Genomic DNA, 44,108 nt, shown 5'->3' with positions numbered 1-44,108 from the left:
AGGTTGGCATCTACCAAACGGTCATCCACGCATGGCGTGGATCTACCGATGGCGCCGTTACCGTGCGGCAGGCACGCACCCCGCCACCGCCGCCACCTTCGGCACCGCCAACCGGTATACATCCACGCCACCGGCACGCGGCGCCTTCGCCGCACTGCTGGCGACCCGCATTTCGCAAGGCATCCGCATGGGTGGGTGCCAACCTTGGTTGGCACTTTCCCGCATGCCAACCAAGGTTGGCATCTACCAAACGGTCATCCACGCATGGCGTGGATCTACCGATGGCGCCGTTACCGTGCGGCAGGCACGCACCCCGCAACCGCCGCCACCTTCGGCACCGCCAACCGGTATACATCCACGCCACCGGCACGCGGCGCCTTCGCCGCACTGCTGGCGACCATCATTTCGCCCGGCTTGGCGTTGTCGATCACCGGCGCGCCGGTCCAGCCGCCGGTTTGGTTGAACGACAGTCCCAGCGGTTGCAGGGCTGCGCCGCTCCACGCGCAGCCGCTGCTCCACACCTGCGCGGTCGTGCCGCTGCCGCGGCTGAACACCACGGCGCCGTCATGGCCCAGCCAGTCGCCGTCGGTCTCGTCGTCGGCGCTGTTCAAGGCGGCCAGTGCGGTGGCCGGGCCACGCACACCCTGCGCGTCCAGCGGCGCCACGAACAGGTCCCAGCCCACGCCACGTCCCTGCTGGCGGGCAAACAGCAGCCGCTGGCCATCCGCGCTCAGGGCCGGCCCGCGCTCTTCCCGGCGCCCGCCATCGCCGGCCAGGGCCTGGGCGCTGTCCAGCCGGCCATCGGCGGCCAATGCCGCGCGATACAACGCCAGCGTGCCTTCGCGGCCGGCCGCGAACAGCAGCCAGCGCCCATCGCGGCTGAAGTAGGGATCGCGGGCCTCACCGGCCACGCCCACCGGCAGGGGCTGCGCCTGCTGCCAGCGGCCGTCGACAACACGCGCTTCCCACAGGCCCCAGCCCGCCTCGCCGCGGCGAGCGAACACGATGCGCTGGCCATCGGCACTGATCGTGGCGCGGCCCTCATCGGCGCGGGTCGAGACCACGCCCATGCCTTCGATGCCGTACTCGTTCAACGCCATCGCCACGGGGGCAGAGAGTAGACTGGCGGCGAGCACCAGCAGGGGCGGGGTGATGCGCATCATCCAGGTCCGTGCACGAAAGAGCATCAGTCTAGCCAGCTTGAGGATTCCATGACCGACCGTTACGCCGTCTTCGGACACCCCGTTGCCCACTCGAAGTCGCCGCAGATCCATGCGACGTTCGGTCGCCAGGAAGGCATCGCGGTGGATTACCGCGCGATCGACCTGGCCCCGGAGGCGTTCCTGGCCGGCCTGGAGGCGTTCGCCGCCGAGGGCGGTGTCGGCGCCAACGTCACCCTGCCGCACAAGGAAACCGCGTTCTCGGTGTGCACCACGCTGACCGCACGCGCGCGCCGCGCCGGCTCGGTCAACACGCTGCTGCGCAAGGGCGACCGCTGGCACGGTGACACCACCGATGGCATCGGCCTGGTGCGCGACCTGACCGACCGCCACGGCCTGGACCTGCGCGGCCGCCGCATGCTGCTGATCGGTGCCGGTGGCTCCGCACGCAGCGTCGCCCCGGCGCTGCTCGATGCCGGCATCACCGAGCTGGTGGTGGTCAACCGCACGCCGGAACGCGCCGATGAACTGATCGATGCGATGGGCGAACCGGGCCGCGCGATCAGCCGCTACTGGGAAGACCTGCGCGACCTCGGCGATTTCGAGCTGATCGTCAACGCCACCTCGGCCGGCCGCGATCGTGACGTCGAGTTCAAGCTGCCGCTGTCGCTGGTCAATTCGATGACCACCGCCGTCGACCTGAACTACGGCGAGGCCGCCATCGCCTTCCTGGCCTGGGCACGCGCGGCGAACTGCCGCAATACCGTCGATGGCCTGGGCATGCTGGTCGAACAGGCGGCCGAGAGCTTCCTGCAGTGGCACGGCGTGCGCCCGCAGACCGACGAGGTCTACCAGTCGCTGCGCCAGGGCGCGGCGGTGCTGGCCGGCGAGGACTGAGCGATGGACAACGCAACCCTGCTGGTGACGGTGCTGAGCATGGTGGGCGTGCGCCTGCCGATACTGATTGCGCTGTGCGTCGGCCTGGTCTGGGTGGTGGGTGCACCGCGCGACGCCACCCGGACCGGTGCGCTGGTCGGCCTGCTGCTGTTGCTACTGGCCAGCCTCGGCGGCATGGCGGCGGGCATCCTGCCGATGTGGATCATCCGCAGCGGTGATTTCAGTTCCGTGTCCAGCCTGAGCGCCATCCTCGGCGTGCTGCATTTCGCGCTGGCGATGGTCGAGGCCATCGGCGTGGTGCTGCTGGTGTGGGCGCTGGTGCGCCTGCTGCGTAGCCGTACCCTCCCGGCATCCTGACCGCTCGCGCCGGGCCACGCCCGGCGCATCTGCCCCTGGCACGGTCCGGCCAGGGGACCGTGACCGGCAGCGGGCGTCGTCGCTGGCCCGTTCAGGGTGCCAGCGACGGTGAATGCGGCCGGCCATGCGACAATGACCGGCCTGATCCAGCCACGGTAACTCCCGGCGTGACCGAAACCGTCGCCGCTCCGCGCACGCTCGATGACCCCTTGAAGGACGCGATCCGCAAGGCGTACACGACGCTGCAGGCCAATACGCCCGGCTTCTCCACCCGCCGCTCGCAGAGCCAGATGATCGGCGTGGTGTCGCGCGCGCTGTCGAAAAGCGGTGGCGTCGGCGTGGTCGAGGCGCCGACCGGCGTCGGCAAGAGCCTGGGCTACCTGACCGCGGGCGTGCCGATCGCGCTGGCCAGCAAGAAGAAGCTGGTGATCAGCACCGGTACCGTGGCACTGCAGTCGCAGCTGGTCGAGCGCGATATTCCCAACTTCCTCAAGGCCACCGGCCTGGAAGCGACCGTGGCGCTGGCCAAGGGCCGTACCCGCTACCTGTGCACGCGCAATGCCGCCGAGGCGCAGGGCGAGGGCTCGCAGGGCGGCATGTTCGAGGATGACGCACCGCTGTTCGATCGGCCGCTGGCACCGATCGAGATGGACATCGCCAAGCGCCTGACCGATGCCTTCACCGGCGGCAGCTGGGACGGCGACATCGACAACGCACCGGAGACCATCAGCCCTGGCCTGCGCAGCCGCATCACCACGCCGGCCTCGGGCTGCGCGGGGCGCCGCTGTGCCTACTCGGCACAGTGCGCGGTCCTTCGTTCGCGCAATACCGTGCGCGATGCGCAGATCGTGGTGACCAACCACGCGCTGCTGCTGTCGGCATTGTCGATCGGCGACAGCGACAATGGCCAACCGTTGATCGCGCCACCGTCGGACATGCTGCTGGTGCTGGACGAAGGCCATCACATCGGCAACGTGGCGATCGACCAGGGCGCGGCCAGCCTGGCACTGGACGAGATGGCCAAGCGCACTGGCCGCCTGCAGATCCTGATTGCCGGCGCCTACCGCGCGGTGGACAAGGACCGCCTCGGCAACCTGCTGCCGAACGAAGCGATCGACGTCGCCAGCAACGTGGCCAAGCAGCTGCGCGCGTTCCGTGACCACATCGAGCGGGTGTGGATGCCGGCGCCGGCCGATGAGGAACCGATGTGGCGTGCCGCCAATGGTCGCCTGCCGGAAGCCTGGCGCGAACCGATCGAAGCGCTGGCCGACGATACCCGCAGCCTCTACAACTGGGCGCATGCCGCCACCGCACAGGTGGCCAAGGGCAAGCCGGACGATGCCGCGCGCGAGCGCCTGCAGCGCAACCTGGGCATGGCGCTGGAGATGATCGAGCAGCAGTACAACCTGTGGCAGGCCTGGCGCCGCGAGGACAAGGACGGCGCGCCGCCGATGGCGCGTTGGGTCACCGCCACCCGCGACGGCGACCTGGTGCTGCACGGCTCGCCGGTGTCGGCCGCGCACGTACTGCGCAAGCTGCTGTGGGACGAAGTGGATTCGGTGGTGATGACTTCGGCGACGCTGACCGGCGGCGGCGATTTCCAGTCGCTGGCGATCGACAACGGCATCCCCGAAGAGGCCGAGATGGTCTCGTTGTCCTCGCCGTTCGACCTGCCCAACCAGGCCGAGCTGATCGTGCCGAAGTTCCCGGTCACACCGGATGATCGCGAAGGCCATCCTCGCGAAGTGGCGCGTTACCTCGACACCGAGCTGGACTGGGCCAAGGGCTCGATGGTGCTGTTCACCTCGCGCTGGAAGATGGAGAAGGTGGCCGGGCTGATGCCGGCCGCACGCCGCAAGCAGGTGCTGGTGCAGGGCGAGATGTCCAAGACCCGGCTGATCGACGAGCACCTGCGCCGCGTCGCGGCGGGCGAGGGCTCGGTGCTGTTCGGCCTGAACTCGTTCGGCGAGGGCCTCGACCTGCCCGGCGAAGCCTGCACCACGGTGGTGATCACCCAGGTGCCGTTCGCGGTGCCGACCGACCCGCAGACCGCCACCCTCAGCGAGTGGTTCGAGGGGCGCGGGCTGAATGCCTTCAACCTGATCGCCATTCCGCATGCGCTGCGCACGCTGACCCAGTTCGCCGGCCGCCTGATCCGTACCTCCACCGACACCGGTCGCGTGGTCATCCTCGATTCGCGGCTGCTGACCCGCCGCTACGGCAAGCGCATCATCGACGCGTTGCCGCCGTTCAAGCGCGTGATCGGCTGACCCGCGGCCGTACTACGGTTCCGGGCACGATCCGGATGCCAGCGCGTAGGGCTGGTACATGCAGCGGATGAGGGCATCAACGATCTTCAGCCGTGGCGGCCATGGCACCGCCTGCGTGCCATCCGCAGCCTGCATCAGCGCCGGCCCATCGCTGAGCCCGCGGCCTGCCGGCGGCGGCAGTGCAGCCAGTCGTGCGCGCATGCGACGCAGTGCCGGCAGGTCGTCATCGAGAAACGCGATGGTGGCATCGACATACAGGTTCCATCCGTCCGGATCGGCGTTGCGGGGCCTGTAGGTCAACCGCATCAAGGCGCTGGCAGGATCGCGCTGCCCTGCGTCGGCGCGTAGCTGCGCCTCATGCCAGGTCAGCTCGGTATGCCCGGTCGCCTTCGCCTGCCGGCGGTAGGCGGCGAACAGGTCGGCGATCTCCCGCTGACAGCCGGAGCGATCGATCAGCGCGTCCCAACCCTCGCCAGGCCCCCGGTTGAACGCCTCGGGCGTCATCGCCAGCAGTCCGGCGCGATCGTCGAACCGGCAGTCGTCGGCCAGCGCCGAGGCGGAGGAGCCAGCCAGCGCCAGCAACAGGATCACGCGGGAAAATTTCATGGGGACTTCCTGAAGGCCGTGCACACTCTAGCGTCGCAGCGGCAGCCACTGTCCTTCGCTGGCGCTGCGCCACAGCCATTCCACCGGCCCGAAGCGATGGCCGCGCAGCCACCAGGCACTCGCCCACAACTGCAGCGGGAACACCAGCGCTGCCACCAGCAGCACCGGCCACAGCCCGTGCTGTGGGCCGATGCCCCACCCGAACCCGGCAAACAGCGGCACGCAGATCGCGCTTTGCAGCAGGTAGTTGCTCAGTGCCATGCGCCCGGCCGGGACGAACACGCGCAGCACGCGTTCGGCCCACGGGCGCAGATAGAGCAGGGCGAAGACGGCGGCCGCCGCGATGCCCAGTGCCAGTGGCGCAACGCGGTACGACACCCGCAGCAGGAAGCCGGGCACGCCCGCACGCAGCGCCGGCCATTCCTGCTTGAGCGCATCGGCATGGTCATCGATCCACAGGAACGCGGCCGCCAGCAGCAAACCACCGAGCGCGAGTGAACGCAGCAATGGCAGGTGCGCCTGTGGCTGCTGCAGCAGTCCGCGACGACCGGCCCAGTAGCCCAGCAGGAAGCGGCCGAGCACGAAGAACAGCAGTGCCCAGTTGCTCAGCTTCAGCCATGCCGCCAGCTGCAGGTTGTGCCACCACGCCTGGGCCAAGCTTCCGTGCGCCAGCGCATCGAGCGCCATGGCGTTCATCTGCGCGCGAGGTGTGAGCAGGGCCACCCATTCGCGGATCCACGGCGACAGCAGCGGTGGCAGCAACAGGGCGATGAACAGGCCGCTGCACAGCAGGGCACGATCGCCGAGGTGCCGGAACAACGGCAGCAGCAGGCCGACCACGGCATACACCAGCAGGATGTCGCCCCACCACAGCAGCACCGAATGCAGCAGGCCGATCAGCAGCAGTACCGCCATCCGCCGCAGGTGCGCGGCCACGCTGCCTGGCGCATGGCCGTCCATCTGCATCGCCACGCCCATGCCGAACAGCAGCGAGAACAGGGTGATCGCCTTCATGTCCACCAGCCACTCCATGCCGGTGCGGATGGCCTGGTCGAGCGGGGCGCTGGGCAGCGCCTGCTGCGCGGCTTCGGTCATCAGTGCATCGAGCGAGAAGAAGCGCAGGTTGACCAGGAACACGCCGAGCAGCGCGAATCCGCGCAGGGCATCGATGAGGGGCTGGCGCGGCGGGCGTCGGGTCATGCCGCGCAGCGTAACGGATCGGTAGCGCCGGCCGCTGGCCGGCAACCAAGGTTGGCATCCGCCAGAGCGATGCGGCGGTTATTGCAGGGGTAGTGCCGGCCGCTGGCCGGCAGCCTCATCGATGTGGGCCAGCGCGGTGCAGATGCCGGCCAGCGGCCGGCACTACCACACAGGGGTCAATCGCCCAACAGGGCGGTGTTGCGTACGGCGCCCTTGTCGGCACTGGTGGCGAGCAGCGCGTAGGCCTTCAACGCGCTGGTGACCTTGCGCGGGCGCGGCGCGCGCGGCTTCCAGCCACGGGCATCGGCGTCGGTGCGGCGCTGGGCCAGGCGGGAGTCATCCAGCAGCAGATCGATGCGGCGGGCCGGGATATCGATGCGGATGCGGTCGCCGTCCTCGACCAGGCCGATGACCCCGCCGCTGGCCGCTTCCGGCGAGACGTGGCCGATCGACAGGCCCGACGTACCGCCGGAGAAGCGACCATCGGTCAGCAGTGCGCATTGCTTGCCCAGCCCCTTCGACTTCAGGTAACTGGTCGGATACAGCATTTCCTGCATGCCCGGGCCGCCCTTCGGGCCTTCGTAACGGATCACCACCACCTCGCCCGGCTGCACTTCGTCGGCGAGGATGCCGGCGACGGCAGCGTCCTGGCTTTCGTAGACGCGTGCGGGGCCTTCGAATACGTGGATCGACTCATCGACGCCGGCGGTCTTCACCACGCAGCCATCGACGGCCAGGTTGCCGCGCAGCACGGCCAGGCCGCCTTCCAGCGAATACGCGTGCTGCAGCGAGCGGATGCAGCCCTCGGCGCGGTCCACGTCCAGCGTCGGCCAGCGCGTGGCCTGGCTGAAGGCTTCCTGGGTGGGGATGCCGGCCGGGCCGGCCTTGAAGAAGGTGTGCAGGGTGTCATTGTCGCTGCGCACCACGTCCCAGCGTTCCAGCGCGTCGGCCAGGCTGGCGCTGTGCACGGTCGGTACGCCGGTATCGAGCAGCCCTGCGCGATCCAGTTCACCGAGGATGCCGAACACACCGCCAGCGCGGTGCACGTCCTCGATGTGGTACTTCGGCGTGTTGGGCGCCACCTTGCACAGCTGCGGCACGCGCCGCGACAAGGCATCGATATGGGTCAGGTCGAAGTCGACCTCCGCTTCCTGCGCAGCGGCCAGCAGATGCAGGATGGTATTGGTCGATCCGCCCATGGCGATGTCCAGGGTCATCGCGTTGGCGAACGCGGCCTGGGTGGCGATGCCGCGCGGCAGCGCGCTCGGGTCTTCGCCGCCATACCAGCGGTGGCAGAGTTCGACGATCAGGCGGCCGGCGCGGCGGAACAGCGCCTCGCGGTCGGCGTGGGTGGCCAGGGTGGTGCCGTTGCCCGGCAGCGACAGGCCCAGCGCTTCGGTCAGGCAGTTCATCGAGTTGGCGGTGAACATGCCCGAGCACGAACCACAGGTGGGGCAGGCACTGCGCTCGAAGGCAGCCACCTTCTCGTCGGAGGCGCTGTCATCGGCGGCCACCACCATCGCGTCGACCAGGTCCAGCTTGTGCTCGGACAGCTTGGTCTTGCCCGCTTCCATCGGTCCGCCGGAGACGAACACCACCGGGATGTTCAGGCGCAGCGCGGCCATCAGCATGCCGGGGGTGATCTTGTCGCAGTTGCTGATGCACACCAGTGCGTCGGCGCAGTGCGCGTTGACCATGTACTCCACGGCGTCGGCGATGATCTCGCGGCTGGGCAGCGAATAGAGCATGCCGTCGTGGCCCATCGCGATGCCGTCGTCCACGGCGATGGTGTTGAATTCCTTGGCGACGCCGCCGACCTGCTCGATCTCGCGCGCGACCAGCTGGCCGAGGTCCTTCAGGTGCACGTGGCCGGGCACGAACTGGGTGAAGGAGTTGGCGATGGCAATGATCGGCTTGTGGAAGTCGCCATCCTTCATGCCGGTGGCACGCCACAGGGCGCGGGCGCCGGCCATGTTGCGGCCGGCGGTGGAGGTGCGGGAACGGTATTCGGGCATGGCTGGCGGAACGGGCGGGCCGTACGACGTGGGGGTCGCCCGATCATGGCCAATTTTTTCGGTTGCTGCTGCAACCACCTTCACCGCTTGCAGCGGCTTGGTGGTCCACGCATTTCCCCTTATCCCCGCGCCCTCGGCGCGCCCCCTTGAACAACAAGGGGGCTTCTTGCCGGAGACTTGGCTGCGCGCGCTGGGCATCGCCGGGCGCCGCGGGGGGTGTGCCAACCCAGGTTGGCACCTACCAGAGCGGTGCGCCGTCCGGGGTCGGATCCCATCGCGGCGCGATGGGCGCTGACCCCCAATGCCCGACGAAAATGAAAGTCCGTTCATCTTTCGGACTTTGCCGATTCCGGTTGTTGGCCTGGATTTGGCATCATTGGGGTATTGATCCGTCGACAGGGCATGAGGCCATGAAACGTTCCCGCACCACCGCGCTGCTGCTGATGAGCGCCGCGCCGCTGCTGTTCACCGCCTGCCAGAAGGAGCCGGAGGTGAAGGTGCAGGAAGGCCTGTATACCTCGGTGGAGGCCTGTACCGAAGCCACCGGTGATCCGTCGTCGTGCCGCAACGCCTTCGCCGAAGCGCAGAAGCAGGCCGCCGATGCGGCGCCGAAGTACGCCAGCAAGGAAGCCTGCGAGAAGGACTACAAGCCGGAACAGTGCGTGCAGCAGCACACGTCGGCCGGCACCTCGTTCATCGGCCCGATGATGATGGGCTTCTTCATGTCGCAGATGCTGAGCAACCGCGGCGGCCTGGCCCCGCAGACACCGGCGGCGTCGCCGGCTTACCAGGACAAGAGCGCGGGCTGGGCGCGCCCGGCGCCGGGTGGCACTGGCGGCCTGAACACCGCCAGCGGCATCGGCGCGGGCAAGGCTGGCCTGGCGCCGGTCACCAGCGAGCCGAACCGTGCGGTCACCGCCAGCCGTGGTGGCTTCGGCAACACCAGCGCGCGCCGCAGCACCAGCGGCAGTTACGGCGGCTGATCGACCCATGCAGCGCATCCGGATTGCCGAGCGTGCCCAGTGGCGGGCACGCGCGGAAGAGGCGGGTTTCCGCTTCCACACCATCGACGGCCAGCCGTACTGGGATGAAAGCGCGTACTACGCCTTCACCCTGCGCCAGATCGAACAGGACATCGAAGACCCCAGCGCCGAGCTGCACCAGATGGCATTGGACCTGGTCGGAGATGTCATCGCCAGCGAGCGGCTGATGGACCAGCTGGCGATTCCGTCGCACTATCGCGACTGGATCGCCGACAGCTGGCGCCAGCGCCAGCCGCATCTCTATGGCCGCCTGGACCTTGCCTACGATGGCACTGGCCCGGCCAAGCTGTACGAACTGAACTACGACACGCCGACCTCGCTGTTCGAGGCCAGCTTCTTCCAGTGGCAGTGGCTGGAGGACCAGCGCAACGCCGGTCGCCTGCCGCAGCACGCCGACCAGTTCAACGCGATCCATGAGGCGCTGGTCGAACGCTTCGGCGAACTGGCCGCGCAGCTGCCACCGCCGCTGTACTTCAGCGCGGTGGGCAGTTCGGATGAAGATCGTGGCACTGTCGATTACCTGCGTGACTGCGCCTCGCAGGCCGGCCTGCATGGCCAGGCCATCGCCATCGAGGATATCGGCCTGTCTGCGGACGGCCGCTTCACCGCGCTGGACGATTCGGTGATCGGCACATTGTTCAAGCTGTACCCGCTGGAAGACCTGATGGCCGAGGAATTCGGCCGCGCGCTGCCCGGCTCGGGCGTGCAGCTGCTGGAGCCGGCGTGGAAGGCGGTGCTGAGCAACAAGGGCATCCTGCCGTTGCTGTGGCAGCGCAATGTCGGTCATCCGAACCTGCTGGAAGCGCACTTCGACGATGGCAGCACGCTGGCCTCGGGCTGGGTGCGCAAGCCGCTGTTCTCGCGCGAAGGCGCCAACATCGAGATGCACCTGGCCGATGGCAGCACCCAGCGCAGTGACGGTCCCTACGACGGCCCGGCGATCATCCAGCGCGCGCATCCGCTGACCCGCTTCGAAGGCGGTTACCCGCTGATCGGCAGCTGGGTAATCGGTGACCACGCCTGCGGCATCGGCATCCGCGAGGACGACAGCGCGATCACCCGCGACAGTGCGCGCTTCGTGCCGCACGCAATCGTGGACGAGGCGCCGACGCGGATCTACGTCTGATGGCGGTGCGGCGCGAGGGTGGCCCGCGGCCCGCATCGCCGCCCCTGCGCCATCGCGATGATGGCCATGCCCTGTTTCGCTATGCCGACCGGGTAGCGGTTCGCTGCCATCGCTGCGATACGCCTGGCTGGGTGACAGGCCCCTATGATTCACGGCGCTTCCGTTGCCTGGGATGCAGCGAAGCACTGGACGGCGGTTGCGGCTGCAGCCGCTGTGGCCCCGGTGACTGGGTGGGGCCGGTGCGCTATGGCGGCCGACGACCGTGCGGTTATTGCGGCCACCAGTGGGTACGCATCGAGGTGCTGCGTGCGCGTGCCGCGGTGCCGCTGCGGACGCTGGCGGCGGATTGCAGCCAATGCGGCCGCAGCAGCGACGTGGAGGTCACGCGGTCGCGGTGGCGTGGCAACGAAGCCATCGACCCGGACTTCGGCCTGCCGTTGCGATTGGTGGAGAAGACCGCCGCCGGCCTGCTGTGGGCGTACAACGCCGAGCATCTGCAGGCGCTGCACGATTACGCCAGGGCCACGCTGCGCGAAGGCAGCGGGCATCATCGCTCGATGTTCTCGCGTCTGCCGCAATGGATGAAGCTGGCCCGCAACCGGGTGCTGCTGCAGCGCGCGGTGGAACGGTTGCAACGGCGATTGCTGCAGGGGTAGTGCCGGCCGCTGGCCGGCAACGCGGTGGCATGCGTGCCAACCAAGGTTGGCACCTACCGGGGCAACGGGCCGGTAGCGCCGGGCAGGGCGTCGGCGGTGACGTCCAGCACCATCACCTTCTCGCTGCGCAGCGCGTCGTGCGCTTTCGCGCGCTGCTGCAGGTACAGCGCGGCGGCGCCGGCCTGGGCGGCGTCCTCCAGCGTCTGCACCTCACCATCGAGTGCATCTTCCAGCTCGCGCTCGCGGAGGCTGGCCACGCATACCAGGTGGCGGCGCTGCAACAGGCGCACCGCCGCCAGCAGATCCTCGATGTCCTCGTCGCGCACGTTGCTGACCAGCATCACCAGGGCGCGCCGGCGCTGGCGCAGCGACACCTCGGTGGCGGCGGCCAGGTAGTCGGTAGCCACTGCGCGCGGCTGCAGGTCGTAGCTGGCGCGCAGCAGGTGCTCGACCGTGCCCATGCCACGCTGCGGCGCCACCCAGCGGCGCTCGCCACCGGCGGCGAACAGGCCGGCGGCATCGCCCTGGCGCAGGGCCAGGTAGGCCACCACCAGCGAGGCGTTCAATGCATGGTCGAAGTGCGAGAGCCCGCCTTCGCTGGCCAGCATGCGCCGGCCACTGTCGAGCATCAGCAGCAGCTGCTGGTTCTTCTCGTCCTGGTACTCGCGCGAAATCAGCTTGCGCGCACGTGCGGTAGCCTTCCAGTCGAGCTGGCGCAGGCTGTCACCCACGCGGTACTCACGCATCTGGTGGAAGTCGGTGCCTTCGCCACGACGGCGCTTCACGTGTGCGCCGACCAGCCGCGAGGCCTGGTCGGCACTGAACAACGCAAACCGGGTGAGTGGTACGAAGTTCGGATAGACGCGCACGTCCAATGCCGGTGGTACGGTGCGCTGCTGCCACCACAGGCGCCACGGCGAGCGCATGCGCAGATGCACGCCTTCGAAGTGGAAGTGCCCGCGTTGCAGCGGCTGCAGGTGGTAGTGCAGGGTAGAGGCGCTCCCGGCCTTCAGCTGCACGCGCTGTGGCAGCGATTCCAGCGGCCAGCCACCGGGTACCAGGTCGAACACCTGCACCGTCATCGCGTGCCCGGCCTGCAGCCGCAGCGCGGCCTCGCGGCGCACGCCCAGCGCCAGCGCCTCGGGCAGCTCGCGTTGCACCTGTGGCGATGCGCGCTGCGTCTGCCGCCACAGATCGAACAGTGCAGGCAGCGCGATGGCCACTGCGGCCAGTGCCCAGCCCCAGCGCGGCAGCAGACCGCCCAGCACCAGCCCGCCCAGGGCGGCCCAGGCCAGCAGCAGCACCAGCAGCAGCGGGGCCGGTCTCATCGGCGCGGCGCTTCCACCTTGGCCAGCAGTGCGCCCAGTACGTCGTCGGCGTCCTGGCCTTCGATCTGCAGTTCCGGGGCCAGCGCGATGCGGTGGCGCAGCGCCGGGCGGGCGATGTCGCGCACATCATCCGGCGTGACGAAATCACGACCGGCCAGCACCGCCTGCGCGCGCGAGGCACGCACCAGCGCGATGCTGCCGCGCGGGCCGGCACCGACGGCGATGCCCGGCCACTGCCGGGTGGCGGCGACGATGCGCACTGCGTAGTCGATCACCTCATCATCGACGCTGATGGCAGCGGTGGCTTGCTGCAATTCCAGCAGCTCGCCCGCACCGAGCACGCGCGGCACCTGGCTCAGGTCGAAATCGCTGGCGGCGCGGCCGCTGGTGATCGCGGTCACCATGCGCTTCTCGTCTTCCAGCTGCGGGTAGTCGATCAGCACCTTCAGCAGGAAGCGGTCCAGCTGCGCTTCCGGCAGCGGATAGGTCCCTTCCTGCTCCAGCGGGTTCTGCGTGGCCAACGCCATGAACGGCGGTGCCAGCGTGAACGCCTTGCCTTCGATGGTCACCTGGCCTTCCTGCATCACCTCCAGCAGCGCCGACTGGGTCTTGGCCGGTGCGCGGTTGATTTCATCGGCCAGCAGCAGGTTGGTGAACACCGGGCCGCGGCGGATCTTGAAGCTCTCGCTTTTCGGGTCGTACACCGCGTGGCCGCTGACGTCGCTGGGCATCAGGTCCGGGGTGAACTGCACGCGGCCGTAATCCAGTTCCAGGGCCTGTGCCAGCGCGCGCACCAGCAGGGTCTTGCCCAGCCCGGGCACGCCTTCGATCAGCACATGGCCACCGGCCAGCAGCGCCACCAGGATCTGGTCGAGCACCTCGGCCTGGCCGATGAAGGCGTGGCCGATGGCTTCGCGGATGGCGTCGACGCGTTCGATCAGGCCGGCGTGGATGGCCGCCGGCAGTGCGGGGACTTCGGTCATAGCAGGGATCTCATCTGGAGCAGCAAGCGGATGCGCTCGCGCAGGGCGGAGGAATCGTGCGGCGGAGGGGGCGTGAGCGCGCTGGCGACGCGGCTCTGCGGCCACTTCAGCAGCTCGGCGATGGCCTGTTCGCGCGGTGCGCCATCAAGTGCGGCGGCGACCGGGGCGCGCAGGCGCAGGCGGTGCAGGAACAGGCCGAGCGCCGCCTCATACAAGCGCGCACCGTGGCCGAAGCGCAACAGCAGCTCGCCACTGGCGCGCACGTGCTCCAGCAGCGAGCGGCGTTCCAGCAACGGCGACGGTTGCAGGCTGCCAAAGCGCTGCGAGCGTGCCCACAGCCAGCCCAGCAGCGCCAGCAGCAGCGGCACCCACAACGGCCAGCCCTGGTAGAACAGGCGGGCCCACAGCGAAGGCGGGCGGCCGGCATAGACCAGCCAGACTGCCCCTTTGCGGTAGTTCGGGTCGAGCAGGTAGCGGGTCAGGTCGCGGTGGGCCGCGTCGTGCAGGCCATCACTGGCTCGGCCGGCCTCGGCGGCCACGCGTGCGGCGGGCGAATCGACATCGCCGCGCATGAACTCCATGTCGGCCAGTACGCTCACTTTGCCCTGGCCATGGCGCAGGCGTGCGAACACCAGGTCGCGCTCTCCGCCCCAACGGCGCTCGGCCTGTGCACTGGCGGCGAAGCCCAGGGTGAAACGACGACCACCGCAGAATTCCGAATGCCCCACGTCGTCGTCGATGTGGAACGGCTGGCAGTCACTGCGCTGGAACAGGCTCTCCACGCCGAGCTGGTCCAGCAGCGGCCCTTGCGTGCTGCTGGCATCGTCCTCGGCCGGGGGAGGCGTGCGCACCAGCAGGTGACCACCGTGGTCGACCCAGTCCAGCAGTTGCCGCACGGCGGGTGCTGGCAGCTCGCTGCTGTCCTGCAGCAGCACCACGGTGTCGCGCGGCCCCAGCGCCATCTGCTGCAGCTCCAGACGCTGCCGCGAGTGCACATCGATGCCGTCCGCGCGCAGCGCCTGGCCCAGCACGTACAACGGGTTGTAGCCCGCCTCGCCCTGCGGCGGCAGCCGGAGGGTCTCGGTCACCCGTTCGTGCGTGCGCAGGTAGAGGATGGTCAACGGCACGCCGAACAGCACCAGCGCACCCAGCAGCAGCGACCAGAACAGGCGCGGGCTCATGCCTGCCACCGGTACTGCTGGCGCAGGGTAGCGGCCAGCGTGTCGAAGTCGCTGCGGCTGGGCAGGCGGCCACCGTAGGCGGCGTACTGCCACATGCGCACGATGCGCGCGAACAGGTCACGGTCGGCAGCCTCGGGCATGCGTCGCGAGGCGCGCAGGCACTGTGCTTCGGTGGCGCCCGGCGGCAGCGCGATGCCGCTGCGCTCGCCCACGGTGCGCACGCTGGCGCGGTACAGCAGGGCCAGCGCCTGGCGGGGCCGGCCCTGGTCCCACAACAGGCCGGCCTGGGTGGCCACGTCCGGCGGCAGCACCGCCGGCAGCTCCACTGCGTCCTCGCGTATCGGTGGCGCGGCCTTGGCCGTGCGCCGGCCGCTGCCGCGCAGCCACGGCAGCCACAGGCGTGCGGTCAGCAGCAACACCAGCAGCAGGACACCCAGCAGCGCCCACAGCCCCCATTCGGCCAAGCGCGCCAGCCAGGCGATACCGCCCTTGCGCGCGTTGCGTTCGCTCCTGCCGTCGTCACCCTTCTGCAGGGATGTGTCCTTTTTCTTCTTCTCTTCGGCCTGTTCAATCGGCTTCCAGCGCGTGACCTGGCGGGTGGGGCGCTGCAGCGGATCTTCATAGGCGCGGTTCACCGCCTGGCGGAAGCCGGCGGTGTCCACCGGCGTGCTACCGAAGATCGTTGCCGGGGTATTGGCCGGGTCGATCGCGGATTCGTCGGCCTCGTCCTCATTGGCGTCGTCGCCGCTGCCGGGTGTGCCCAGTGCGCGCTCGGGCAAGGTATCGGCGTCCTGCGCGTGCACCGGTGCGCAGGCCAGCGGCAACGCCAGGCATAGCAGCAGGGCCAGCGTCGATGCCGCCGGCAGCAGGCGGTCACGCAGGCGGCGCAGCGCGATCTCCACGTCCCACGCTTCCATCTGGGTACGCCGGTTCAAGTACAGCCCAAAGCCGGCGCCGACGAAGAACGGGCCGATCACCACGGAGGCCAGCCAGCACGCCAGGTTGAAGCCAAAGCGCGCCCATGCCGGCGTGTCCTTGCCGATCATGTCCCACGCCGCGCGCCAGGATTCGGACATCAGCTCCAGCGGCATGAACATGAACACCGCGCCGATCGCGCCGGACACCAGCACCGCTTCGAACGCCATGCAGACAACGGTGAGCACCATCGCCGGGCCTGCAGCACCGGCCGCCACCGCGCGGCGGCGCGCACCGCGCTGGTTTGGCGCATTGCCTTCCAGCAGGTTCACCGGCAGGCACAGGCTGCGCAGCACGCTGAAGCGGCGCCAGCCCAGGTAGCCCCAGAAACCGCCGTTGCCCCAGCTTCGCTGTGCGCGCAGCGAAGCCAGCGTGCCCACCGGCTCACCAAAGATGCCGCGTGACAGCACGTACAACGGCGCGCGTTCGAACAGCGGCTTGCACCACCACATCGCCAGCCAGGCCCAGCCGAAGGCATCCAGCCACCAACCCAACGCGTTGAAGACCACGAACAACGGCGCGCTGGCCAGCAGCCAGCTGCCCCACACCGCACGCGCGTGGCGGCGGGCGAGCGCACTGCCCAGTTCCATGGCCTCCCAGCTGCTGCGTGCGCGCAGCACCACGTCCAGGTGGTCAATGCGCATCGCCGCCTCCACGTCCGCCGCGCCACAGCCACAGCAGCACGCCGGCCCACAGCACGCCGGCCACACTGAACTTGCCCCATGCCGGCACTTCGGCGATCGACGACCAGAACGCTTCGATGAACGCGGCCACCAGCAGCATGAAGGCCACGCCGAGGCACAGCCGTGCACCGATGCGGCCACCGTCGACCAGTGCATCCAGGCGGCTGCGACGGCCGGGTGCCAGCAGCTTCATGCCCAGCTGCAGCCCGGCGCCACCGGCGATCACGATCGCGGTCAGCTCGAACGCGCCATGCCCGGCCACGAACCGCCAGAACGGCCCGCCGTGGCCGATGTGCTGCAGGTGGCCCGCCACCGCACCGATGGTCACGCCGTTGAACAGCAGCACCAGCAACGTGCCCAGCCCGGCCAGCAGGCCACTGGCGAAGGTACGCAGGGCGATGCTGATGTTGTTGAGGATGTAGTGGCCGAACATCATCCAGTCGGTGCCGCTGTCACGGCCCAGGCGCTCGGCCGCCGGATCGTACATGCGTTCCATCGCGGCGATCTGTCGGTTGTCCATCAGCATGTGGATCAGCTCGGGATGGACCTGCGTCAGCACGAAGCAGGCCAGCGCCGGCACTGCGAACATCGCCAGTGCCGCCCACATGCTGGGCGACTGGCTGCGCACCAGCAGCGGGAAGTCGGCCACCAGGAATTCCAGGGCGCTGCGCCAGCGCGTCGGCCGGGTGCGGTAGAGCACGCTGTGGCCCTGCTGCATCAGCTGCTGCAGGCGCTGCACCAGCTGCGGGCTGTAGCCGCGCTCGCGGGCCAGCGCCAGCTGCTGGCACAGGCGCCGGTAGCGCTGCGGGAAGGCGGTGTCGTCCAGCGCCAGGCCGCTGGCCTTGCGGCGCGCACGGCGCGAGGCACCCGCACGCAGCAGCAGCCACTGCTCCAGGTCCTGCCACTCCTGCTGGTAGCGGGCGATGAACTGTTCCTGCTTCATCGCCGCCCCAACAACCAGTTGGCCATCGCATACAGGCGCAGCACGCCGATCTGGCCCTGTGCGCCGGTCAGCGGCTCGGCAATGCCGGCCAGCTCCTGCTGGCGCGCTGCCGACAGGCGTGGCGCGCGCTCGGCGAAGGCCATCAGCGCGGCCTGTTCTTCCGGTCGCAGGGGCTGTGGCGGGGCCAGCACGCTGTCGATGGTCGGTGGCGGCGGCAGGTACAGCGCGGGGGCGTGCACCACCACGGTGCCCGCGACCAGGTCGCCGAGGCGGCGGCCATGCGCATCGAACAGGCTGGTGACCAGGCCCAGCGCATAGCCGAACGGCAGCATGTCCACCGTGCGCAGCAGGTTGCGGGTGATCGCCGCCATCCAGCCGACGGGGGCGCCATCACGGGACAGCACGCGCAGGCCCAGCGCACGCTTGCCGAGGGTACGGCCCCACAGCGCTTCGCAGACGATCGGGTAGATCCAGTAGACCAGGAACATCAGCACCAGGTTGAGGCCGGAGCCGAATTCGTCCAGCACCGCCAGCGGGATCGCCATCAGCACCAGCACCGCGATGCGCACGCCGAGGTCGACCAGCCAGGCCATCGCCCGCGGCACCGGGCCGGCCGCCGGCAACTGCAGCGGTACACCCTCCGGCGTCACCACCTCGCGGCAGGTATCGAGCATCGGTGCGGCCATCAGCGCGATGGCCTTCGTTGTGGGCGGCGGAGTCCTCTCCGGCAGGCAGCCACAGGCATGGGGGTCTCGACAGGTCCTGGTCGGGCCCAGACTTTAACAGAGCCCGATGGCGTCGTCGGGCGCTCAGCCGAGGTATTCGTCCTTCAGCCGCACGTAGTGGTCGGCCGAATAATGCAGCGCCTCGATCTCCTTGTCGCTCAGCGTGCGCGCCGGCCGTGCCGGGTTGCCGACCCACAGCTCGCCTTCGCCGACCACCTTGCCGGGTCCGATCACGGCACCGGCACCGACAAAGCCGTGACGCTCCACCCGGGCCCCGTCGAGGATGCAGGCACCCATGCCGATCAGGCTGTAATCGCCGATGGTGCAGGCGTGGATGATGCAGCCATGGCCGACGGTGACGCCCTCGCCGATCAGCGTCGGGTAGCCGGCCTTGTTGTAGGGGCTGTGGTGGCTGACATGGATGATGGTGCCATCCTGTACGTTGGTGCGCGCGCCGATGCGCACGTAATTGACGTCACCGCGGATGACCGTGCCCGGCCACACCGACACGTCGTCGGCCAGCTCCACGTCACCGATGACCGTGCAGGCCGGATCGATGTACACGCGCTCGCCGAGGACGGGCATCTTGTCGCGGAAGGGGCGCAACGGGTTCATCGGTGTCTCCGCAAATCAGGGCATTCACGACGATGATACGCGGCAGAGGCACCGGTAGTGCCGGCTGCTGGCCGGCAACCTCATGGACGCATCTGGATTTCTGCGATTGCCGGCCAGCGGCCGGCACTACCGGTTACGGCTCGTAGCTGTAACCCATCCCGTACACCGAACGGATCGGTTCGCCTTGCATGCCGGCGTCGGCCAGCTTGCGGCGCAGGTTGCGCACATGGCTGTCGACGGTGCGGTCGACCACTACGCGATGGTCCAGGTACAAGCGGTCGAGCAGTTCATCGCGCGCCCAGATCCGGCCCGGCGTGGCCAGCAGGGTGCGCAGCAGGCGGTATTCCACCGGGGTCAGGTCCAGGCCCTTGCCGTTCCAGGTGGCACGCGCGGCCGGCTCGTCGATGTGCAGGCCGCTGTTGGCGCGCGCGGCCGGGTCCGGCCGGTAGCGGCGCAGCACCGCCACCACCCGCGCCACCACTTCGCGCGGACTGAACGGCTTGCAGATGTAGTCGTCGGCACCGATCTCCAGGCCCAGCAGGCGGTCAATCTCTTCCACCCGCGCGGTGACCATGATCACCGGCACGTCGCTGCTGGCGCGCAGCTCGCGGCACAGGTCCACGCCATCGCGCTGCGGCAGCATCAGGTCCAGCAGCACCAGATCGGGCTGGTAGCGGGCGAAGGCCTCGATCACCTGGCCGCCATCATCCACCCATTCGCTGGCCATGCCCGCCGCGGCCAGGTAGTCGCGCAGCACGGCGGCCAGGCGCGGCTCGTCCTCGACGATCAGGATCTTCGCGGCGTCGGCGGGGGACGTGCTCATGCAGGCTCCGGCAGGGTGATGACCACGCGCAGCCCGCCCAGTGGCGACGGTTCGGCGTGGATGTGGCCGTGGTGGGCGAGGATGATGTTGTGGCTGATGGCCAGGCCCAGCCCACTGCCGCCGCTGGCGCGGTTGCGCGAGCTTTCCACCCGGTAGAAGCGCTCGAACAGCAGCGCACATTTCTCCGCCGGTACGCCCGGTGCGGTGTCTTCCACGATCAGCTGTACGCCGGCAGGCACCCGTGCGGCCTGCACGAGTACGCGGCCGCCGGCATGGGTGTAGCGCAGCGCGTTCTCCAGCAGGTTGGCCAGCACCTGCTGCAGGCGCCGCTCGTCACCGGATACCTGCAGCGGTGTGGCGGGCAGCGCTTCTTCCAGTGCCAGCCCCGCTGCGGAGAAGCGCACGCGCATGCCATTGAGCTCGCTGCGCAGCAGCGCCACCAGGTCCAGCGGGGCGAAACGGTAGGCCAGCCCGCCGGACTGGGTCATCGACAGGTCGTGCAGGTCGTCGACCAGCTTGCCCAGCTGGCGGATCTCGCCCTGCAGCGCGCCCAGGTTGGCACGGTCCAACGGACGGATGCCGTCCTCGATCGCCTCCAGTTCGGCACGCACCACCGCCAACGGCGTGCGCAGCTCGTGCGAGATATCGGCGATGAAAGCGCGGCGGTTGCGCTCGGTATCGTCCAGCGCCTGCGCCATCCGGTTGAAGTCGTTGACCAGTGCGTCCAGTTCGTCGTCGCTGGTGCGCTCGATGCGGGTGGCGTAGTCGCCGGCGGCGAGCCGGTGGGTGGCCGCCGCGAGCTTGGCCAGGCGCTGGCGCAGCGCGCGTGACACCAGCCAGGCCAGCAGCACCGTCACCAGCAGCAGCGAGATGCCGATCACCCACCAGGCGCGCATCTGGGTGTTGTAGAAATTCAGGTCGTTGGTGGCGATGACGGTCTGGAACGGCACCATGCCCAGCCATCCCACCGTGTGTCCATCCACCTGCACCGCGTGCGGCTCGTCATCGCTGGTCGCGTCCGGGTTGCCTGCCACGTAGCGGTGCTGTGCATCGAACAGGCCCAGCCGCGACGGAACGCCGGTCTGGTCGGACAGAGGTGGCACCGGCCCTTCGTGCCCATGCGCCAGGTCCGGACGCAGCATCCGCGCCCAGCGATCGCTGTCACCGCGCAGGTGGTCCCAGCCGCCGTGCTCGCGGAATTCACGCTGCAGGTGCGGCATCAGGCGCTGCATGCGCAGGTCACCCTGGTCGTTGAGGTAGTCCAGGAAGCCGGTCTGGAACGCCACGCGGCTGGCAATGCCGTTCACTGCCAGCACAAGCAGGCAGGCGGTGAAGATCGCGAGGAAGGTCTTCGCGGTCAGGCCGAATTTGAGTCGAATCTTCGCCATCGCGGAGGCCATTAGCGGCGCATGCGGCGCCGAAAGCAAGCGCCAGCTGAGCCGGTCGCACAATCTCCATATTCTCTGCACAGTTTCACGGCAGCGTGCACGGGTCAACGCAAGGCCCCCACGCCCCCCATGTCACTCCTGCGCCCGCTGTCCTGTTCCCCCCGTTTGCTGCTGCTGCCTCTGCTGCTGGCCCTGGCTGCCTGTTCCGCTGGCAGGACCGAAGCGCCGGCCACGCCTGAAGTGGGCGTCATCACCGCCAGCGCGCAGCCGCTGGCGCTGCAGCAGACCCTGCCGGGCCGCGCAGTGCCGTTCGAAGTGTCCGAGGTGCGGCCGCAGATCGGCGGGCTGATCCGCCAGCGGTTGTTCACCGAAGGCCAGCAGGTCAAGGCCGGCCAGTTGCTGTACCAGGTCGACCCGGCGCCGTACCAGGCCGCCTTCGATACCGCCCGTGGCCAGCTGGCCCAGGCCGAAGCGACCGTGCTGTCGGCGCAGCCGAAGGCCGAGCGTACCCGTGCGCTGGTGAGCATGGACGCGGCCAGCAAGCAGGACGCTGACGATGCCACCTCGGCGCTGAAGCAGGCCCAGGCCAACGTGATTGCCGCGCGCGCTGCGCTGCAGGCGGCGCGGATCAACCTCGACTACACGCGGGTGACGGCACCGATCGATGGCCGTATCGGCACCTCCAGCGTCACTGCCGGTGCGTTGGTCGCCGCAGGCCAGGACGCCGCACTGGCGACCATCCAGCGGCTGGACCCGGTGTACCTGGATGTCACCCAGTCCAGCACGCAGATGCTGGCGCTGCGCAAGCAGCTCGATGCCGGCCTGGTGAAGGCCATCGATGGCAAGGCACAGGTGAAGGTCGTGCTGGAGGACGGCAGCACCTATGCCCATGAGGGCACGCTGGAATTCGTCGGCAGTGCGGTCGATCCGGGTACCGGCAACGTGGTGCTGCGCGCGATCATTCCAAACCCGGACGGCCTGCTGCTGCCGGGCATGTACCTGAAGGCGGTGCTGCCGATGGCCACCGATGCGCGCGCGCTGCTGGTGCCGCAGAAGGCGGTGGTGCGCAATGAGCGCGGTGAGCCGCTGCTGCGCCTGCTTGATGCCAAGGACCACGTGATCGAGCGCCGGGTCAGCACCGGCCAGGTGGTGGGCAACCAGTGGCAGATCACGCAGGGCCTGGAGCCCGGCGAGCGGGTGATCGTCAGCAACGGCAGCGTGGTAGCGCTGGGCCAGCAGGTGAAGGCGGTGGCGGCTACGGCGGCCCAGCTGGCGGCGATGCCGGCGATCGACCCGAACGGCAACACCGACGAAAAGTCGCACTGAGGCCTGCCGCGCATGGTTCGTTTCTTCATCGACCGGCCGATCTTCGCCTGGGTGATCGCCATCGCGGTCAGCCTGCTCGGCCTGCTTGCGATCCTGATCCTGCCGGTGGACCGCTACCCGCAGATCGCCCCGCCCACCATCACCATCCGCGCCACCTACACCGGCGCCTCGTCGCAGACCGTGGAAAACGCGGTCACCCAGGTCATCGAGCAGTCCCAGCAGAGCCTGGACCACCTGATGTACATGACCTCGACCAGTGCCTCCGACGGCTCGGCGCAGGTCAACCTGGTGTTCGCCACCGGCACCAATCCGGATACGGCGCAGGTGCAGGTGCAGAACCAGCTGCAGGCCGCGATGGCCACGTTGCCGCAGGCGGTGCAGCAGAACGGCCTGACCATCACCAAGTCCAGCGGTTCGATCTTCGAGGTGCTGTCGTTCACCAGCGAAGACGGCAGCATGGACAACTTCGATGTCGCCAACTTCATGGAAGCGCGCATCGACGACCAGATCAGCCGCGTCAGCGGCGTCGGCAACATCCAGCCGATCGGCCAGGAATACGCCATGCGTATCTGGCTGGACCCGGAAAAGATGCGCCAGTACGCGCTGATGCCCTCGGACATCGAGACCGCACTGCAGGCGCAGAACACCGACGTGTCGGCCGGTGAGCTGGGTGGCCAGCCGGCACTGAAGGGCCAGCAGCTGGATGCCACGGTCACCGCGCGCAGCCGCCTGCACACCCCCGAGCAGTTCGCACAGGTGGTGCTCAAGGCCGATGCCAACGGCAGCGTCGTGCACCTGGGTGACGTGGCAACGATCGGCCTGGGGCCGGAGAGCTACGACAGCATCAGCACCTTCAACGGCAAGCCGTCAGCCTCGCTGGGCATCGAGCTCAATGCCGGCGCCAATGCCATCGCCGTCTCCAAGGCCATCGATGCACGGCTGCAGCAGCTGCAGAAATACTGGCCGCATGGCTACACCGCCCACGTGGCCTTCACCACCACCCCGTTCGTGACCATCTCGCTGAAGGAAGTGGTGATCACCCTGATCGAGGCGATCATCCTGGTGGTGCTGGTGATGTACCTGTTCCTGCAGAACTGGCGGGCCACGTTGATCCCGACCATCGCGGTGCCGGTGGTGCTGCTGGGCACGTTCGGCGTGCTGGCCGCATTCGGCTATTCGATCAACACGCTGACCATGTTCGCGCTGGTGCTGGCCATCGGCCTGCTGGTGGACGATGCCATCGTGGTGGTGGAGAACGTGGAGCGGGTGATGACCTTCGAAGGACTGGCACCGAAGCCGGCCACGCTGAAGGCCATGGGACAGATTACCGGCGCGCTGGTCGGTATCGTGCTGGTGTTGACCGCGGTGTTCCTGCCGATGGCGTTCTTCAGCGGTGTGACCGGCGTGATCTATCGCCAGTTCTCGGTCACGATCGCCGCGGCGATGATCCTGTCGGTGCTGGTGGCGATGACCATTACGCCGGCCCTGTGCGGCAGCATCCTGCACCAGATTCCCAAGGGCGGGCATCCGCATGGCGATCACGGCGGCGAGCCGAGCCTGCTGGGCAAGTTCTTCATCTGGTTCAATCATCGTTTCGAGCGCACGTCGAATGGGCTGCGTCGCCGTGTGGATGGTTTTCTTGGCCGGCGCACGCTGGGCGTGGTGTTCTACCTGGTGCTGAGCGTGGTCACCGGCCTGCTGCTGTGGCACCTGCCGGGTGCGTTCCTGCCCGATGAGGACCAGGGCATGCTCAACGCGCTGGTGAAGCTGCCGGCCGGCGCCACGCTGGAGCAGACCCGTGCAGTGATGGATCGCCTCAGTGCTGCCGCGGTGAAGGACGACAGCGTGCTGTCGATCCAGGCCACCGCCGGCTTCAGTGTTACCGGCAGCGGCCAGAACGTTGGCCAGGCCTTCATCCGCCTGAAGGACTGGGACGACCGCAAGGACGATGCCGATGCCATCGCCGCACGGCTGACCCGGGCGATGGCCAGCGTGCCCGATGCACAGGTGTTCATCACCTCGCCGCCAGCCATCCTCGGCCTCGGCGATGCCGGCGGCTTCACCCTGGAACTGCAGGACGAAGGCGGTGCCGGCCATGCCGCCGCCGTGGCCGCGCGCAACACGCTGCTGACGCAGGCAGCCAAGGATCCGAAGCTGGTCAACGTGCGCTATGCCAGCCTGGAAGACGCCCCGGTGTATGCGGTGAAGGTGGACGATGCCAAGGCACAGGCCATGGGCGTGAATCCGCAGGACGTCAATGACACCTTGAATGCTGCGCTGGGCGGCGACTTCGTCAACAACTTCATCTACAAGGGCCGCATCAAGAAGGTGTTCATCCAGGGTGCCGCCGAAGCACGCATGCAGCCGCAGGACATCGAGCGCTGGAGCGTGCGCAACCAGGCCGGGCAGATGGTGCCGCTGTCGTCGCTGATCAGCACGCACTGGACCAGCGCACCGGCTGCACTGCAGCGCTACAACGGCATCTCGGCGATGGAGATCACCGGCCAGCCGGCGCCGGGCGTCAGCTCCGGCGAGGCGATGGCCGAGATCGCGCGCCTGGCCGACCAGTTGCCGGAAGGCTTCAGCCATGCCTGGTCGGACATGGCCTACCAGGAACAGCTGTCGGGCAACCAGGCACCGATGCTGTACGCCATCTCGCTGCTGTTCGTGTTCCTGTGCCTGGCCGCGCTGTATGAAAGCTGGGCGGTGCCGTTCGCGGTGATGCTGGCAGTGCCGGTGGGCGTGTTCGGTGCGGTGCTGATGATGAACCTGCGTGGCCTCAACAACGACGTGTATTTCCAGGTCGGTCTGTTGACCACGATCGGGTTGGCGGCGAAGAACGGCATCCTGATCGTCGAGTTCGCGCGCATCCTCGAACAGCAGGGCAAGAGTACCCGCGAGGCGATCCTGCAGGCGGTCTACCTGCGGCTGCGACCGATCGTGATGACCTCGCTGGCGTTCCTGATGGGCGTGCTGCCGCTGGTGTTCGCCACCGGTGCCGGTTCGGCCGCGCGCCGTTCGCTGGGTACCGGCGTGGCCGGCGGCACGGTCGCGTCGATGGTGCTGGGCATGTTCTTCGTGCCGTTGTTCTACCTGCTGGTGCGCCGCCTGTTCCCGGGCCGTGCGCCGGCCGAAGCCGCTGCCCCGGAGGCAAGCCCATGAAGCCGACGCTGTTGCGCGCCCTGGCGGCCGCCACGATGACCACCGTGCTGGGCGGCTGCGTGAGCATGGCGCCGCACTACCAGCGGCCCGATGCGCCGGTGCCGGTGCAGTTCGGCAATGCCGCCACCGGCGCGACCGACCCGGCGTTGGCGATGCCGGCCTGGCGCGAGGTGTTCCTCGAACCGCGCCTGCAGCAGGTGATCGCGCTGGCGCTGCAGAACAACCGTGACCTGCGCGTAGCGATGCTGCAGGTGGAGAAGGAGCGTGCGCAGTACCGCATCCAGCGTGCGGCGCTGCTGCCGTCGGTGGATGTCAGCGGCAGCGTTACCCGTTCGCGGGTCAGCGATGCCAACAGTGAGACCGGGGCCACCCAGGTGACCGAGTCCGACGCGGTGCAGGTCGGCATCAGCAGCTGGGAGCTGGACCTGTTCGGGCGCATCCGCAGCCTGAACAACGAAGCCCTGCAGAACTGGCTGGCCAGTGCCGAAAACCAGCGTGCGGCGCGCACCAGCCTGGTCGCCGAAGTGGCGACGGCGTGGCTGGCGCTGGCCGCCGATGGGCAGTCGCTGGCATTCACGCAACAGACCCTGGACAGCCAGCAGCAGACCCTGCAGCGCACCGAGGCCCGTCATGCGCAGGGCCTGGCCTCGGGGCTGGACCTGTCGCAGGTGCAGACCAGCGTGGAGGCTGCGCGCGGCGCGCTCGCCAAGTTGCAGACCCAGCAGGCGCAGGATCGCGATGCATTGCAGCTGTTGGTGGGGTCGCCGCTGGATCCGGCCGTGCTGCCGACCGCGCAGGCGCTTGACGGTAGCGTGGCACTGGCACCGTTGCCGGCCAACCTGCCGTCGAGCGTGCTGCTGCAGCGCCCGGACGTGCTCTCAGCCGAACACGCGCTGCAGGCGGCCAATGCCGATATCGGAGCGGCGCGCGCTGCGTTCTTCCCGACGCTGACCCTGACCGCCAACTACGGCCACAGCTCCAGCGCATTGTCGACGCTGTTCTCGGCCGGCACCCGCGGCTGGTCGTTCGCACCCAGCATCACTGCACCGATTTTCCACGCCGGTGCGCTGAAGGCCTCGCTGGATGCCTCGAAGATCGGCAAGGACATTGGCATTGCGCAGTACGAGAAAGCGATCCAGCAGGCCTTCAGCGAAGTGGCCGATGCGCTGGCCACGCGTGATCACCTGACCGCGCAGATGGACGCGCAGCGCGCGCTGGTGGCCGCCAGCCAGCGCAGCTACACGCTGGCCGACGCGCGTTACCGCAGTGGGCTGGATGGCTACCTGCAATCGCTGGATGCACAGCGCAGCCTGTATGCCGCGCAGCAGGACCTGATCGCCCTGCAGCAGCAGGAGGCGGGCAACCGGGTGACGTTGTTCAAGGTGCTGGGCGGGGGCGCCGACGCGCGATAGTGCGTGCAGTGTTCATCCACGCATGGCGTGGATCTACCGGGGCGGGAGGCCTTGGTGGGTGCCGACCTTGGTCGGCACGAATCATCCGATCGCGATGCTGCATGCATTCGTGCCGACCAAGGTCGGCACCCACCAGGGCAGAGTCATGTGCCGACCAAGGTCGACACCCACCAGGGCAGAGTCATGCGCCGACCAAGGTCGGCACCCACCAGAAGCGGAGGGTGCTGCCTACGCCACGCGGCCGCGGCGGGCGCGCTCCAGGTGCACCAGCAGCAGCGAGATCGCCGCCGGGGTCATGCCCGGGATGCGCTGCGCCTGGCCGATGGTCTGCGGGCGCACACGCTCCAGCTTCTGCAGCGCTTCGGCTGACAGCCCACGCACCGTGGCGTAATCGAACGCCTCAGCGATCGGCGTGGCTTCATGCCGCTGCTGGCGCTCGATCTCCTCGCGCTGGCGGTCCAGGTAGCCGGCGTACTTCACGCCGATCTCCACCTGCTCGGCCACCTTGCCGTCGGCCACGGCCGGGCCCAGCGACGGCACCTGCATCAGCTGCGCGTAGTCCAGCTCGGGGCGCTTGATCAGGTCCAGCACGTTGGTTTCGCGGCTGACCGCCACGCCGAGCGTTTCCTGCACCTCGCGGCCCAGCGCATTGGCCGGGGTCGCCCACAGCGCGCCCAGCCGCACGCGCTCGGCGGCAACGGCGGCCTGCTTGGTCTCGAAGGCGCTCCAGCGGCGGTCATCCACCAGGCCCATCTCGCGGCCGGCCGGCGTCAGGCGCTGGTCGGCGTTGTCCTCGCGCAGCTGCAGGCGGTATTCGGCACGGCTGGTGAACATGCGGTACGGCTCGTTGGTGCCGTGGGTGATCAGGTCATCCACCAGCACGCCCAGGTACGCCTCGTCGCGACGCGGGCACCAGCCGTCCAGCCCACGCACCTGGCGTGCGGCGTTGAGGCCGGCCAGCAGGCCCTGCGCGGCCGCTTCTTCGTAGCCGGTGGTGCCGTTGATCTGGCCGGCGAAGAACAGGCCGTTGACCAGCTTGGTTTCCAGCGAAGCCTTCAGCCCGCGCGGGTCGAAGAAGTCGTACTCGATCGCGTAGCCCGGGCGGGTGATATGCGCGTTCTGGAAGCCCCGGATGCTGCGCACCATCTCCAGCTGCACGTCGAACGGCAGCGAGGTGGAGATGCCGTTGGGGTAGATCTCGACGATGCCCAGGCCCTCGGGCTCGACGAAGATCTGGTGGCTGGCCTTCTCGGCAAAGCGCACCACCTTGTCCTCGATGGAGGGGCAGTAACGCGGGCCGATGCCTTCGATCTGGCCGCTGTACAGCGGCGAGCGGTGCAGCGCATCGCGGATGATCTGGTGGGTCTGTTCGGTGGTGTGGGTGATCCAGCAGCTGACCTGCTGCGGATGCTCGTCCACCGAGCCGAGGAAGGACATCACCGGCCGCGGCGTGTCGCCGGGCTGCTCGTCCATCATGCTGTAGTCCAGCGAGCGGCCGTCGATGCGCGGCGGCGTGCCGGTCTTCAGCCGGTCGACCTGGAACGGGCGCTCGCGCAGGCGCGCGGCCAGTGTGGTGGCCGGCGGGTCGCCCATGCGGCCGGCGGCGTACTGGGTCGGGCCGACATGGATCTTGCCGGCCAGGAAGGTGCCGGCGGTCAGCACCACCGCCTCGGCGTCGAAGCGCAGGCCGGTCTGGGTGATGACCCCGCGCACGGCGTCGCCTTCGATGACCAGATCGTCCACGGCGGCCTGGAACACGGTCAGGTTGGCCTGGCCTTCGACGATGGCGCGGATCGCCATGCGGTACAGGTTGCGGTCGGCCTGGCAGCGGGTGGCGCGCACGGCCGGGCCCTTGGAGGCGTTGAGCGTGCGCCACTGGATGCCGGCGCGGTCGGCGGCATGCGCCATCGCGCCGCCGAGGGCGTCGATTTCCTTGACCAGGTGGCCCTTGCCGATGCCGCCGATGGCCGGGTTGCAGCTCATCGCCCCCACCGTTTCGATGTTGTGGGTCAGCAGCAGGGTGCGCACGCCGGTACGGGCTGCGGCCAGCGCGGCTTCGGTGCCGGCATGGCCACCGCCGATGACGATGACGTCGTAACGATGGAAGGACGGGTTCATGGGGGCTGTTCAGCTGGGGGCGGGCGCGGCCGGGGCGGCGCCGGGGTGGCGATTTTAGCGCCATTCGGGGCCGCGGCGTCGGCGCCGGCCGGCCGGCGTCGAAATCAGCCCTAAAGTTGGCAGGATTTTTGCAGATAACCCAATAGCACCCACCGTGGCTGGCGCCGCAGGCGCCCGTGACCGGAATTGGAACAGGGGCCGGTACAGGCGCACGGTGGGGGAGCAGAGGGCCGGCAGTCGGGGGACTGCCCGGCCCTGTTTTTTTGGGGGTTACCGGTAAAGCTCCATCCACGCATGGCGCGGATCTACGGATGCCTCCCCTCCCCAAAACAGACGGCCCCGCAGTGCGGGGCCGTTTGCTTTCAGAGGTGCCGACATCCGACAGGGCCGGAACAGGGGGGATCCAGATGTTCCTGTCGGATATCGACGTAGAGCTTTTCGCGACAGCCTATGTCGCTTTTGTCACTTTGTGACGCAGGCCGTCACCACCCCCGTAGATTGCGGCTTGGACCGTGTGAAATGCAAGACGGTTCAGCGCTCAACTGTGCGGTCCGTCGCACGATCCATGTTGCGCCACGGGGAACCGTTCATCCTCGGCACAGTGTGCGCCGGGGCCGGGCGGGCCGGGGGAGCGGACGGCTGCACGTTGGACTGTGGCGGGCGGCGCATCGAGTCCATGTTCCGCCACGGCGAGCCGCCGTTGTACGACGGACGCGACGGCGGCGGACGGTGCTCGCCCCCGTTGCCGGGCGGGCGCGGCGGCGGCCGGTGGTTGTGCGGCGGCCGGTAGATCGGCCGCGAGTAGTACGGGTTGCCGTACCCACCGTAATAGCCGCCATAGCCACCGTAGTACGGGTAGCCATAGTTGTAGGGATAGCCGTTCGGGTAGCGGTACTCCACCGACGGTGCGCCGTGGTAGTAACCGCCACCGCGACCACCACCGACATAGTCGTAGGTGGTGCAGCCGGTCAGGGCCAGCAACAGGCCACCGGCCAGCATCAAGCGCATTTTCATGGTGGGTCCCCCCAGAGGACGGGTGTGCAGTCAGCTTCGTGCGCAGGCGTTGAATCGGCCCTTAACTCCACCCGCCAGGATGAATGGAGGCGAAGGGCAGCATGCTGGCATGACCTGTGCCCTGGTCGCCAGCGCGGGGGCATACGTTAATCTTGCGTCATGAGCGATTCACTGTTGCCCCGCGCCGACGATCTCCTGCTTGCTGCTGCGAGGATCGCCCCGCATGCCAGCGTGACCCCGGTACTGCGCTCGCGCACCCTCGATGCGCTGGCCGGCGCGCAGCTGGCCTTCAAGGCCGAGCACCTGCAGCGCGGTGGCGCATTCAAGTTCCGCGGCGCGTGCAATGCGGTGTGGTCGCTCGATACCGAACGCGCCCGTGCCGGCGTGGTGACGCATTCCTCAGGCAACCATGGCGCCGCGCTGGCCCTGGCCGCACGCACCCGCGGCATCCCCTGCCATGTGGTGGTGCCGGAAGGGGCGGTGGCGGCCAAACTGGCCAACATTGCCCGCCACGGTGCCACGCTCTGGCGCTGCCCGCCGACCATCGCAGCCCGTGAGGCCACTTGCGCCAAGGTGCAGGCCGATACCGGCGCGACCCTGATCCATCCCTATGCCGACCCGGCGGTGATGGCGGGGCAGGGCACCGCGGCGCTGGAACTGCTGCACAGCGACGGCCCGTTCGACGTGCTGGTGGTGCCGGTGGGCGGCGGTGGCCTGGCCAGCGGTACCGCGCTGGCCCTCCAGCACGCCAGCCCGCAGACCCGGCTGGTGCTGGCCGAGCCGGCCGGTGCCGACGACACCGCACGCTCGCTGGCCGCTGGCGAGCGCCAGGAAGCTTTCACCCCGGACACGATCTGCGATGGCCTGCGTACCCTGATCGGCGCCCCCAACTTCGCGCTGCTGCGCGCGGCGGGTGCGGAGGTGATCGTGGTTGATGACGCGGCGACGATGGCGGCGATGCGCCTGCTGTGGGAGGTACTCAAGCAGGTGGTCGAGCCTTCCTCGGCCACCGTGCTGGCCGCGGTGCTGGCACAGCCGCAGCGGTTTGCCGGCCTGCGGGTGGGCCTGGTGCTGTCCGGCGGCAACGTCGACCTGCCCGCGTTGCGCTGGGGGACGCCTTGAGCCGTGACCGACAGCGGCATCGCACTGGCCTGTTGGGCTGGCTGTGGCGACTGTTCGTGGCGCTGGTGATCTGGCTGCTGTGCGTGACCGCGTGGATCGTCTGGGTGGGCGAACGTGACCAGGCGGCCAAGGCCGATGCGATCATCGTACTCGGCGCCGCCGCCTACGACGCCAAGCCCTCGCCGGTGTTCGAGGAACGCATCCGGCATGGCCTGGACCTGTACGACGCGCGCTATGCGCCGCTGCTGATCTTCACCGGCGGCTACGGCGGCACCGGTGCGCGCTTCTCCGAATCGCAGGTGGCGCGGCGCTACGCGCTGAAGCATGGCGTGCCGGATGACGCGATCCTGATCGAGACCGCCTCGCGCAACACTGTGCAGAACCTGGTGGAAGCCAAACGGCTGATGGACCAGCGCAACCTGCACCGCGTCATCATCGTCAGCGACCCGCTGCACATGGCGCGCGCGCTGCGGCTGAGCAAGGCGCTGGGCATTGATGCACTGGCTTCATCCACGCCCAGCACGCGCTTCCGCAGCTTCCATACCAGCTGGCGATTCCTGGTGCAGGAGATCTACTTCTTCCACCGCGACCTGGTGCGTCCGCCGCTGAGTTCGCCGGCCAATACCTGAGCGGCTGCAGCCTGCTTTGGGTGGGTGCCAACCTGGGTTGGCACCTACCAGAGCGATCCACGTTCGGCGTGGCATGCGGTAGTGCCGGCCGCTGGCCGGCAGATGCCGACCATGGAATCGTGAGGTTGCCGGCCAGCGGCCGGCACTACCAGATTTTCAGGTCTGCTTGCGCCGGATCGGAATCGCTGAAACCGGCACCGAGGCCACGTCATGCCCGCCTTCGCGGATCGGGGCACCCGGGTCCGGCGCCCAGGCGTGGGCGTAGATCACTTCCCAGCTGCTCGGCAGCTTGCCGTCGGCGCGGCGCATCGGCTCGTATGCGGCGGCGGCCGCAGCGAAACGGCCACGCCCGGTCAGTGTATGGCGGCGGTCCGTCCGCGCGTTGGTGGCGCCCATCGCGCGCAGCTCGCGCATCAGCGAAGGCAGGTCGTCATAGGTCAGGGTGAACAGGTCGCGGTCCAGCACCGGGTCGCGGAAGCCGGCCATCATCAGCGCATCGCCGAACTGCGCGATCTGCGCGAAGCGGCTGACGTGCGGGCGATCGTCGGCGGCGGCGAAGGCTTCGTTGAGTTCGACCAGCGTCTCCGGGCCGAAGGTCGAGCACAGCAGCAGGCCGCCGGGCTTGAGCACGCGCCGGAACCCGGCGAACACCGCCGGCAGGTCGTCCACCCACTGCAGGCACAGGTTGCTGAAGATCACGTCCACGCTGTTGTCGGCCAGCGGCAGCGCCGCCGCATCACCGCACAGGCGCTGGAACGGCTTCCACCAGCCGGCCTGGCGCTTGGCCTGGTCCAGCATCGGCAGTGCCACGTCCAGCGCGATCACCTGCGCCTTCGGCCAGCGCTTCTTGATCAGCGCGCTGGCGTGGCCGGTACCGGCGCCGACGTCCAGCACCACCTCGGGCTTGCGTGCCTCCAGGTAGTCCAGCGACTCGATCAGCCGCGACTGCACCTCGCGCTGCAGGGCGGCGGCGGCGTCGTAGCTGGTGGCGGCGCGGGCGAACGCGCGGCGGACGTGGCGGGCATCGAAGTGGGACGGCATTGCGAAAGTCTCTTAGAACGTACCGGGGTAGGCGCCGCCGTCGATCAGCAGGTTCTGCCCGGTGAGGTAACCGGCCTGTGCGCTGCACAGGAAGGCGCAGGCGGCGCCGAATTCGTCCGGCGTGCCGAAACGGCCGGCAGGGATCTGCTGGCGGCGGCGCTCTGCCACCTCACCCGCATCGCCCTGCTTGCCCGCGCTGTGGGCGAAGTTGGCGCGCAGGCGGTCGGTGTCGAACTGGCCGGGCAGCAGGTTGTTGATGGTGACGTTGTGGGCCACGGTGCGGCGCGACAGGCCGGCGACGAAGCCGGTCAGGCCGCTGCGCGCGCCGTTGGACAGCGCCAGGATGTCGATCGGTGCCTTCACCGCCGACGAGGTGATGTTGACGATGCGGCCGAAGCCGCGTTCGATCATCGCGTCCACGGTGGCGCGGATCAGCGCGATCGGCGCCAGCATGTTGGCGTCCAGCGCAGCGATCCAGTCGTCGCGCTCGAAGCTGCGGAAATCGCCTGGCGGCGGGCCACCGGCATTGGTGACCAGGATGTCCACCTGCGGGCACGCGGCGAGCGCTGCGGAGCGACCGGCCTCGGTGGTGACGTCGGCGGCGACGGCGCGCACCTCACCGGCACCGGGCAGGGCGCGCAGTTGCTCGGCAGCGATCTGCAGTGCCGCGTCGCCACGGGCCACGATCACCACGTTGACGCCCTCGCGCACCAGCGCGCGTGCGCAGCCCAGGCCGAGACCCTTGCTGGCGCCGCAGACCAGTGCCCAGCGGCCATTGATACCCAGATCCATGCGTCAGTCCTGCGCGGTTCGGAAAGCGCTCATTGTCCGCCATCGGCCGGTGACAGGCCGGCAACGAAGTGTTGCAGGGCGGCGGCGACCTCGTCGGCATGGCCGAGGAACGGCGCATGGCCGCCGTGGGCGATGGTCAACGCCTGACTCTGCGGGGCCAGCGCCGCAGCGGCCTGCATCGCGGCCGGCGACACCAGGCGGTCGCGCTGGCCGGCGAGCCACAGGCTGGGCGTGCCCAAGGTTGGCAGCGCGCCGCGCAGGTCGGTGCTCTCCAGCAGGCGCAGGCCTTCCAACAGGGCGCGCTCGGTGGGCGCACCGCGCTCGACCAGGCGCTGCCGCAGCGTGCGCAGTTCCTCGCGGGCGTGCGCCGAGCCCATCACGTCCAATGCCAGGAAGCGCTCCAGGGTGCCGCCGAAGTCGCTGGCCAGCTCACGCCCGAACTGCTCGAACACCGCCGGTTCCACCGCGTGCGGCCAATCCTCGCCACGCACGAAACGCGGCGTGGCCGCGATCATCGCCAGCCCGCGCACCTTCGGCAGCGTCGCCGCCGCGTGCAGTGCGAACAGCCCGCCCAGCGACCAGCCGCACCACACCGCCGGCGGCGTGGCCGCGGCAATGGCGTTGACCACGAACGGCAGGCGCAGCGGCGTGGTGTCGTCGCGGCTGTGGCCGTGACCGGGCAGGTCGACCCGATGCAGGGTGAAGTGGTCGGCCAGGCGCTCGACCAGCGGCGCGAATACGCCACCCTGCAGTGCCCAACCGTGGATCAGTACCAGATCCGGCCCGCGGCCGGTCACTTCAATATGCATGGGAAAACGGCGGCAGGCTCAGGCAAAGGCGGGCAGCGGCGGCGGAGCGGCGTCGCGCACGGCCAGGGTTACGTGGTCGCGCGCGCTGGCGATGGCGCTGACCAGGCCGCGCACCTGTTCCGGTGTGTGCAGGGCGGACAGCGTGACGCGCAGCCGTGCCTTGCCCTCCGGCACCGTCGGCGGTCGGATCGCACCGACCAGCCAGCCGGCCTGTTGCAGCGCGGAGGACATCGCCACGGCGAGGTGGTCGTCGCCGCACAGCAGCGGTTGGATCGGTGTGTCCGATGCCATCAGGTCCAGCCCATGCCGACGCGCTTCGCTGCGGAACAGCGCGATCAGGTCGGTCAGTTTGGTACGCCGCCAGTGGTCGCGGCGCGCCAGGCGCACCGCTTCCAGCGCCGCCGCCGCCATCGCGGGAGGCACGGCGGTGGTGTAGATGTACGGGCGCGCGGTTTCAGCCAAGTGCTCGATCAGATCGTCGCGGCCAAGCACGAGCGCGCCGGAACCGCCCAGTGCCTTGCCCAGCGTGACCAGTTGCAGCGGCACGTCGTCCACGCCGAGTCCAGCGGCGGCTACGGTACCGCGGCCGTCACCGACCACGCCCACGCCGTGCGCATCATCCACATAGAACAGCGCCTGTTGCAGGCGCGCAACCAGCGACAGTGCACGCAGCGGTGCGATGTCGCCATCCATGCTGAAGACGCCGTCGCTGGCCAGCATCGCCGCGCCATCAGGCGCATGCTTGAGTTGGCGCATCGCGCCCTCCGCATCCAGGTGCGGATAGCGGCGCAGGCGTGCACCGGCCAGACGCGTGGCGTCGAGCAGGCTGGCGTGGTTGAGCTTGTCCTGCACGCACACATCGTTCTCTTCGCTCAGCAGCGCCTGCTGCACAGCCAGGTTGGCGGCGAAGCCACTGCCGAACAGCAGTGCACGCGGGTAGCCGAGCCAGTCGGCCACTTCGCGCTCCAGCGCATCGTGCATTGCGTGGTGGCCGCACACCAGGTGCGAGGCACCGGCGCCGGCGCCCTCGCGCGCGGCGGCATCCTGCAGCGCGTTGACCACGCTGAACTGCTGGGCCAGGCCGAGGTAGTCGTTGCTGCAGAAGCCGGTCAGCCACTGGCCGTCCACTTCCAGGCGCACACCATCACGACGGCTGACCGTGCGTCGCGGGCGGCGGCGGTCCTGGGCATCGCGCAGGGCGCGTTGGGCGTGGAGGCGGGCGGTCAGGTCGGGGCGGGCCATGGCGGCTGAATGCGGCGACGGGGCGGCTAGGGTAGCGCGTTGCCGCGATGCCTGCCTGTGCCCCGTCTCAGGCCGCGTGCGCGCAGCCACAGCCGGGCGCATCGGCACTGATATCGGCATGTACCGTGCCGCCGTGGTCGTGACCCTCGGCATCCACCTGTACCGGCATCGGTTGCAGGCCGAGCCGGGCGAACAGTGCCAGATCGCGTTCGCTTTCCGGGTTGCCGGTGGTCAGCAGCTTGTCGCCATAGAAGATCGAATTGGCACCGGCCAGGAAACACAGCGCCTGCAGTTCGTCGCTCATGGCCTCGCGGCCGGCCGACAGCCGCACCATCGAGCGTGGCATGGCAATGCGCGCCACCGCGATCATGCGCACGAACTCGAACGGGTCCAGCTCGGCACTGCCGTGCAGCGGCGTGCCCGCCACCTGCACCAGCTTGTTGATCGGCACCGAATCGGGATGGGCCGGCAGCGTGGCCAGCGCCAGCAGCAGGCCGACCCGCTGCGCGCGCGTCTCGCCCATGCCGACGATGCCACCGCAGCAGGTCTTCAGGCCGGCGTCGCGCACATGTTCCAGCGTGTCCAGGCGGTCCTGGTACTGGCGCGTGTGGATGATCGAATCGTAGTAGTCCGGTGCGGTGTCGAGGTTGTGGTTGTAGTAGTCCAGGCCGGCATCCTTCAGCGCACGCGCCTGTTCGCCACTGAGCATGCCCAGCGTGGCGCAGGTCTCCAGGCCCAGTGCCTTCACCCCGGCGATCATCGCCGCCACTTTCGGGATGTCGCGGTCCTTCGGCGAACGCCATGCGGCGCCCATGCAGAAACGCGATGCACCGGCAGCCTTGGCCTGGCGCGCCTTGGCCAGCACCGCGTCGGTCTCCATCAGCTTCTGCGCGTTCACCCCGGTGCTGTAGCGCTGCGCCTGCGGGCAGTACGCGCAGTCCTCCGGGCACCCGCCGGTCTTCACCGACAGCAGCGTGGAGACCTGTACCTGCGACGGGTCGAAATGCTCGCGGTGGACCGCTGCGGCGCGGAACAGCAGCTCGGGGAACGGCAGATCGAACAGCGCCTGCAGTTCGTCGTGTTGCCAGTCGTGGCGGATGGCAGCAGCCATGGCGGGACCTTGGATACGAATGGAGCGAGGGCGGCAGTGTGGGTGGGTCGACGAAGGCTGTCAACCATTGAATGTATAAGATGGTTTACGGCATGCCAGCCCGGTCAAGCCCAGCGGAAATGCTGTGTTTCACCGCATCCTGCAAGGCCTTCAGCCACAGTGGCCGCTGTCCGCCAGCGTTCGCAGCGTCCAGACTGCCCTGCATGATTGATCTTTACCGTCTCCGCGGCCGTATCACCGCGTTGGTCCTCAGCGAGGCCTGGCGCCGCCGCGCTGCACTCTGGGGCGGCGCCGTGGCCGTGGCACTGGTGGCGATCCTGTTCGCCAAGGCCAGCGACGCCGCCTTCCATCTGTTCCAGCGCATTACCTCGCACTCGCCGTGGTGGGCGCTGCTGCTTACGCCGGGCATCTTCGCGTTGCTGGCCTGGCTGACTGCTGGCGTGCTGAAACCCACGCGTGGCAGCGGCATTCCACAGGTCATCGCGGCCTTGGATAAACCGGATACGTCGTTCCGAAGCACCAATCTTTCGCCTGCGGTCTCGGCCGGCAAGCTGCTGCTGACGTCGTTGTCGCTGCTGGGCGGTGCGTCGGTGGGGCGCGAGGGCCCGACCGTGCATGTGGGCGCCAGCCTGATGTACCTGTTCGGCCGCTGGTTCGGCTTCAAGGACCCGCGCGAGCTTTCGCACTTCCTGCTGGCCGGTGGCGCAGCCGGCATCGCCGCCGCCTTCAACACACCACTGGCCGGCATCGTCTTTGCCATCGAAGAGCTCAGTGGCCGTTTCGAGCATCGCTTCTCCGGCACGCTGCTGACCGCCGTGATTGTCGGTGGCGTGGTGTCGCTGGGCCTGCTGGGCAACTACACCTACTTCGGCCATGTAAGTGCGCGGCTGCCGCTGGGCCAGGGCTGGCTGGCGATCCTGTTGTGCGGCGTGGTGGCCGGGTTGCTGGGCGGAGTGTTCGCGCGTGCGGTGCTGGCCAGTGCGGCGGGGCGTCCACGTTGGCTGGGCCAGCTACGACAACGGCATCCGGTGCTGCTGGCCGCCGGATGCGGCCTGGTGGTGGTGCTGCTGGCGCTGGTCTTCGGTGAAGGCGCGTTCGGTACCGGTTATGAGCAGGCGCGCAGCCTGGTGCAGGGCCAGGCGATGGTGGGCCACGAATTCGGGCTGATGAAGCTGCTGGCCAATCTGGCGTCCTACGTGGCGGGCATTCCCGGTGGCCTGTTCTCGCCCGCGTTGGCGGTCGGCGCCGGCCTGGGCCACAACCTGGCAGTGCTGATGCCGGGCGTGGACCCGCGCGCATTCGTGCTGCTGGGCATGTGCGCCTACCTGACCGGCGTCACCCAGGCACCGCTGACCTCGGCGGTGATCTCACTGGAGCTGACCGACAGCGGTGATCTGCTGCTGCCGATCCTGGCCACGGTGCTGATCGCGCGTGGCGTGTCCGGGTTGGTGTGCCGGGTGCCGATCTACCGCGGGCTGGCGGAGTTGTTGATGCCCGCGGTTGCTGCACCGCCCGATCCTGCGAACCGCGAACACACGCGATAGCGGGGAGTGGCGCGTGGGGCCGTGCTGCGTTCCGGTGCGTGATTCCGCGTGCTGATGCGCAGTGGCGGACAGCGCCGACGCGGTGGCAGGCGGTTCGCCGATGGCGGCTCCGGCGCTGATAGAGAAAGCATGGGCCATGCCCATCCACCTCCTGCGTGCGGCAGGTGCCGCCTCCCAAGCGTTGCTGCGCGTACTGCTGCCGCTCCGCTGCCTGGTCTGCAACGATCCCGGCCACGATGGCCTGGACCTCTGCGCCGCCTGTTTCGCGGAACTACCGTGGTCCGGCCGCGCATGCCTGCGCTGCGCATTGCCGTTGCCCGACACCGCGCTGATCGTCTGCGGCAGCTGCCGCGAAGAATCACCGCCACAGGCGGCTACCCATGCCAGCCTGTTGTACCTGCCACCGGTCGACCAGCTGCTGGTGCGCTACAAGTTTCATCAGGACCTGGCAGCCGGTCGCCTGCTTGCGCAGCTGATGCAACGCACACCTCCGCCCTGGTCGTGCCCGCCGTTGGTACCAGTGCCGCTGCACAACCGCCGCCTGCGCCAGCGTGGCTACAACCAGGCGGCTGAACTGTGCCGGCTGCTGCCGATGCCGGTCTGGAACGGCGTATACCGGCGTCGCCACACCGCGCCGCAATCCGAACGCAGCGCCGAACAGCGCAGGGAGAATCTGTTCGATGCGTTCGATGTGCGCGGGCCGGTGCCTTCGCGGCTGACCGTGGTCGATGACGTGATGACCACCGGCAGCACGCTGATGGAGATCGCCGAAACGCTGCGCTGCGTGGGTGTGGAAGAAGTGCGCGCGTGGGTATGCGCGCGGGTGCCGTGATCGCTCCCTTCATCGACAGGGGCTAGGATGAGCCCGGTTCCGGATCGAAGGAGTGGCCATGAATTCCCCCTTGTCTCCCTTGTTGTCGGCGGTCGGCCGTAGTTGGTGGATCCTGCTGTTGTATGGGCTGGTCGCGCTGGGCTTCGGCATCATCGCCATCGGCTGGCCGCTGTCGGCGGCGATGGCACTGGCGTGGACGCTGGGCATAGTCGCCATCGTCGAGGGCGTCATCAGCCTGTTCGCACTGATCAGCGGTGGCAGTGGCGCTTCCCGCGGCTGGCTGGCGCTGTATGCCATCGCTTCGCTGGGTTTCGGCATCCTGGCGGTGATCAATCCTCTGGCCACCGCCAGCGTGCTGGTGCTGTTCCTGGCGGCGTGGCTGCTGGTGGCCGGCATCTATCGCATCGTGTTCGCGATCCGCGTGCGCAAGCAGATTCAGGGCGAGTGGCTGCTGATTCTTAGTGGCGTGCTGGCCGTGGTGCTGGGCCTGCTGTTTGCGGCCAACCCCTATGCGGGCGTGGCGGTGACCACGCTGTGGATCGGCATCGGCAGCCTGCTGTACGGGCTGCTGCAGGTGCTGGTGGCATTCAAGCTGCGGAAGCTGAAGTGAGGGCGCTGCTTCCGGTGGTGCTGGGCGCGGCGATGATGCTGGCCGGATGCATGCCGGGTGCCACGCCCAGTACGCGGGTGGAAGCGGACCGCCCGCCACTTCCCGGTGTGGATGTGCGCCTGAGCGCGGTCGATGAGGCGGGCAAGGGCGTGCCGGTGAAGTGGCAGGACGAGACATTGACCCTGCGCGAACCTCCGCTTGCCACCAGCGCAGACATCGCCGATGTGCGCTCGGTGCTGGATGACAATGGTTTCACGGTGCTGCAGATCCGCTATCGGCCCGAAGCACAACGGCGCATCCACGATGGCACGGCGGCGATGGTCGGCCAGCGCATGGCGATCAGCGTGGATGGCCGCGTGCTGATGGTGGCGACGGTGCACGGGCCGTTCTCTGACTCGATGAATCTGAGTGGGTTGGCCGGTAGTGATGCCATGGCGCTGGAGAAGCACATCACCGGGTCTGCGCCGATGGAGCGGTAGGACCCAGGCAGTGAGCGTGCGCCGTGCGCATGGGAGAGCGTGCGGCCTTGGAGAGGAGAGCGTCATTGATGCAACCCTCCTCCAGCGATGGGGCTCAGCGCATTGACGGCGGCGTCTGGTCTGCGGCCCAGATCCAGAAGGTGTCACCCCAGTCGCTGCTGATGGCGGGGAACACATCGCCTTGCTTGAAGAAGCGCCGGCCACCTTGCGCGGGCGTGTACCACCAGCCGGCCACAGGCGCCCGCTTTCCTGCTGCGACTCGGTCCGGTCGGAGATCCGGCTGATCGGTGCCGGTGTAGCTGCCGTCGATATCCTCGAATTCATCGGCGATGGGTTCGACAAAATACCAGTCGCAATCCTTCAAATCGAAGGCCGAACCGGCGATCACTGACGGAGCCACCTTCACCAGATCGGCCTGAATGTCTGACCATCCATAGCGATCCAGATGCCGGTTTGCATCGAGGAAGCGATAGAAGGCTTCGGTATCCCCCCACATGCGTTCTCGACCGATCTGCTTCAGAATGGCTCGTCCCACATCGTTGAGGGCCATGGCCGGGCAAAGTTGTCCATATCCACCGGTCCATGCAAACTGAAGTGAAGCCATAGGATCGTCCTTGGCGACGTAGATGCCAGTGCGCGGGGGAGTTTGGTGAGTGTGCGCGCAGATATCTGTTCGAACACGAAATGCGGGAATATGTTGCGTGTCTGCGGCGCTCTCGTTCCAGAGTAGCCAATATATGAAATCGTCCATGGTCGAAGGGCGAGAAACAATGCTCGAGATTTGCCGGGCATACCTGAACACTCTTTCTGTGGTCTCGCGGAACAGTTTTTCCTGCTCCGGCGTCGCCCAGGCCATCTGGTAGGCGTACTCCTCCAGCATACGAGCACATTGGTGTTCACCTGCTCCTCGATACCGCTCGATTGAGCGTAGAGCTATGTCTTCAACCACACATTCCCGGAACTCCATCAGTGCAGGATAGGCATACGTCGAAAAATGCGATGCCGTATCTTGTGATTCCCAACCCGCCAAGGCTCTGCCAGCTGTATCCAGATGCGAGCGCTCATCAAGCATCTGGTCGGTCATGGCTAGCAGGCTGTCGATCTGCGGCAGCAGGCCCTTCAGGTACTCCATCGAGGTGAAATGATGGATGAGGGCGGCTTGGCGCTTGTGCCACGGATTCAATTCCATATATTGAATTTTCATGTTCAGCGGTTCATTTTCTGGCCGGAGATGTTCGGCAGGCCCAGCTTTACATCATTCATTTGAGTACCAAAGTCGCTTGTCCCCCAGCCGGTGTCCATCGGGCCGAGAATGCGGGGGTTGTTGATCTTGGTCCGCAGGCTGACGTATTTCACCTGCTCATGCGGAGGAAGCAGCTTCCATTTGTCATAGGTCATGCTGCTCTTGGTCATGGCACCGTTTGCTTCATTGACGACGTAGTACTCCGAACTATCGGCCAACGTCCTCTTTCCCGGCGTGCCGGCAGCGTCGTATTCAAATGCGGCGTCGAACTTGATCTGTTCGTAGCCGCCTTCAAGGTGGTGATCCGGCAGAACGTCTTTCTTCTGGGCAGATGCCGGGCCGCGCCACACCTTCAGTTCTTCTCCTGCCTTGAGCTCATAGACGACGAACTGTCCATTGGGGTTCCAGTCAGGCCAGACGGCCAGATGCTTTCGCCAGGTGGCCCTGGAGTCGGTTGACTTCATGATCGTATTGAACACTTCTTCGGTAACCCAGTCCGCACCTGCGCTGAAGTTCGTCGGTGAGACCACGCGATATAGCTTTGCAGGGCCCTTGATCGTATCGGCGCGGATGCCTTTGGCGAAACTTTCGATCTGGCCATCGGTAAGTCTTGGGAAGCCCTTATCTGCCATTTCGTCTACACGTACACGCAACCTCGCTGGAACCAACGGCAAGTTCTTCGTTGGCTCTCCCTTCCCAAGCCACGAAGGCGGCGGATCAACCCGCCGCATCAACGTCACGGCATGTGCCTCGGGCAGCGTTCCGGTGAAATGGAAATTGCCGGCGTTGACGATGCCGCGCCGCTGCACCATGTCTTCGAATTCAAGGCGCTTGATGATCGTGTCAAGGATGCGCTGTACGGGCGCCAGTACTTTTCCGATGTAGTTGTCTGCGATCTTCCGGATGCCGACGACGAGGTCGATGGTCTCCTGGGCACGGCGCCCCACCATCGGGATGTCGGCCACCTTGCCCAGCAGGGTCCGCATCAGCAGCACAGCGCGATCGAAGGCTTTCAACAGCTGTGCCTGGGTCACCCGTGCACGCACGATGCGGGTCTGCTTCGCCAGCTCATGGAACACGCGGTCCCAGCGCAGCGCTTTCCAGTACTGGGCGACCTCACGTCGGCGCAGGAGCGTGATGACCCAGCTCATGGCCTCATACACAGCGCGCACAAGATGGTTCAAGCCGAAGCGGCGGATGAAGAGGAAGAAGATCTTCAATACACCCTTCAACAGCGAGCCCAGCGTGGGGATCAGGCCGATCAGGGTCAGGACCAGCGCGATCCAGGCCCAGGAATTGCTCTTGTCGTCGTTGATCTGCTTGCAGTTGGCAATGATGTCTCGGACGTCGCAGACCTGGTCCACGCCGGGGATCATTGAAATGACGGTGTCGAATACGACCTGCCCGGTGCTGCGTTCCTGGTTGAAATCACCCTGGATCGATTCCCACAGCCATGCGAAGACATTCTTGCCGCCATCTACAGCGCTCTTGTACTGCTCGCTGATGAAGGCAAGCGCTTCGCGAAGCTGCTGGACTGAGACGGGGGCGGCCTGATTCGGGAGATCTGCGCGCGGATCACCCATGGCCGGCGCCCGGCTGGGGATTAGCGATCAGCTCGAGGTCTGGCCACTTTTCTTCCGGATCAGGTTGGCGAGGCTCATAGACCACCTTTTCCACTTCCTGCTTCGGGATGGGCTCATGGTGGTCCTTGCCGTCATCGTCCAGTTTTCCTTTGATGACAGAGCCGTTCTTGAAGTGGATTTCGTAAGGGGTGCCTGCCATGGCCTGTTGTGTCTCCCCGTCGCGATAGTCCAACGCGATCCAGTCGGGAATGCTCTGAAGTCCTCCAGTAAGCGGAGCAATGAATGGCGTGTTGCTTTCCCCCGCCATGAACAGATGCTCGCCCGCCTTGACCTTGAACTCGCCGGGGCAGCTGAAGGTGATGTTGCCGCCTTCCAGCGTGATCGCGCTGCTGCCCGCCTGCAGCACCACCTTGCTCTGCGCCAGCACGTCGATGCGGTCGTCGGTGGCGGTGATGGTCAGCGCCTGCTCGCTCAGCAGTTCCAGCTCGCCATCGTTGGCCTGCAGGCTGACCGGCCCCTGCGCGGCGATCACCCGCAGCGGGCCGCTCTGCGCGAACAGCGAGACATGCTCGCCGGAGACGGTGGCGATGGTCTCGCCGGCGCTGACGTGCAGGTCCTGCTGCACGGTCATCTGCAGGTTCTGCCCGGCATAGGCCACCGCGCTGGCCGGCGTGGTCCAGGCCACGTGGTGCGGCGCTTCGGCCAGCAGCAGCGGCGTGCCCAGCCGTTCCACCGGTTGCTCGCCGGGGCTGCGGCCGTCGCTGCCGGGCTTCATCGCGCTCTGGCCGTTCACTTCGCCCGTATAGCGCCCCTGCGCCTGCGGGTCGATCTGCTCGCGCAGTTGCTTGGTGCGCTCGAATTCAGCCAACCCCGGCACCTGCTGCTGGGCCAGGGTCTGTTGCATCTGTTCCAGGCTGCGCTCGGCGCCTTTGAGCTGCGCCACCACGCTGGCGTTGTCCATCACCGTAGAAGCCGCGCGCTCCTGCAGGCTGGCCGACAGCAGCAGGCCTTCGCCGGCATGCACGTTGCCCCAGCCCTGTGTGGCCAGTTCGAAGCCTTCGCCAC

38 protein-coding genes are annotated in these 44,108 nt (G+C 68.1%); 15 read left to right on the top strand and 23 right to left on the bottom strand.

Annotated elements, in window-relative coordinates; translation table 11 throughout:
* Nucleotides 1-290 precede the first annotated feature (290 nt).
* Nucleotides 291-1,163, bottom strand: a complete 873-nt coding sequence (locus tag ACMZPQ_RS21170) for a TolB family protein (protein ID WP_197581584.1) — start codon at nt 1,161-1,163, stop codon at nt 291-293.
* A gap of 48 nt (nt 1,164-1,211) precedes the next feature.
* On the opposite strand from ACMZPQ_RS21170, the gene aroE reads away from it, so the two are divergent.
* The 3 genes from aroE (at nt 1,212) to dinG (ending at nt 4,684) form a co-directional block, all read left to right on the top strand.
* Complete coding sequence (gene aroE / locus ACMZPQ_RS21165) at nt 1,212-2,057, top strand: shikimate dehydrogenase (protein WP_197581521.1); 846 nt, start codon at nt 1,212-1,214, stop codon at nt 2,055-2,057.
* Nucleotides 2,058-2,060: 3 nt separating this feature from the next.
* Nucleotides 2,061-2,414 (top strand): hypothetical protein, encoded by a 354-nt coding sequence (locus ACMZPQ_RS21160; RefSeq protein WP_197581522.1) that lies wholly within the window; start codon nt 2,061-2,063, stop codon nt 2,412-2,414.
* Between the two features lie 167 nt (nt 2,415-2,581).
* Nucleotides 2,582-4,684 carry an ATP-dependent DNA helicase DinG gene (dinG, locus tag ACMZPQ_RS21155; protein WP_197581523.1) on the top strand — a complete coding sequence of 701 codons (2,103 nt, stop codon included), beginning with the start codon at nt 2,582-2,584 and terminating at the stop codon, nt 4,682-4,684.
* 12 nt (nt 4,685-4,696) lie between these two features.
* On the opposite strand, the gene ACMZPQ_RS21150 is transcribed toward dinG, so the two are convergent.
* The 3 genes from ACMZPQ_RS21150 to ilvD form a co-directional block, all read right to left on the bottom strand.
* A complete protein-coding gene (locus tag ACMZPQ_RS21150) occupies nt 4,697-5,290 on the bottom strand; it encodes a hypothetical protein (RefSeq protein WP_197581525.1) in 594 nt (197 codons plus the stop codon).
* Between the two features lie 27 nt (nt 5,291-5,317).
* Nucleotides 5,318-6,490, bottom strand: a complete 1,173-nt coding sequence (locus tag ACMZPQ_RS21145; protein WP_197581527.1) for a DUF418 domain-containing protein — start codon at nt 6,488-6,490, stop codon at nt 5,318-5,320.
* 176 nt (nt 6,491-6,666) lie between these two features.
* On the bottom strand, nt 6,667-8,505 hold the full coding sequence (gene ilvD, locus ACMZPQ_RS21140) for a dihydroxy-acid dehydratase (protein WP_197581529.1): 1,839 nt from the start codon (nt 8,503-8,505) through the stop codon (nt 6,667-6,669).
* A gap of 410 nt (nt 8,506-8,915) precedes the next feature.
* Here ilvD and ACMZPQ_RS21135 point away from each other — a divergent pair, with 410 nt between their 5' ends.
* The 3 genes from ACMZPQ_RS21135 to ACMZPQ_RS21125 all read left to right on the top strand — a co-directional run bounded on the left by ACMZPQ_RS21135 (nt 8,916) and on the right by ACMZPQ_RS21125 (nt 11,330).
* The gene (locus ACMZPQ_RS21135; protein ID WP_197581531.1) at nt 8,916-9,488 is read left to right on the top strand and encodes a DUF1190 domain-containing protein; all 573 of its coding nucleotides are present in this window, start codon (nt 8,916-8,918) and stop codon (nt 9,486-9,488) included.
* 7 nt (nt 9,489-9,495) lie between these two features.
* Nucleotides 9,496-10,674, top strand: a complete 1,179-nt coding sequence (locus tag ACMZPQ_RS21130; protein ID WP_197581533.1) for a glutathionylspermidine synthase family protein — start codon at nt 9,496-9,498, stop codon at nt 10,672-10,674.
* A 131-nt stretch (nt 10,675-10,805) separates the two neighbouring features.
* Nucleotides 10,806-11,330: a hypothetical protein gene (locus tag ACMZPQ_RS21125; RefSeq protein ID WP_312647472.1), complete on the top strand. Its 525-nt coding sequence runs from the start codon at nt 10,806-10,808 to the stop codon at nt 11,328-11,330.
* Between the two features lie 53 nt (nt 11,331-11,383).
* On the opposite strand, the gene ACMZPQ_RS21120 is transcribed toward ACMZPQ_RS21125, so the two are convergent.
* From ACMZPQ_RS21120 to baeS, 9 genes are all read right to left on the bottom strand, one after another.
* A complete protein-coding gene (locus tag ACMZPQ_RS21120) occupies nt 11,384-12,658 on the bottom strand; it encodes a DUF58 domain-containing protein (protein WP_197581537.1) in 1,275 nt (424 codons plus the stop codon).
* The gene (locus ACMZPQ_RS21115; protein ID WP_197581539.1) at nt 12,655-13,641 is read right to left on the bottom strand and encodes an AAA family ATPase; all 987 of its coding nucleotides are present in this window, start codon (nt 13,639-13,641) and stop codon (nt 12,655-12,657) included. Before ACMZPQ_RS21115 ends, ACMZPQ_RS21120 begins: the two co-directional genes overlap by 4 nt.
* Nucleotides 13,638-14,822 (bottom strand): DUF4350 domain-containing protein, encoded by a 1,185-nt coding sequence (locus ACMZPQ_RS21110; RefSeq protein WP_197581541.1) that lies wholly within the window; start codon nt 14,820-14,822, stop codon nt 13,638-13,640. Before ACMZPQ_RS21110 ends, ACMZPQ_RS21115 begins: the two co-directional genes overlap by 4 nt.
* Complete coding sequence (locus ACMZPQ_RS21105; RefSeq protein ID WP_197581543.1) at nt 14,819-16,441, bottom strand: DUF4129 domain-containing protein; 1,623 nt, start codon at nt 16,439-16,441, stop codon at nt 14,819-14,821. Before ACMZPQ_RS21105 ends, ACMZPQ_RS21110 begins: the two co-directional genes overlap by 4 nt.
* Entirely contained in the window at nt 16,431-17,423 is a 993-nt protein-coding gene (locus ACMZPQ_RS21100) for a stage II sporulation protein M (RefSeq protein ID WP_197581545.1), read from the bottom strand. The genes ACMZPQ_RS21105 and ACMZPQ_RS21100 overlap by 11 nt, the downstream gene beginning before the upstream one ends.
* Entirely contained in the window at nt 17,420-18,109 is a 690-nt protein-coding gene (locus tag ACMZPQ_RS21095) for an RDD family protein (RefSeq protein ID WP_197581547.1), read from the bottom strand. The genes ACMZPQ_RS21100 and ACMZPQ_RS21095 overlap by 4 nt, the downstream gene beginning before the upstream one ends.
* A 123-nt stretch (nt 18,110-18,232) precedes the next feature.
* Nucleotides 18,233-18,763 (bottom strand): gamma carbonic anhydrase family protein, encoded by a 531-nt coding sequence (locus tag ACMZPQ_RS21090; RefSeq protein ID WP_197581549.1) that lies wholly within the window; start codon nt 18,761-18,763, stop codon nt 18,233-18,235.
* 133 nt (nt 18,764-18,896) lie between these two features.
* Nucleotides 18,897-19,586, bottom strand: a complete 690-nt coding sequence (locus ACMZPQ_RS21085; protein ID WP_197581551.1) for a response regulator — start codon at nt 19,584-19,586, stop codon at nt 18,897-18,899.
* On the bottom strand, nt 19,583-20,986 hold the full coding sequence (gene baeS / locus ACMZPQ_RS21080; RefSeq protein WP_197581553.1) for a sensor histidine kinase efflux regulator BaeS: 1,404 nt from the start codon (nt 20,984-20,986) through the stop codon (nt 19,583-19,585). Before baeS ends, ACMZPQ_RS21085 begins: the two co-directional genes overlap by 4 nt.
* Nucleotides 20,987-21,103: 117 nt before the next feature.
* Between baeS and smeA the strand changes: the two genes are divergently transcribed.
* Genes smeA through smeC form a run of 3 tightly spaced genes read left to right on the top strand, consistent with a single transcriptional unit; the run spans nt 21,104 to nt 26,874 of the window.
* Nucleotides 21,104-22,300 carry a multidrug efflux RND transporter periplasmic adaptor subunit SmeA gene (smeA, locus tag ACMZPQ_RS21075; protein ID WP_197581555.1) on the top strand — a complete coding sequence of 399 codons (1,197 nt, stop codon included), beginning with the start codon at nt 21,104-21,106 and terminating at the stop codon, nt 22,298-22,300.
* 12 nt (nt 22,301-22,312) lie between these two features.
* Nucleotides 22,313-25,462 carry a multidrug efflux RND transporter permease subunit SmeB gene (gene smeB / locus ACMZPQ_RS21070; RefSeq protein ID WP_197581557.1) on the top strand — a complete coding sequence of 1,050 codons (3,150 nt, stop codon included), beginning with the start codon at nt 22,313-22,315 and terminating at the stop codon, nt 25,460-25,462.
* The gene (smeC, locus tag ACMZPQ_RS21065; protein ID WP_197581559.1) at nt 25,459-26,874 is read left to right on the top strand and encodes a multidrug efflux transporter outer membrane subunit SmeC; all 1,416 of its coding nucleotides are present in this window, start codon (nt 25,459-25,461) and stop codon (nt 26,872-26,874) included. The genes smeB and smeC overlap by 4 nt, the downstream gene beginning before the upstream one ends.
* A gap of 228 nt (nt 26,875-27,102) precedes the next feature.
* Here smeC and mnmG read toward each other — a convergent pair whose 3' ends face one another.
* Nucleotides 27,103-28,992: a tRNA uridine-5-carboxymethylaminomethyl(34) synthesis enzyme MnmG gene (gene mnmG, locus ACMZPQ_RS21060; RefSeq protein ID WP_197581560.1), complete on the bottom strand. Its 1,890-nt coding sequence runs from the start codon at nt 28,990-28,992 to the stop codon at nt 27,103-27,105.
* Between the two features lie 531 nt (nt 28,993-29,523).
* Entirely contained in the window at nt 29,524-30,006 is a 483-nt protein-coding gene (locus ACMZPQ_RS21055) for a hypothetical protein (protein ID WP_197581562.1), read from the bottom strand.
* Nucleotides 30,007-30,165: 159 nt separating this feature from the next.
* Between ACMZPQ_RS21055 and ACMZPQ_RS21050 the strand changes: the two genes are divergently transcribed.
* Together ACMZPQ_RS21050 and ACMZPQ_RS21045 are read left to right on the top strand one after the other, a co-directional pair.
* Nucleotides 30,166-31,128, top strand: a complete 963-nt coding sequence (locus ACMZPQ_RS21050; RefSeq protein WP_197581563.1) for a pyridoxal-phosphate dependent enzyme — start codon at nt 30,166-30,168, stop codon at nt 31,126-31,128.
* Nucleotides 31,125-31,757 (top strand): YdcF family protein, encoded by a 633-nt coding sequence (locus ACMZPQ_RS21045; protein ID WP_197581564.1) that lies wholly within the window; start codon nt 31,125-31,127, stop codon nt 31,755-31,757. The genes ACMZPQ_RS21050 and ACMZPQ_RS21045 overlap by 4 nt, the downstream gene beginning before the upstream one ends.
* Before the next feature lie 156 nt (nt 31,758-31,913).
* On the opposite strand, the gene bioC is transcribed toward ACMZPQ_RS21045, so the two are convergent.
* From bioC to bioB, 5 genes are all read right to left on the bottom strand, one after another.
* Nucleotides 31,914-32,798: a malonyl-ACP O-methyltransferase BioC gene (bioC, locus tag ACMZPQ_RS21040; RefSeq protein WP_197581566.1), complete on the bottom strand. Its 885-nt coding sequence runs from the start codon at nt 32,796-32,798 to the stop codon at nt 31,914-31,916.
* Between the two features lie 12 nt (nt 32,799-32,810).
* Entirely contained in the window at nt 32,811-33,590 is a 780-nt protein-coding gene (locus ACMZPQ_RS21035) for an SDR family oxidoreductase (protein ID WP_197581568.1), read from the bottom strand.
* 29 nt (nt 33,591-33,619) lie between these two features.
* Complete coding sequence (gene bioH, locus ACMZPQ_RS21030; protein WP_197581570.1) at nt 33,620-34,399, bottom strand: pimeloyl-ACP methyl ester esterase BioH; 780 nt, start codon at nt 34,397-34,399, stop codon at nt 33,620-33,622.
* Between the two features lie 18 nt (nt 34,400-34,417).
* The gene (bioF, locus tag ACMZPQ_RS21025; RefSeq protein WP_197581571.1) at nt 34,418-35,641 is read right to left on the bottom strand and encodes an 8-amino-7-oxononanoate synthase; all 1,224 of its coding nucleotides are present in this window, start codon (nt 35,639-35,641) and stop codon (nt 34,418-34,420) included.
* Nucleotides 35,642-35,708: 67 nt separating this feature from the next.
* Entirely contained in the window at nt 35,709-36,752 is a 1,044-nt protein-coding gene (gene bioB, locus ACMZPQ_RS21020; protein ID WP_197581572.1) for a biotin synthase BioB, read from the bottom strand.
* A gap of 203 nt (nt 36,753-36,955) precedes the next feature.
* Between bioB and ACMZPQ_RS21015 the strand changes: the two genes are divergently transcribed.
* The 4 genes from ACMZPQ_RS21015 (at nt 36,956) to ACMZPQ_RS21000 (ending at nt 40,217) form a co-directional block, all read left to right on the top strand.
* Nucleotides 36,956-38,296 (top strand): chloride channel protein, encoded by a 1,341-nt coding sequence (locus ACMZPQ_RS21015; protein ID WP_197581574.1) that lies wholly within the window; start codon nt 36,956-36,958, stop codon nt 38,294-38,296.
* Between the two features lie 136 nt (nt 38,297-38,432).
* On the top strand, nt 38,433-39,128 hold the full coding sequence (locus ACMZPQ_RS21010; RefSeq protein ID WP_197581576.1) for a ComF family protein: 696 nt from the start codon (nt 38,433-38,435) through the stop codon (nt 39,126-39,128).
* Between the two features lie 58 nt (nt 39,129-39,186).
* Nucleotides 39,187-39,738: an HdeD family acid-resistance protein gene (locus tag ACMZPQ_RS21005; protein ID WP_164087510.1), complete on the top strand. Its 552-nt coding sequence runs from the start codon at nt 39,187-39,189 to the stop codon at nt 39,736-39,738.
* A 50-nt stretch (nt 39,739-39,788) separates the two neighbouring features.
* Nucleotides 39,789-40,217 (top strand): SecDF P1 head subdomain-containing protein, encoded by a 429-nt coding sequence (locus ACMZPQ_RS21000; protein WP_414486235.1) that lies wholly within the window; start codon nt 39,789-39,791, stop codon nt 40,215-40,217.
* Nucleotides 40,218-40,311: 94 nt separating this feature from the next.
* Here the strand turns inward: ACMZPQ_RS21000 and ACMZPQ_RS20995 are convergent, their stop codons facing one another.
* The 3 genes from ACMZPQ_RS20995 to ACMZPQ_RS20985 all read right to left on the bottom strand — a co-directional run.
* A complete protein-coding gene (locus tag ACMZPQ_RS20995; protein ID WP_197581580.1) occupies nt 40,312-41,421 on the bottom strand; it encodes a hypothetical protein in 1,110 nt (369 codons plus the stop codon).
* Between the two features lie 2 nt (nt 41,422-41,423).
* The gene (locus tag ACMZPQ_RS20990) at nt 41,424-43,043 is read right to left on the bottom strand and encodes a hypothetical protein (protein ID WP_197581582.1); all 1,620 of its coding nucleotides are present in this window, start codon (nt 43,041-43,043) and stop codon (nt 41,424-41,426) included.
* Nucleotides 43,036-44,108, bottom strand: a 1,073-nt coding sequence (locus tag ACMZPQ_RS20985) for a DUF2345 domain-containing protein (RefSeq protein WP_495495858.1), incomplete at its 5' end; no start/stop codon positions are given. The genes ACMZPQ_RS20990 and ACMZPQ_RS20985, both read right to left, overlap by 8 nt.

It is taken from the genome of Stenotrophomonas maltophilia (assembly GCF_047497515.2).
Taxonomy (GTDB): domain Bacteria; phylum Pseudomonadota; class Gammaproteobacteria; order Xanthomonadales; family Xanthomonadaceae; genus Stenotrophomonas.
The sequence above is the reverse complement of the archived record's forward strand: the minus strand, read 5'-3'. Positions and strand labels throughout refer to the sequence as shown.

Excerpts from the sequence above, each read along its gene's own strand:
- ACMZPQ_RS21170 (WP_197581584.1), bottom strand. The coding sequence starts at position 1,163 with ATGATGCGCATCACCCCGCCCCTGCTGGTGCTCGCCGCCAGTCTACTC.
- mnmG (WP_197581560.1), bottom strand. The coding sequence starts at position 28,992 with ATGAACCCGTCCTTCCATCGTTACGACGTCATCGTCATCGGCGGTGGC.
- ACMZPQ_RS21095 (WP_197581547.1), bottom strand. The coding sequence starts at position 18,109 with ATGGCCGCACCGATGCTCGATACCTGCCGCGAGGTGGTGACGCCGGAG.
- ACMZPQ_RS21055 (WP_197581562.1), bottom strand. The coding sequence starts at position 30,006 with ATGAAAATGCGCTTGATGCTGGCCGGTGGCCTGTTGCTGGCCCTGACC.
- ACMZPQ_RS21085 (WP_197581551.1), bottom strand. The coding sequence starts at position 19,586 with ATGAGCACGTCCCCCGCCGACGCCGCGAAGATCCTGATCGTCGAGGAC.
- ACMZPQ_RS21110 (WP_197581541.1), bottom strand. The coding sequence starts at position 14,822 with ATGAGCCCGCGCCTGTTCTGGTCGCTGCTGCTGGGTGCGCTGGTGCTG.
- ACMZPQ_RS21010 (WP_197581576.1), top strand. The coding sequence starts at position 38,433 with ATGCCCATCCACCTCCTGCGTGCGGCAGGTGCCGCCTCCCAAGCGTTG.
- ACMZPQ_RS21130 (WP_197581533.1), top strand. The coding sequence starts at position 9,496 with ATGCAGCGCATCCGGATTGCCGAGCGTGCCCAGTGGCGGGCACGCGCG.
- ACMZPQ_RS21160 (WP_197581522.1), top strand. The coding sequence starts at position 2,061 with ATGGACAACGCAACCCTGCTGGTGACGGTGCTGAGCATGGTGGGCGTG.
- ACMZPQ_RS21050 (WP_197581563.1), top strand. The coding sequence starts at position 30,166 with ATGAGCGATTCACTGTTGCCCCGCGCCGACGATCTCCTGCTTGCTGCT.
- bioF (WP_197581571.1), bottom strand. The coding sequence starts at position 35,641 with ATGGCCCGCCCCGACCTGACCGCCCGCCTCCACGCCCAACGCGCCCTG.
- bioB (WP_197581572.1), bottom strand. The coding sequence starts at position 36,752 with ATGGCTGCTGCCATCCGCCACGACTGGCAACACGACGAACTGCAGGCG.
- smeC (WP_197581559.1), top strand. The coding sequence starts at position 25,459 with ATGAAGCCGACGCTGTTGCGCGCCCTGGCGGCCGCCACGATGACCACC.
- ACMZPQ_RS20990 (WP_197581582.1), bottom strand. The coding sequence starts at position 43,043 with ATGGGTGATCCGCGCGCAGATCTCCCGAATCAGGCCGCCCCCGTCTCA.
- ACMZPQ_RS21150 (WP_197581525.1), bottom strand. The coding sequence starts at position 5,290 with ATGAAATTTTCCCGCGTGATCCTGTTGCTGGCGCTGGCTGGCTCCTCC.
- ACMZPQ_RS21115 (WP_197581539.1), bottom strand. The coding sequence starts at position 13,641 with ATGACCGAAGTCCCCGCACTGCCGGCGGCCATCCACGCCGGCCTGATC.
- bioH (WP_197581570.1), bottom strand. The coding sequence starts at position 34,399 with ATGCATATTGAAGTGACCGGCCGCGGGCCGGATCTGGTACTGATCCAC.
- ACMZPQ_RS21005 (WP_164087510.1), top strand. The coding sequence starts at position 39,187 with ATGAATTCCCCCTTGTCTCCCTTGTTGTCGGCGGTCGGCCGTAGTTGG.
- ACMZPQ_RS21015 (WP_197581574.1), top strand. The coding sequence starts at position 36,956 with ATGATTGATCTTTACCGTCTCCGCGGCCGTATCACCGCGTTGGTCCTC.
- ACMZPQ_RS21120 (WP_197581537.1), bottom strand. The coding sequence starts at position 12,658 with ATGAGACCGGCCCCGCTGCTGCTGGTGCTGCTGCTGGCCTGGGCCGCC.
- ACMZPQ_RS20995 (WP_197581580.1), bottom strand. The coding sequence starts at position 41,421 with ATGAAAATTCAATATATGGAATTGAATCCGTGGCACAAGCGCCAAGCC.
- ilvD (WP_197581529.1), bottom strand. The coding sequence starts at position 8,505 with ATGCCCGAATACCGTTCCCGCACCTCCACCGCCGGCCGCAACATGGCC.
- aroE (WP_197581521.1), top strand. The coding sequence starts at position 1,212 with ATGACCGACCGTTACGCCGTCTTCGGACACCCCGTTGCCCACTCGAAG.
- ACMZPQ_RS21000 (WP_414486235.1), top strand. The coding sequence starts at position 39,789 with ATGCCGGGTGCCACGCCCAGTACGCGGGTGGAAGCGGACCGCCCGCCA.
- bioC (WP_197581566.1), bottom strand. The coding sequence starts at position 32,798 with ATGCCGTCCCACTTCGATGCCCGCCACGTCCGCCGCGCGTTCGCCCGC.
- smeA (WP_197581555.1), top strand. The coding sequence starts at position 21,104 with ATGTCACTCCTGCGCCCGCTGTCCTGTTCCCCCCGTTTGCTGCTGCTG.
- ACMZPQ_RS21090 (WP_197581549.1), bottom strand. The coding sequence starts at position 18,763 with ATGAACCCGTTGCGCCCCTTCCGCGACAAGATGCCCGTCCTCGGCGAG.
- ACMZPQ_RS21105 (WP_197581543.1), bottom strand. The coding sequence starts at position 16,441 with ATGCGCATTGACCACCTGGACGTGGTGCTGCGCGCACGCAGCAGCTGG.
- ACMZPQ_RS21100 (WP_197581545.1), bottom strand. The coding sequence starts at position 17,423 with ATGAAGCAGGAACAGTTCATCGCCCGCTACCAGCAGGAGTGGCAGGAC.
- ACMZPQ_RS21145 (WP_197581527.1), bottom strand. The coding sequence starts at position 6,490 with ATGACCCGACGCCCGCCGCGCCAGCCCCTCATCGATGCCCTGCGCGGA.
- ACMZPQ_RS21135 (WP_197581531.1), top strand. The coding sequence starts at position 8,916 with ATGAAACGTTCCCGCACCACCGCGCTGCTGCTGATGAGCGCCGCGCCG.
- smeB (WP_197581557.1), top strand. The coding sequence starts at position 22,313 with ATGGTTCGTTTCTTCATCGACCGGCCGATCTTCGCCTGGGTGATCGCC.
- ACMZPQ_RS21035 (WP_197581568.1), bottom strand. The coding sequence starts at position 33,590 with ATGGATCTGGGTATCAATGGCCGCTGGGCACTGGTCTGCGGCGCCAGC.
- baeS (WP_197581553.1), bottom strand. The coding sequence starts at position 20,986 with ATGGCCTCCGCGATGGCGAAGATTCGACTCAAATTCGGCCTGACCGCG.